The following is a 43,451-nucleotide window of genomic DNA, read 5'->3' on the forward strand; positions in this document are numbered from 1 at the left end:
GACGACAATAGCACGATGGAACCACCTGATCCCTTCCCGAACTCAGAAGTGAAACATCGTCGCGCCAATGGTAGTGTGGTTCGCCCATGTGAGAGTAGGTCATCGTCAGCTCTCTATTCCTAGATAACCCCCAACGTTAATTCGTTGGGGGTTTTCTTTCGTGTGACGTTTTATGTCGTCGTTTATTTTTATTATTATTTTCTCTACCTGAATGGAAATATCTATTAAAGTGGTTTTGTGCATTATATCTATATTGTTGATTGGTACTAACAGTGTTAGATTTACAGGATATTTAACGATTATATCTGATAGGAAATGTATTACTATCCGTCATGGAAGTTTGCACTGCGTCAGGCAATTAAGGTAAGGAAGGAAAACAAGTGAAAGCTAAATTTGCAGGTATTCAATATTTAGGCGAAAGCAGTATTACGCAAACATGTAAAAAGGCAGTAATACAGCTCATATATTCTGGTGAAAATATACAAGACGTAAAAATACTTACCTTTGAAGATACGTATTCAAAAGCTCATGCATTGTTGTTAACCATTGAATATGATATTCAAATAATAATTAAAGGTGGTTTTGCCTCTGGTTATAACGGAGAGGGACCAAAAGGATATGCATGTGTCTTAAATTTGTTGAGGCAGTATACAGATAATATAAACGAATATATCATTCCTAAATCAATTTTTGAACGTATATCTAGCTCAAGTCTAACAGTGAAAGATTTAGAATATATCGATAATATTGAACGAGTTCGTCCTGCTAGGTGGTATGATTCTGCTTACCTTTACAAGGAATGCGAGCACAATGTTTTTAGTGAGTTTCCTCTCACTATTCCTATGGCTTTGCTGGATACACGCCTTATTGAACTGGCGTTGAATTTTAATACAAGTCCAGACAATGCGATCATGAGTGCATACCGAAAGATTGAAACTATAGTCAGAGAGCGAACTGGCTTAGAACACGAAAGTAGCACGAAGCTGTTTGCAAAAGCCTTTCAAGGTGATGATTCAGTTTTGTACTGGGAGAACTTAGATTCAGGTGAATCTAAAGGGAGAGCTTCTTTGTTTGCTAGTGTATTCATGGCTTATCGTAACAATCGAGCACATCAAGAACCTCGCCATAATTTGAGCGATGATATTCGAGAATTCATGCTAATAAATCAGTTATTCATTTTAGAAAGTGAATCAGTAGTTAGGCAAGATTAAAAGAATGAAGTCGTAATATACTGTATTTGAGTAGAGTTCTTATCGCTTAATAGCTCTGCCACCTAGTAAAATATTGTATGGAATTATTAGAGAGTCTACCTATGAATTGGATTGCAGAAAATAAAGAGTGGCTTTTTAGCGGAGTAGCGATTGCTCTACCTTTGGGTTTAATTGGGTTGTTTGTTGCAGTTTTAGGACTATTCGTCTCGAGTAAAAAAAATAAGCAAGTACAAAAAAGTGGCGATAACTCAAATAATATACAGGTTGGAGGAAACATAAATATAGGAGATAAGAAAAATGATGGATAAGCAAAGCCAAAAAGCAGGTAATAATTCTAGTAACTTCCAAGCTGAAAATATGACACTTGTGATGGGTATAGATGAAAAACGTGCTCGTGAGGTTTTTCAAGAAATGAATTTACGGTTGAAAGAGAACTACTCTGAAGAGGCAATGAAAATCGCTCAAATTAGAATTGATGAGTTTGAGAGTAGACTAATGCCTAAGATGGAAAGTTTAGAAGGTGCTTTAGAAGCATTTGCAGATCCAAGCTTTCAATTATTACTTGTTGAGGCTCAAAAAACCGCGGCTGCTACTGAAAGACCCGTTGACTATGAACTTCTTTCCGAATTGTTAGTACATAGATTCCAAAAAAGAGAAAATAGAGTAGCACGTGCAGGAATCAATCGTGCTGTAAAAATCGTAGATGAAATAGACGATGATGCCTTACTTGGATTAACGGTGTTCCATACAATAAATAGTTTTTTTCCAGTAACAGGAGATATATTTCAAGGATTAGACGTTTTAAATGAATTATTCGAGAAAATTTTATATGGAAGTTTGCCTTTGGGTAGAGATTGGCTAGATCACTTAGATATATTAGACGCTGTGCGTTTGAGTTCAATTGGTACCCTAAGGAAAATAGAGGAGTATTACCCTGAACAATTATATGGATATGTAGATGTAGGAATAAAGAAAAATTCTGAAAATTTTGATAGAGCAATGAGTATTATTGAAGCAAATGAGTTACCTAAAAGCATTATAACTGAGCATGCTTTGAACTCTGAATTTGTAAGAGTACCTATTTCAAATAGACAGCAGATTGAATCTCTTGTCTTAACAAAACAGCTTTTTCAGCAAGGGTTTCTTGTTCCTAAGTCTGTAGCTTTATCAAATAGTCAGAAAAAAGCAGTCAACATGATATATGATCTTTATTCGCAAGATATAAATATTAAGAATGAAAATATTCGATTATTTATAGAACACTGGGATGACAGAGCTAGTTTAAATACTCTTAAGAAGTGGTGGAATAGTATAAATATAGGTGCTGAAGTTACTTCTGTAGGAAGAGTATTGGCTCATTCCAATGCACAAAGATGCGATAAAAACCTTCCATCGCTTGATTAAAATATATTTTTGAACAGTAATATTCATACTGTTTTATAGTTTATAAAGGGCACGATATGACAACCTCAAAAGTCACCTACCAAGGCGACCTACGCACTACCGCCATCCACCTACAGTCGAATAATCAAATCATTACCGATGCACCAATAGATAATCAGGGTAAGGGTGAAGCCTTTTCACCGACTGATTTATTGGCAACCAGCTTAGCCAGTTGTATGTTGACCATTATTGGTATCAAAGCTCGTGATATGGAGATTGATATCGCAGGTACTACCGCTGAAGTAACGAAAGTAATGGCAGCTGACCCCAGACGTGTCAGCGAAGTACATGTTGCCATTACTTTTAATCAAAATCTAGATGATAAAACGCAAAAAATATTCTATAACACTGCGCTTACTTGCCCAGTTGCGAAAAGTATTCATCCTGATATCATTCAAAAAGTGACTATTAATTCTAAGAGCTATTGATTCCAAGAACTACTGATTCCAAGAACTACTAATTCCAAAAACTAGTAACCTCTATAATGGTGATTAATATGGCTACCAAAACCTTGCTTATCGTTGCTCATGCACCATCGCCTAATACCAAAAAATTAGCACAAGCGGCTTATGATGGTGCCAATCATCCCGATATAGATATCAATGTCATATTGAAGTCGCCACAAGATACCCAGCCTGCAGATGTGTTGGCTGCTGATGCGCTACTCCTAGGTACTACTGAGAACTTGGCTTATATGGCTGGAATGACCAAGGACTTCTTTGATCGCTGTTACTATCCGGTGTTAGAGAAGAAGCAGGGCATGCCGTTCGCGTTATATATTCGAGCAGGGCATGATGGTACGGGCACTAAACTTGCTATGAAGACGATTACCACTGGACTGCGTTGGGAATGGATTCAAGAAGCTCTGATTTTACAAGGTGATTGGCAAGAGGCATTTACTGAGCAAGTCGAAGAGCTTGCTATGACACTAGCAGCTGGGGTAGAAGCGGGTATTTATTAGTTTTTTTAATGCTTTGCTTGTAGTCATTATTCCTATCAAAGCTGTGATAACGAAGGCATATAAGGATATTAGCAGTGTTTAATAATGATTTAGATAATAGCCAATCTATTGCTCCTACCGGAATACCATTTTCTCAAGCATGTGAAAATAATAAACAGCCAATTTTGGATGTTTTACAGCAAGAGTTGAAAGACTCTACCCATGTATTAGAAGTAGGATCAGGGACGGGTCAGCATAGCGTTTATTTTGCGCCAAGATTGACCCATTTAACATGGCAGACCAGTGATGTGTTAGCCCATCATGCGACTATTAATGCTTGGCATGCTGCTTATCCTGCGCCCAATTTATATGCACCACTGGCTTTTGATTTGGCAGTGGATTCATTACCGATGAGTCTTGCTAGCAATCAGCCCTATGATGCGGTATTTACTGCTAACACTCTGCATATCATCTCATGGTTGCTGGTTGAGCAATTATTTAAGTTAGTAGGTGAGGCTTTACCTATAAATGGAAAGTTAATCGTATATGGACCATTTAATGAAAACGGACATTATACCAGCGCGGGTAATCAGCAGTTTGATAGTAGTCTCAGGCAACGCGACGCAAAGAGCGGCATTCGTCATTTAGAAGACATAATAGCTTTGGCAAAAACACATCATCTAAACCTATCTGATAAATATGCGATGCCAGCCAATAACCAGCTATTGGTATTTCAAAAAATTAGATAATGAAGCTTTGGCATAAAAAGACCTCTTAATTACGATTGATTGAGAGGTCTTTTTATTTAGAGCTACTTATGTTGTTTACATACAGTCAAATTACTTATAGGCTTCTGCTAAAAAATCTAAATAACGTTTCCAAGAACGCTCATCAGCACGGGCATCATATCTATCGCTTCCGAACACACTAAATGCATGTGGCGCACCACTATAGGTTAGCATCTCATGTGGCACTTTTGCCGCTTCTAACGTCTTACCCAAAGTGGCAAAGCTTTCAAGGGAAACGGATTCATCCGCAGAGCCATGAAATACCAATATCTCGCCAGTCGTCTTATCATAACTTTGACCTATTGGGGTGTCAAAGGCACCATGGAAAGGGACAAACGCTTTTTGTGGGAATCCTGAGCGTGCTAACTCTAAAGCAACCGTACCGCCAAAACAATAGCCCATCGTTACACCTGTGCGTGCATCATTGCCTTGCGCTTGACCAGCGTTCAATGCGCCTTGAAGTAAGCGGCGCATTTTGCTGCGATCGTCATATAGTGCACCGGTTAGGCGTTTATTATCTTCAATAGTTGTCGGGCGGATACCTTTCCCGAACATATCAGCAGCCAGTACGTTATAGCCCTCACTTGCCAACATATCAGCGCGCTTGCGCTCATAATCGGTGAGCCCATCCCAATCATGAATCAGTAATATAAATGGCGCATTGGGTTTATCGGCTTTGGCGTAATAGCCCTCATAGGGTTGATTATCTACCGTATAAGTGACATTTTTAGTGGTAATCGCTGCCGCTGTTTGGCTAAGTAGTAGTGCTGTTAAGCCTACAGAGGCGCTGTACAATAGTTTTTCGCCGTAGCGCTTAGATGATTTAATAGAAGTGGATGTGAATGTCATGGGTAGCCTCATTATGTTAGTTAAAAAATGTCAGTGAAAAATAGCCTATTTCAAAACCGATCCACCCTTTTAACCCTAATGAGCAGACACCTTTTACAGGATAGCGTAAAGAATAACAACATAACAACGCTATATTGTTAAAAATAATAAGTGTTTCTATCGTTTATAAATTTAACTAATGCCTGATTTTCTTAACCAAATATCAACACGCTTAACCATATAGTTGACATACCTGAGCAAAATTTTTGAGTAAGATAATTGTTGAGCTCAGCATTGCTATCTCAAGAGTGCTTGAATCAGTTTTTATCTTTAACCGTGCTACAACACAGAAAATAAACGGACATTTGAAGTAGCCACTATCGCTACGGATATAAAAACTGTGTTAGTGCTTATTAAATGGTCTAGTTATAGTCCATTTTTACTCATCAGCTAGCTAGGATATTTTATGAATAAGAATATTGATCATACTGACCCCGCTAAAGACATGAATATGGAACGTGGCAATGGTGGTGAAACCCATCAACGTGCAGGTGATGACACCAAAGTATTGACTACCCAACAGGGTGTGCCAATCTCGGACAATCAAAACTCACTCAAAGCCGGACCGCGCGGTCCAACGCTATTGGAGGATTTTGTCTTACGTGAGAAAATACATCACTTTGACCATGAGCGTATTCCTGAGCGTATTGTGCATGCGCGTGGTAGTGCCGCACACGGTTATTTTGAGCTGACCGAGTCATTAGAAGAATATACCACGGCTAAAATTTTGACTGAGATTGGAAAACAAACGCCACTATTTACGCGTTTTTCAACTGTTGCAGGTAGTAAAGGCTCAAAAGATACACCGCGTGATGTACGTGGCTTTTCAGTCAAAGTTTATACCGAAGAAGGCAACTGGGATTTGGTCGGTAATGACATGCCGATTTTCTTTATCCAAGATGCAATGAAATTTCCAGACCTTGTCCATGCAGTCAAACCTGAACCGGATCGTGGTTTTCCGCAAGCGGCGTCCGCTCATGATACGTTTTGGGATTTTGTCTCATTAAGTCCTGAAACCATGCACAACGTCATTTGGTTGATGAGTGATCGCGGGATACCACGTAGCTTACGCATGATTGAAGGTTTTGGTATTCATAGTTATCGCCTAATTAATAAAGAAGGCAAAAGTACCTTTATGCGTTTCCATTGGAAACCAGTGCTCGGCGTGCAATCAACGACATGGGATGAAGCGGTAAAAATCTCTGGTGCCGATCCTGATTATCATCGCCGCGATTTGTTTGAATCGATTAATAACGGTGATTTCCCTGAATGGGAGTTTGGTGTGCAATTATTCACGGAAGAAGAAGCCAATGACTTTCCGTTCGATCATTTAGATGCGACCAAGCTGATTCCAGAAGAAATGGTGCCCGTCAAAATCGTCGGTAAAATGGTACTAAATCGTTATCCTGATAATTTCTTTGCTGAAACAGAGCAAGTAGCTTTCTGTCCATCGCATGTACCGCCGGGTATTGATTTTAGTAATGATCCCTTATTACAAGGTCGTCTGTTCAGCTACTTGGACACTCAGTTATCGCGCTTAGGCTCACCAAATTTTGCACAAATTCCAATCAATGCACCAAAATGTCCATTTGCTAATAATCAGCAAGATGGTCATATGCAGATGCAAGTGCCAAAAACGCGTGTGCTTTATGAGCCACAAAGTCTTGATCCTACCAGACCACGTGAGAGTGTGAAGAAAGGCTTTGGATCTTTTGCTGAGACGCTAGATGATGGTGTTAAAGGTCGCGTGCGCGCTGAGAGCTTCGCGGATCATTATAGTCAGCCACGTATGTTCTATCGCAGCCAAACGACAGTTGAACAAGCACACATTGCCTCAGCCTATGCTTTTGAGCTAGGTAAAGTAGATACAGCGCATGTCCGTAGTCGTACGCTTAGTCATCTACGTAATATCGATGAAGATTTGGCAAGTCGCGTAGCAAAAGCGTTGGGTATGGAGCTGCCGGAAGCTGCTGAATCTGCCGCACCTATTCAAGATATGGAAATCTCTCCAGCCGTAAGAACGATTGGTCTGTCACCTAAGAGCTTAAAGGGTCGCATGATTGGTATTTTGGTAGCGGAAGGCTCAAAGCATAGTGAAATAGAGAAGTATGAGAAGGCAGCGCAAGCGCAAGGTGCCAGTGTCAAAATTATTGCACCGAATAAAGAAGTCAAATTGGACGATGATACCATCATACAAGCTGATGAGCGCGTAGCAGGGGGTCCATCCGTGATGTTTGATGCCGTGGTTAGTATCATCATGCCTGACCAAGCTAAGAAGTTGGCTAAAGACAGTGCTACGTTAGATTGGTTCACAGATGCTTATGTGCACTGTAAAGCGATTTCTTATTGCGGGGCAACGGACGAGTTTATCTTAAGTAAACTACCGATTGAAAAAGATGCCTTTGTCACGCCACTATCTGATGTGGACGTCTTTATTGAAAATGCCAAATCGCGCCTATGGGAACGTGAGCCAAAGGTTCGTGACTTAGCTTAATTTAGCTTAATATATTCGTATTTAAATCTCCAACAATGAACTCAGCCACTGTGCTGGGTTTTTTTATAAGAATTTTTTAGTCTTCAGCCTAAATAATTTTTAGTCACAAGCGTTCACTGAATATCACTTATAAACCGTTATTGAACGTTATAATGACCAATCATATTGCTTAATAACATCAAGAATACGGCAATGAGTAAGCTGGTTAAATATAGCCTTTGCTTTCATATATGGATATTTAAATGGCTAATATAAGCGTTATATTAGATAAAGGGATATTATGAGTTTAGTAGATATCGTTGCGATAGAGGGATATATTCAGACAACGTATATGGCGGTTTATCCTGACAAGTTATTATTATTAGATTCAGGGTGTCGATGTGATGTCGATAAGATTTTAGCGTATATCACCGACACTCTAAAACGTCCAGTTGAGCAACTTAAGACAGTCATGGTCACTCACATGCATCCCGATCATGCGGGCGGCGCTAAGCTGTTGCAGCAAAAAACTGGCTGTCAGATAGTTACCGCAATGTCCGACAAGCCTTGGTATCATGGTGTTTTGGGTAGAATTGCCCATCTGAATGATTTGGGATTGACTTATTATGTCGCCAGTCGCCAAAATAAGTCTATGACCAACGTCTGGTATCACCCCATTTTAAAAGCGGATATCACTGTTAAAGATGGTGACCGTGTGCCAAGTTTTGACGATTGGATCGTCTTGGAGACGCCAGGGCATACCGATCGAGACTTGTCTTTATGGCATCCGCAAAGCAAGCAGGCGTATACCGCCGATCTCATATTAATCATCAAAAATAGATTTGTCTCGCCTTATTTAATTACCTTACCTGACGCTTACCGTACGTCATTGGACAAGGTAAAAGCCCTGCAACCAGATACTTTATTACTGGCACATGATAAAAGAGTTAAGCTTAGCGATAAAGACTTCGAAAAATTGATAGAACGGGCACCGAATGAACCACGCAAAACAACGTTACAAAATGGTTTTAAGCTCATGCTTGCACAAGTTAAATTTGCTCGTAAAAGAGTAGATACCCCTTAATCAAATAATACAAACAAAAAAAAGCCCAATCATTAAATGATTGGGCTTTCCTAAATATGGTGGGCCGACCGCGACTCGAACGCGGGACCAATTGATTAAAAGTCAACTGCTCTACCAACTGAGCTATCGGCCCTGAGCGAGGATAAAACGAAGCACTGCTTCGTCTGAGCGCAAGAGAATTTACATTTTCGTAAATTCTAAAAACTCAGCATCCAAGCTAGGTTTGCATTTACTGCAAGATAAATTTCCTTAAAGAGAAATTTATTAAAACTAGACATCAAAAAGGATGTCTTTAAACTTATTACATCACTACCGGATAGAGTAGCATACATAACAAGCGTAATACTAAAGATGGTGGGCCGACCGCGACTCGAACGCGGGACCAATTGATTAAAAGTCAACTGCTCTACCAACTGAGCTATCGGCCCTGAAGAGTATAAAAAAAGCACTGCTTTTTTGACTCTACAAGTGAAAATTCTTTTAAGGGAATTTTCGGTAAGTTTAAGGTCTTTATTTATCGACTGCTCAATATCAAAAGAGGCATCAAACTCGTTTCACATTTAGATAATTTGTATCTCTAAACGTGAGAGCACATTATATATATAATTAAGACAAATACAACCCCGAATCAGCAAAAAAGTTAAAAATCTTAGATAATAATGAATGTTTTTTAACTTTGACTCTTATTTGGCTATCGAGTCACCTATTATCGCGGATAGTTTGTTATTTTAAAAATGATGTTTGAAAATTTTTGCTTAAAATCTTACTAATCTCTAGAGAGCGCTTCAACAGGATCCAATTTGGCGGCATTACGGGCAGGCAAGAATCCAAATACCACGCCAATAAGTGTCGAACAAACAAAGGCGGCAATAATGGAGGTCGAAGAATAAATGACTTTAAAGCTATCACCACCAACACGGTTAATCAGTTCGCCAATAGCAAACGCCATACCAATGCCTAATAAACCACCTAATATACAGACTAAAATAGCTTCAATCAAAAACTGCTGCATGATATCGCTTTGACGAGCACCGACTGCCATACGTACGCCAATCTCATTGGTGCGCTCGGTCACGGATACCAACATGATATTCATGACGCCAATACCGCCGACAATCAGCGAGATAATGGCGATAGAGGATATCAGCAAGGTCAATGCTGCCGTTGTAGACTCAATGGTTTGACGGATAGAGTCGGAGTTACGTATGCGAAAATCATCGGTACCGTGACGGCTTGTCATCAGATCTGAGATGGCAGACTCAGCGGCAGAAGAGGAGATGTTATTATCAATCAGCGCAATAAAACTCTCGATATAGGCGCTGCCTATGAGCCGTGACATCATGGTGGTATAGGGCATATATAAAGTAGGGGTGTCGACGCTTCTACTAAACCCGCCTTCGTTTGGCTCCAGTACTCCAATCACGCGTCCAGGAACACTTCCTATTAATAGTACCTCACCAATAGGGTTTGCTATAGTAGGAAAGAAAGTTTTATGTGCATTGCTGTCGATAATAATATCTTGGGTGCGGCGTAAGATACTTTGTTCATCAAAGCCTTGACCCATTGCCAATGTTTCACCGCTGACATCGAGATAATCTTTACCTACTCCGCTGATACTGGCGGCTTCTTGGATGTTACGATAGCGGACGCTCATATTGCTATTCAGCTGTGGACTGACACTAAGCACATAAGGCTGATCTGCGACCGCTTGGGCATCCTGAGGGGTCAAGTTATCATCATTATACTGACGTCTAGGATCGCCGTAAGGGTAGCCGTCGGTGACGGTGATGGTATTGGTACCTAGTGAGCTAATATTGGACAAAATCTGCTCTTGTGAGCCTTTACCGAGTCCAACGACCGATACCACAGAGGCGATACCAATGATGATACCTAGCATTGTCAGCAGAGTACGCATTTTGTGCGCACGCATAGCAAGTAAAGACATTTTAAACGATTCAAGCAAGCGGTCGATAAAGCTGCCAAAAGCACTTTTACGGTGTTTGTCTATTATCGACGCAGGTTGTGCTGCTGGACGCTGATAGTCTTCGTTTTTATAATCGGCAATGATATAACCGTCTTTGATTTCAATCACGCGTTCAGCTTGAGCAGCAAGACTGGGGTCATGCGTTACCATAATAATGGTATGACCTTGCGCATTTAAGTCTTTTAAAATTTGTACGACATCTTTGCCTGACTTGCTATCTAGCGCGCCTGTCGGCTCATCCGCTAGGATAATATCACCGCCGTTCATCAATGCCCTTGCGATGGACACACGCTGCTGCTGACCACCCGATAACTGGCTTGGGCGATTATTGACTTTGTCCGCCAGTCCCAAGTCTGATAAGAGCTTTTCGGCACGTTCATTGCGCGCTTGCCCGTCCATCCCTGCATAGACGGCAGGCACAGAGACATTGTCACGGGCACTGATGTCACCCAATAGATGGTAACGCTGAAAAATAAAACCAAAGTGTTCACGGCGCAGTTTTGCCAGTTCATCAGGAGCTAAACGATTCACGTATTGACCAAATACTTGATAATCGCCGGCAGTCGCTTGATCCAAGCAGCCCAAAATATTCATCAAGGTTGATTTGCCTGAGCCTGATTGTCCAATAATAGCCACCATCTCGCCTTGATGGATGGTTAGATTGATATCGTGCAATACACGAATGGTCTGCTCGCCCGCTTTAAACTCTCTAATCAAGCCTTTGACTTGCATCAAAGGCTTATCAGTGTCGGCGTTAGCATAAAGATCTTGGCTGCTCATTTACTATCCTGCTTATCTTAATCAATATCAAAGCTGATTTGTCGCTCGTTTGAATGTCTTTTAAATCTTGTTATGTTTGAGTCTAGAGTTCGGACTAAAATGGTCGGCCGCCTCTGCCACCACCGCCTTTACTGCCACTATCTGGTCCTTCCTCGCTTAAGATAACCTCGTCACCTTTTTTAAGACCGCTCAATATCTCCGCATTGACGCGGTTATTGATACCAACTGTGACAGCTTGTTCAACCACTGTGCCATCAGCTTTAAGAACGCGTACATTTGCCATAGTCGCCGTAGAATCACTGTCAACATTCGTCACAGTATTCTTAGTACTAACATTTTTTGAATTTTTAGATTTTCCAGTTTTACCGGCAGGTTGCAGTGCGGCAGAAGGGATAAGTAGCGCATCTTTGGCTTGGTTAATGACAATATAAACTTGCGCGGTCATATCGATACGAAAGCGGCGCTCGGTATTGGGCACTTCGATATAACCAACGTAATAAATGGCGGCATCGGTCGAGCTGGTATCACTGATTTTTTCAGGAGCCGGTTCAATAGCTTTAAGGATCGAATCATATTTTTGGTCGGGATTACCGATGATATTAAAATAAACAGGTAAGCCTGCTTTGACATTAATGACGTCAGCTTCAGAGATTTGAGCATTGATGCGTACGGTAGATAAATCAGCTAAGGTAACAATGGTCGGTGCACTTTGATTGGCATTGACCGTCGTCCCTTGCTCAGTCGTTACCGATACTACAGTACCTGACATCGGCGCGCGAATGGTGGTGTAGCTTAAATCTTCTTGCGCGGTGCTGACGTTGGTTTGAGATTTACGTAATGCTGCCTGCTGGCTGTTAATATTCGCTGCAGTAGTGGCAATAGCGGCTTTAGCAGTATCGATAGAGGCACGCGCATTGGCGACTGCTGCCTGCGCAGTTTGTACCTTTGTCCCTTGAGTATCATAATCCTGCTGTGATATCGCGTCGATAGCGAGTAAGCCTTGCAAGCGTGAAAAATCTGCTTGCGCTTGTCTTAACTCAGCTTGGCGGCTGGCAAGATCTGCCTGCGCACTTTTTAAACCTGCTTGACGACTTAACGACTCAGCTCGTGCACTTTGTAGCGCCGCTTCACTTTGCTCAAGGCTTGCTTGCTCATTGCTCAGGCTGTTCTTCTGCGTTACTTGGTCAATCTGCGCAATCAAATCGCCTTTTTGCACTTCATCACCGACTTCAACGAATAGTCGCGTCACTTCACCAGATACTTGCGCACCAACATCGACGGTATTTAAAGCCTTAACTTTACCCGATGCCATAACGTTATTTTCGATATCGCCAATCTCAGCAGTCGCCGTTAGATAGTTGGGTGTTACTTCTTTTGGTTTTAAGGTTTTGTAGGCTAAAACCCCTAAAGCGATAATGACGAGGGCAATAATGCCCCATTTAATAGCAGAGTTTTTGCTAATTTTGCGCATGACGACAATCCAATAACAAGAAAATCAAATGTAACTATAATAGAGGCTCGATGGACAAAAGGGAATGGGAGTTAGTTTGCGAAAGGTTAAGAAGAAATATTGAGGCAGGTTTTGCAGAGGAGATTTGGATTTGTGCAGGAAGTTTATCGTTGAAAAAGCAGGTTAAGAAATAATATCGTTATTAGAGGTACTATTGGTTACTGACTGATAAATAACTAAGAATTCATCACTTTGGTTATTTAGTAGGGAACAAACGTTTTCCTGATAATTCTAACGCAGCTTGTAGTAATAGCTCCCATGCTGGCTGGATGATAAGACCTTTGATTGCCTGATCACAGCGATAAAGCAGAGCAGGCCACGCAGCTGTTTGCGCTTTTGCCTGACGACGACAGGCTTGCTGATATAAGCCTTGTTTACTGCGCCAAATACCTAAGGCTTGCGGATCTTGTCCATCCATCAGTTGCATGATTTGCCGCATGTCTTTACTGATTGCCCATAACACCAGTGTCGTTGGCTCATCCGTGGCTTTGAGCTGAAATATGATTTTAGCGACTTGGGCACTATTGCCAGCAAGCATCGCATCGGACAAATCAAACACGCTAAACTGCGCATCGCTGACCAATGCCGCTTGTAAGTCATTAATACCTAGTGCGACCTGTGATAGGTGCGGGCTAGAGTTTGTAGTTTCTTGAATGGCAGCATCATTATTTGCCATGAGTTGTGGGGCAAACAAATAAGATAAGCGCCATAAGGTTTGATAGGCACTGAGCAAATGATGTTCAGTATGTGACATGAGTAGCTGCCACGCTTCTTGCGATAGCTTTAAGCCAAACTGCTGCGCTTGTATCTGCAATAACTGCTGACGCTGCTGCTCATTATACAAATTACAGTCGATGACGTGACCATATTGCGCAAATGGCGTAAACCACTTGCTGCTCTGAGCGCGTTTGTCTTGTTTTGGGGTCAACCATAATAAGCTATGACTGTGGCTACCTGCTTGAGCGTCCTGTGCAAAGCGTTCAAGTTCTATAATGACTGCCTTATCAGGTTTATGGTTGCCTGTGACAATCAAGGCACTAGCATCATCAAATAAAGACTGGCTGCCAAGCTCTGACAATACTTCTTGCCAGCTCTTAACCGATATAAGCTCAATACGCTTAATGGCGTAATTCTGCGCGCGCCAATGTGGACGCAGCGCATCGATGAGCCATTGACTTAATAATGGCTCGTCACCATGTGCTAGCCACAAGCCTGCTACAGCAACTGAGGATCGCTGTAGCTTTGGATAAGCTTGTATAAAAGTATCTTGCATAAAATACTGACGCACACAAAGTTGTGAATAAAAAAGCAAAGCCAAAAAATTGCTAAGCTACATTTGAGCCATATTAAGGTTTGGGTACAAGAATCGCCGTAACGCCTGTACCTTTACCGATTTGCGCAGAAGTAGTGGCGCTGGCAGGTGTTACCTTTGGCAGGGCAATCGCGACATATTGATCGGTGATACGTCTTGCTAAACTGTCATAGAGCCATTCACGAATTTGATCACCTTGCTGATCGTCGGTGCTCACTGACGCTTCGTTATACTGATAGCTACGTTCAACTTGAATCGGATTACTGAGCGTTACAGGCTTACCATTATCTATGCTTTGATAGCTAACATCGGCTGATATCACCAAGCGAATTTCTGTTAATACGCCGACCAATTCATAACGCTTAAAACGTACGTTATTGACGGTAATCGCAGCGATGGTTTCAGCGCCTACGTTTTGATTGTTACTAGCGACATCCGTCAATGTCATGTTAGTAATGACATTAACGCCCAATGCCTCAAGGCGTTTTGTGAGAGGCAGCTTTAGTGGGAATGCGGTGCGATTATCTTCGATAATTACCGCGGTCTTCGCCACATCAAACAGCATGGGCGCATCATAACCGCGTAGTTGAAAGCCGCAGCCACTAAGACTGGCAGTCGCCCCGACGATGGCAAGCATTGGCAAAGATGCAAGTAATGCGGTCGCTAGTTTCTGTCTATTCGACTTATTAGGCATGTGCTTTTTCCCTTACATGTTGTTTGATATGACGGCATAGCATGGTGCTTATCCGTCATAATCGCTATTCTTATTATGATAAGAAAACCTAAAATATCCGCGTTTAATTATCTCTAGCCAGCAACCACGATATTAACCAGTTTATTAGGTACGACGATCTCTTTTTTGATATCACCGGTCAGGAACTTTGCCACACCTTCAATCGCGCGTGCCTGTGCTTTTAGCTGCTCAGGGTCGCTATTAGGTGCCACATCCATTTTGCCGCGCATTTTTCCATTGACCTGAATCACCATGGTAATCATATCTTGTACCAATGCACTTTCATCGACCATAGGGTAATTTAAGGTGACGGTATCAAGCCCTAATTGCTCAAGTAAATGCTCACCAATGTGTGGCGCATATACCGATAGCATAATCAATAAATCAGTCAAGGCTTCGTGCTGTACTTGCAGCTCTTGCTCGCTATTAGCTTTAAAGTTGCTCAGCTCATTAGCAAGTTCCATCAAGCTAGAGACAGGGGTATTTAGTGCTAGGCGTTTACCCAAGTCACTATCAATCTTGCCAATGGTTTCATGCGTCTTACGGCGCAAGGCTTTAGCTTCTTTGCTTAAGCTATCCGTATTTAAGGTATCACTATTGAGCGATTCAAGACTTAAGTTGGCATCAGTTAACGCTTGGATATGCTCAGAAGCAATGCGCCATACTTTTTTAACAAAGTTATAAGGACCTTTGAGCGCGTCATCTGACCATTCAAGCGTTTGATCCGCAGGGGCTGTAAACAAAGTATATAGACGAACGGTATCAGCGCCATATTTATCAATGGTAAGCTGCGGGTCGACACCATTATTTTTTGACTTTGACATTTTTTCGATTTTGCCAATCGTTACCGGCTGTCCATCTGATTTTAGGATGGCTTTAATCGGCTGACCGCGCTCGTTAAAGTCAATATCGATGTCTTCGGTAAAGTAATAAGTGGTACTGCCATCGCTATTCACGCGGTAGAAAGTACCTGCAAGTACCATTCCTTGAGTCATCAAATTGGCAAATGGCTCATCGCCTGATACCAAGTTTTCATCACGCATGAGCTTGTGGAAGAAGCGCGCATAAAGCAGATGCATCACCGCATGCTCGACACCACCGATATATTGGTCAACTGGCAACCATTTATTGGCGGCAGATTTATTGACCATATTGGTTGTATCGTGTGGGCTGGCAAAGCGCGCATAGTACCAGCTTGATTCTACAAAGGTATCAAAGGTATCGGTTTCGCGCTCAGCAGGATTGCCACATTTAGGGCAAGTGGTATTCACAAATTCTGGGATATTTTTTAGTGGATTGCCACGACCGTCAGGGACGACATCAGTCGGTAAGACAACTGGCAAATCTTGTTCTTCAACTGGCACGGTGCCGCAATGCTCGCAGTTGACCATTGGGATAGGGCAGCCCCAATAACGCTGGCGTGAAACACCCCAATCACGGAGACGGTATTGAATTTTTTTCTTGGCAAGCTCCTGAGGCTCAAGCTTAGCAAGCATGGCTTCAAACGCTTGCTCAAAGTCCATGCCATCAAATTCGCCTGAATTGACTAGAGTATTGCGCTCGGTATAAGCACGATTGCTCTCAGTATTATTCGCTTCGGCGTCAGCTTCTACCTTATCAAAATACCCTGCAGGAATGTCAATGACTTGCTTAATCGGTAAGTTATATTTGGTTGCAAACTCATAGTCGCGTTCATCGTGAGCAGGTACTGCCATTACCGCACCTGAGCCATAGCTCATAAGTACATAATTGGCAACCCAAACAGGCACTTCTTCGCCAGTCAATGGATGGGTCACAGTTAGGCCAGTATCCATACCAATTTTTTCGGCTTTAGCAAGGTCTGCCTCAGCGACTGAGCCTTTCTTGCAAAGGGCACAAAACTCTGCAATCGCTTTATTATTCTCGGAGGCATATTGGGCTAGCGGGTGCTCTGCGGCCACTGCCACATAAGTGACACCCATCAAGGTATCAGGACGAGTGGTAAAGACGTCTAAGCTATTGCTTTGACCAGCCAGCTCATAAGGGAAATGGACTTCCATACCGGCACTACGACCAATCCAGTTACGCTGCATGGTTAGCACTTCAGACGGCCAATGACCTTCTAACTGGTCTAAATCATCAAGCAGCTCATCAGCATAATCGGTGATGTTAAAGTAATACATTGGGATATCGCGCTTCTCGACCATTGCACCACTACGCCAGCCTTTACCATCGATGACTTGCTCATTGGCTAATACAGTATTGTCGATTGGATCCCAGTTGACGGTTGCAAGCTTTTTATAGACCAAGCCTTTTTTATATAACTGCAAAAACAACCACTGCTCCCACTGATAATATTCAGGGCTACAAGTGGCAAATTCACGTGACCAGTCAATAGACAAGCCAAGCAATTTTAGCTGGGCGCGCATACTGTCGATATTCTCAAACGTCCACTTGGCAGGCGGCGTCTGATTGGCAATCGCGGCGTTTTCTGCTGGCAAGCCAAAACCATCCCAGCCCATTGGCTGCATGACTTCATAACCTTTAAGGCGATAATAACGGCTTAATACATCAGAAATAGTATAGTTGCGCACGTGACCCATATGCAGCTTACCACTTGGGTACGGAAACATAGACAGCATATAACGGCTTGGCTTATCGCTTGGCTCATTGCTGACTTCAAAACGCTTATCTGTTGCCCATTTGGCTTGCTGCTGCGCTTCGATAAGTTGCGGCTGATATTGGGTCTTGTCGCTAGAAGTATTATTAGTATGGTTAGTATTAGCAGTTTCTGCTGTTACGGCGTTGGTCATAGTTGGCTCGGAATCGGTTATTACAGATAAATGGGGTGAAATTTTATAATGCCATAGCATAGCTTAATTTGGCGAAAATTGCGACGATAGGATGTCGCCTTTCATTGATTACCTAGTGGCTTTTCAGCTTATATTCGGCGCTTGCCGATATCTACATTTGCCATGTGCCAGCTTCAAGCATTATTTGAGTATAATAAACAGTAACGTTCATTGACAAGGAGACATTATGACCATCACTATTTACGGTATCAAATCTTGTAGCACCATGAAAAAAGCCTTTACCAAGCTTGATGAGTTGGGCGTTAGCTATAACTTTCATGATTATAAAAAACAAGATATTGATAAAGAAACGATACAGCGCTGGGTGGATAGCCTAGGTATTGATAAAGTATTAAACAAACGCGGAACGACATGGCGTAAGCTAGAAGATGCTCAAAAGCAAGCGGCGGATAGCGATGTGGATAAATCCATTGATTTACTCATTGAAAATACCAGTATGATTAAGCGTCCGATAGTTGAAGGTGAGCTGACTGATAAAAATAAGCCGATATTATTATGTGGCTTTGATGAAGCCGAGTTTGATAAAGTTTTTTCGTAAAAGACTACTGCTACCATCAATAAAGCCCGAGCTAAGAACCTCTTAGCTCGGGCTTTGTAACACCTAAAATAAACCAAATCACACTTGCGAGCCATATAAGCAAGACGTAAAAGCGAATTTGTTCGGCATTCCAATCTAGTGCAAACCACTCAATGAGGAAAAATGACTTCCACCCTTCTATCCATTTTGCGCCACCATAGCCAATAATCCACCAGCAGTACAGGCTTTCTAAGATAAAAAGTAGACACCAAAGCCACAATGCCATGATTTACTCCTGCTATTCTGCCAATGATTAGCCTAGATCTCGACTGATTAATGTACCAACACCTTCGTTGGTAAAAATCTCTAACAGCGTCGCATGCGGTACGCGGCCATCGACGATAACAGCACTTTTTACGCCGCTACGAACGGCATCAAGCGCACATTGAATTTTAGGAATCATGCCGCCTGAAATCGTACCATCTTCAATTAGGCTGTCCACAGTCTTAGGCGTCAAACCAGTGACGACTTCGCCATCACGACCCAATACCCCTTTGATATTGGTTAATAGCATGAGTTTCTCTGCCTGCAAGAATTCGGCGACTTTACCAGCAACCAAATCGGCATTGATATTATAAGTATTGCCTTCTTCATCGACGCCAAGAGGGGCGATAACAGGAATAAAGTCAGAAGCAATCAGCATGTTAATCACGTCTTTATTGACGCTGACCACGTCCCCGACAAAGCCCAAATCTACCGGTACAGCAACACCATCTGTGCCGATTTTTTCCATCATCAATTTTTTAGCCAAGATTAAGTTGGCATCTTTACCCGTCAAGCCGATAGCGCAGCCGCCATGTTTATTGATCAAGCTCACAATCGATTTATTAACATTGCCGCCAAGTACCATCTCGACGATATCCATGGTGTCCTTGTCAGTAACGCGCATCCCATCGATACGGTCTGAGTGCCGCCCAAGCTCTTTTAATAAATTATCCACTTGTGGACCGCCACCATGTACGACCACAGGATGCATACCAACAGTTTTGAGTAGGACGATATCTCGGGCAAATGAGCTTTCAAGCGCAGGATCGGTCATGGCATTGCCGCCGTATTTGACCACAATGATTTTATCGACGAAGCGTTGAATATAGGGCAGGGCGGTGGTCAAGACTTCAGCAGTAATTTTGGCTTCATCTAAATTCAAGGTCATTATAAACTCCTAAAATACGGTGTTAAGCGATTGGTTGTTGTTATAAAAAGTCATAAATAACAAAGTTACATTTGTGATAAAAAATAGTTTTGATAACTGACTACTGAGGGGAAATAGCTACAATCTGCGCAGCTAGATTTTCATCAAAAGGCAAACATAGCGCGGCAAATTTTGCTTGAATATCTTGTAGGTGTGCCATGCTGTCTCCTGCAAAGCGCGCGGTTAAATTGTGACTGGTATTTGATTGACGCAGTACGCCAAAACCATGGGCGAAATCTAGACGCACGCCATCAATACAACTCAGAGTTGTACCTATTGGCAATAAGTCTTTGGCTTGCTCTATGCTGATAGTGAGGCTTTTTATAGAGCAACTACAAAGCGTCCGCTGACAGGTACTGAGTACTTGATATTCAGCCTGAACAGGCAGTGGAGCGGTTACTTTTATGAGTTGTTGTAAATACACGCATAGTCGAGTTAGCTGCTCAATGATTGAGCAATCGGTTGACGTACTTACTGGCAGCGGTAAATAATGATCGGCAGTACTGACAATGTTTGGTAATTGATAGATGATATTAGCAAGATTTGTTGTAGGATTTAGACTATTTGAGTTACCAGCTGCCAGCCAATGCAACAGTCTTAAAGCTGCATACATGGCATCATCATAGACAATAAAGCGACTGTCGTTAAAGATAAAATGCCCCGATAACTCTCCAGAAAATACGATTTGCCCAGCAGAGTCCTGCATCTGTTGGCGCATTAGACTACTGCCAGTTTTGCTGATGATAGGTTCTGCGCCAAGTTTAGTCAGTAGCTTCGGCAAATGATGCGAACATTTAATATCAAAGAGAATTTGCGGTGGAGATTGCAACTGGGTACAAGCGACTGGACGCTCAGTCAATATCACCTTTGCTAATAAGTAGAGCAAGTGATCGGGTGTGACTACCTTGCCTATATTATCGACGATCATTAGTCGGTCGCCATCACCGTCAAAGGCGATACCTATATCTGCCTGATGATTAACGACGCTTTGCTGCAACTGTGTGAGCCGATTTGGCTCGGTAGGATCGGGATTGCCAGCAGGAAAATCTCCGTTTGGGACGTTATTAAGCATGATGACATTTTGGCAATATCGCTCAAATAATTGCTGAGCGATATGACTGGTCGCACCATGCATACAATCGATAACAACCACCAAATCTAGCTTGGTAAGAAATGATTGGTTATCATGCGGATAGAGCGCTTTAAACACTTGCACAATAGCATCGATATAATGCGCTGCTACTTGCTCAGGCGATAAAGACATTTGCTGATTGCTAATAGGGTTATCCACTACATGTCGTGGAGTGCTTGACGCTTTATAGCCTTTTTGATTGTCTTTTTTAACGATTACTTTTTGAAAATCAGTGATTTCAAAACCAGTTTCTTGCAGACCATCTTTAGGCAAACCACTTTTTTCAAGCATGCTGTTATCTAAAGAACGTAGAGCTAGTTGCTGCTGAGTCACTTGCTGGTAAAGCATTTGAATTTCTTCAACGCTAGGGGATTGATGATTGACCAACCACTTAATACCTAAAACATCTCTCGCAGAATGACTGGCAGTTACGATAATGCCATGTCCCTGATATTGCTCTGCCCAAAATACCATCATAGGCGTGGTAATCAGTCCCAATTGGATAACTTGTAGACCGCATTCGCTCAATGTATTAGCAAGTCTGTAAGCAATGACATCGCTATCACGACGTACATCATAGCCAATCACGACGATATTTTTTTTGTTATCACTGTCTTGTTGAACGTGATAAAGATGCGCAAAAGCGTACCCTAAGGCTTGTATAAAGTCATCAGTAAAGTGCTGGCGCGAACCGCGAATATCATAAGCACGAAATAAGGAGTGCTGCGCAGCAAAAAACGGCATCTTTTACTTCCTTATTATCGTGATAAATATGAATGATAAATAAATCGTCTAAGAGTATTAGGCGTATAGCTGATCGTTATTTTAGAATAGCTACTACTGACGACCGGAGTGTCCAAAACCACCAGCACCGCGCGCACTGGTATCACTAAATTCTGTCACGACTTCAAATTCAGGGCGGGCAACAGGGACAACCACATATTGTGCCATGCGTTCTGCAGGACTTAATACAAAGTCTTCCTGACTACGATTCCAAATACTGACCATCAGCTCACCTTGATAATCAGCATCGATAAGTCCAACTAAGTTACCCAAAACAATACCATGCTTATGTCCAAGACCTGAACGCGGTAAAATCATGCCTGCAAAGTTTGGATCTTGTATATAAACCGCCAAACCAGTACCAATCAAATGGGTAGCACCCGCTTTAATCGTTAAAGGCTCATCAATACAAGCGCGCAAATCAATACCTGCGCTGCCGTCAGTGGCACGAGTAGGCAAAGAAAACGCTTTATCTTCAGTGATTTTAGGGTTTAAGACTTTAACTTGTACAGCTTGCATAACGCACTCACTTAACGATTTAATGGTTTTATAAACAGAATGAATTTAGGGCGTGCCCTAATTTTTAAATTTAATTGCTTAACAACAACTATTTTTATAAATAGCTGCTGATTTTTAACTTTTAGTTTCTAAATTTTAATAAGCGATTGATTAAAGAATCAGTATACTTGCCAAGCCCAAAAACGACATAAAGCCAACAATATCCGTTACCGTGGTTAGGATAACAGAGGCAGATAATGCCGGATCAATATTCATGCGCTTTAGCATCAGTGGAATACTAATGCCCGAGACATTGGCAGCGGTCATATTAATCGCAATCGCTAGACCGATGACCGCGCTGATTTTAATGTTATGAAACCACAATTGCGCAATAAACGCCATAATTATCGCCCATATGATACCGTTTATCGCCCCAACCCACAGCTCTTTATTTAATAGCCATACGCGGTTAGAGCCACCAATTTGTCCCATTGCCATACCGCGAATGACGACAGTAAGCGTCTGCGAGCCTGCAATACCGCCCATACTGGCAACTACGGGCATAAGAATCGCTAGAGCCACCACTTTTGCTAATACGGCTTCAAACTGTCCAATTACAGCAGCGGCTAATAGTGCCGTACATAAATTGATACCAAGCCAAATACTACGGCTTTTTGCACTGGTCAAAATAGGCGCAAACAGCTCTTCGTCTTGACTGACACCAGCAAGGTTTTTCATGGTGCTATCGACATCATCTTGGATAATTTCCATGATGTCCTCACCGTTTAGTTGGCCAACCAGTTCGCCATGACTGTTAATCACTGGGGCAAAACGAATGTCTTCTGAGCGAAAAATCGCCGCCGCATCTTGAATGTCCAAGCGATCATTGATGGTAATAGCGCTATCAATCAAATCAGCAACTAAGGTACTTTGGTCATGCTTAATCAAATCAGCCAGACTTAATAAGCCAAGCAGTTGCTGGCTTTGATCGACAACCAATAGCTCTTGGCTTTCATCATCAAGCAGCTCAATATCTTCTCGCAGCCAGTTTTGAACATCAGCCAGCGTCATGTCTTCTTGGACTTGAATAAGCTCAGGATCCATATAGCTGCCAACTTCCCAGTCGGCATAGGTATCGAGTTTATTGACCTGAATGCGTATTTCTTCATCCAAAGTTGCCATCACTGAAGTACGCACGCTTTCGGTAACGGTGTCTAAAATCTCTGAGATGTCTTGTGCATCAAGATCTTGAGTAAACAGCGATATCTCTTTTGACGAGATATTTTCCATCAATGGCTGGCGTGTATCAAACTCTAGCTCAGCTAATACTTCACCTTTGATGTTTTCTGGTACTTGTGCCCAAATCAGTAGTCGGCTCTGAGTCGGGAACGATTCTAGTAAGTTGGCAATCTCATATTCTGACTGCTTCCCTAAAAACTCAGTAATCGCTTCAAAAGCCTTGTCCGCAACCAACTCTTGCAAATAGAGTAGTTTATACTCAGCGTTAGATTCAGCCGGATTATAATCTCCCTGTCGTGTCGATGGTCGTGCAGAATTTGGCGTAGGAGCGGGCATAAAAGTTCCAAGTTTTTCAAAATATATAAATAACAATGACTAAGAGCTAAGCTTAATGAATGAGTTATATTTGTTAGCTTTTTTAATTGTTAAACATTATCGATTGCCCAATAAAGCCCGAATATTAGCCAAGTATTCATCAGCAACTGCTGCGGGGTCTTTGGTGGCTTTTTGTTTTTTTGCTTTGGCAGGCCAATCGATATGATCCTCTGGCAACTCATCTAGAAATCGTGATTCAGACGTGACGCGCATTTGACCACCAGCGCGGCGCTGAGTGGCTAGTGTCAAAGTTAGCTCGCGACGCGCGCGAGTAATGCCCACATACATCAAGCGCCGTTCCTCTTCGACCGTCTCGCTTAGGATAGAGTTGCGATGTGGTAGCATCTCTTCCTCAAGCCCCATGATATAAACAAAATCAAACTCCAAGCCTTTTGCCGCATGTAAGGTCATTAGATTAACTTTATTGGTGTTTTCTTCTTCCTGCTGCTGCTCCAGCATATCAAGCAATACCAGCTTGCGAATGATGGTATCAATGGTACGGTCTTCGTCTTCTTCGGCGCGATTAATCAGCGATTGAATACTGGTGTAAAGCATATCGATATTATCGATACGGTTTTTTTCTTGTTGCGGCGTTTTTGAGTCGCTACGGACAAAGTCAATATAACCGGTCTCATCAATCATTTGACGGACAATTGGCACAGGGTCAGGATGTTGATCAAGCTCGCGAGTATAGTGCTCAATAAAGTTGCCAAACTCCTTTAACGTACTATAAGATTTCGACGGTAAAACGTGGGCAAGACCGGCATGCGTACAAGAAGCCAGTAGCGAGATGCTATGTTCTTGTGAAAATAAGCCAAGCTTTTCAAGCGTCGCTGGTCCCATACCGCGCTTGGGCGTATTAATCACGCGCAAAAATGCACTGTCGTCTTCTGGATTTAAAATCAGACGTAAGTAGCTCATAACGTCTTTAATTTCACTACGAGCAAAGAACGACTGACCACCCGATAATTTATAAGGCACTTGCAGTTGACGCAACTGCGCCTCTAGCATCCGCGCCTGAAAGTTACTGCGATAAAGAACGGCATATTGTTCCCACTCATTGCCAAAGCGCAATTTGTGAGTGACGATTTCTTTGGCGACGCGCTCAGATTCATCGTCATCATTACGACAGTTAATAATACGAATTTTTTCGCCTTGACCTTTATCTGACCAGAGTTTCTTTTCAAATAAATGCTCATTGTTGGTAATAACCGCATTAGCAGAGGTCAAAATACGGGTAGTCGAGCGATAGTTTTGCTCAAGCATGACGATTTTTAATTTTGGGAAATCCTCTTTAAGTAAACCCATATTTTCAGGTTTAGCACCGCGCCATGCATAAATAGATTGGTCATCATCACCAACGACGGTAAAACGCCCTTGTGGTCCGACCAAATATTTGATCATCTCGTACTGCGCCGTATTGGTATCTTGATATTCATCGACCAGCAAATAGCGAATACGATTTTGCCATTTATCACGTAGCTCTCTATTTTCACGCAGTATTTTGGTCGGTAATACAATTAAATCATCAAAATCAACCGCGTTATAAGCCCGTAGATTGCGCTCATATAAAGCATAAAGCGTCGCAAAAATCATATCTTCTGGATCGTCTAAGGTTTCCATCGCCTTATCCGGCTCAATCAAATCATTTTTCCAATCAGAAATCATCTTGATTGCTTTACCAACCAACTCACGACTTTCAGCGCCGCTTAAGTTATCACGCATCATAAGCTCCATTAGCAAACGCTTGCTATCGTCGCTGTCCATAATGGAGAAATTGCCTTTCAATGGCGTATGAAGCAGCTCATATCGCAGAAACTGCAGCCCAAATTGGTGAAAGGTTGAAACCGTTAGACCACGGGTCTTTTCACTCGGTAGTAGCTTACTGACTCGAGCTTTCATTTCACGCGCCGCTTTATTGGTAAAGGTCACCGCCGTGATCCGCTCAGCAGGCATATTGCATTCTTCGATCAGATAAGCAATCTTGCGGGTAATCACTGACGTCTTACCGGAGCCGGCACCTGCTAACACCAGTAGCGGACCAGATACGTAGAGCATGGCTTCTTGTTGTTTGGGATTAAGTTGACTCATAACGTGACCTGTAAGACAAAAGCAAAAAGAGGGTAGCAGTAAATCGTAAAATGCCACTAGCTGCCATCAAGCGAAAAATACGTTCGTTAAAATAGAGGGCATATTGGCATTTTAAATAGAGTAACTCACAGAATAATTTTAAAGTTTTAGGCAATCTGCGAGCAAAATTAGGTGAGTTATTATAAAGCAAAACCAAGGCTTTTGGGCAGGAGTTAGTAGCGTGGAATATATAAGATTATGAGGTATATATAAGGTACGTCTTGAAAAATGACATAGAGAAATATTTTGTTTCAATGAAAACCGTCGAAAATTTGGCCAATACAAGCTCATTTCCCATGAATAAAAATAAGGAGTCAGACTTAAGTATTATCCATTATGGAAGTGAAAGTGAAATAATTACAAGCTGTGACTAACTGCGCGTTTTATATAGATTTTTCATCTTAGTTAGCAGTCAATTAATAATATATTCCTTAAACTTTTAGAAAGTTTTTAGAGCAGGATGATGAATAATCTATAGCATAGTTTGCGGATAAAAAAACCTATTTTTTTTGCCGATAAAGTGACCGCTCAATGCAGTTAAAAACTAGCTTTTGATTGCCGATATGCGTATAGTACGTAAATAATTTATGCCAGTTGTCACGTCATTGTTGACCACGTGTAATGAGCTATTAAATCAATTAAATAAACTATCGAATATGACATTGATTTAATACGTTGATCTTACGTTGTTAGAAGATGCGTTGGGCGACCAGCCTTTATCCGCATATAGAGCGGACACTCTACAGTTGGTCAGATCTGACATCGTCGTCAATAAGCTTGATAATTGGTTGTTACCAGTACAGAACCTAACATGTGACTCAATGACAGTTACTTAAATACAGTGACAGTTGCTTTGTGTTTTCGTCTGCGTTATGCCTGTCGCTTGACGACCTTAATATGTAGGTCGATGCTTGCGCGGCGTGTAACACTCGATTGGGTGAGGAGCACGTATTATCATGTCTGCTTTTAATTGGTCAGCCATTGCTTTTATTTTAGCCGCCATTGGGCTAGTTGTTTTTATGCTGGTCGTCCCGCGTCTACTTGGCGGTCGCTCACATGGCTCACAAAAAGAAGAGATATTTGAAGCGGGTGTTGTCGGATCTGGCAACGCCCGTATTCGTTTGTCTGCCAAATTCTATTTGGTGGCGATTTTCTTTGTTATTTTTGATCTAGAAGCCCTTTACTTATATGCTTATGCAGTCTCAGTTCGTGAAGCTGGCTGGCTTGGTTTTGCTGCGGCCGCCATATTTATCACCATCTTGATCATTGGCTTGGTATACGAGTTGAGCTTGGGTGCGATGAATTGGGCACCGGCTGATAAGCTACGCAAAAAAGCCCGCCTATATGCTGCACCCGCAGGCTTTAGTTTAGCTGACATCACCAAGTTCGATGGTGTTGATGAACTCATGGTCGATCCTACGGGCAAGATACCTGCGCAGTCCTCCGGTCAGATTAATGTCTCAAACAATATTGAGACCAATCGTCGTCACTTACAAAACATTGATCATATTAATACCACGGGTAATGTCACTTCTGTGGACTTTGCGACGTCTGCACAAACAGATAAAATGACGCGTTAATGAATAACAGTGCGTGTTAATTAGTGAATAACAAAATTATTTAATAATGAAGTTAAGGCAGTAGTGAGGGCAAATCATTGCCGCACTTTGTTTAACATAAAGGTTGTATGTTATGAAATACACATTAACAAAAGCCAACCCTGATGCAGATGTCTATCCTGCTCAGACAAGCCAAACTGTCAACGATCCAATGGAAGATGAAGTCAATAAAAACGTCTTTATGGGTCGTCTAGAAGATCTTGTGCATTCAACAGCAAACTGGGGGCGCAAGCACTCACTGTGGCCATTTAACTTTGGTACCTCATGTTGTTATGTCGAATATGCGACTACTTTAACGGCGGTTCACGATTTGTCACGCTTTGGTGCCGAAGTTATTCGCGCCTCGCCACGTCAGGCAGATGTGATGATTGTTGCTGGTACTTGCTTTGTTAAAATGGCACCCGTTATTCAACGTCTATACGAGCAAATGCTTGAGCCAAAATGGGTCATCTCGATGGGGGCTTGTGCCAACTCGGGCGGTATGTATGACATCTATTCAGTCGTGCAAGGCGTGGATAAAATTATCCCCGTCGACGTCTATGTGCCTGGTTGTCCGCCACGTCCAGAAGCATTGATTCAAGGCTTGATGTTATTACAAGAATCTATTACTAAAGAACGTCGTCCGCTGGGTATCCATGTCAATGATCAGGGTGTCTATCAGCCGCAGATGACGCCTGAGCGTGACCGTAAGCAAGCAGATCGTATCGCTGTGAAAAACTTACGTAGCCCAGATAGTATTTAGTTAAGCAGTTTGGCGTAGTTATTAATAATTGTTAGAAGTGCGCGTACGCTCATCATAGTTTGGTTATGATTATCATCTTTTATTATGGTTGTCATGGTTCAGTTATGATTAATGAAGGAAGACATCATTCATGGTCACGGTAGTCGAAAACACAGATCCTAAGATCAAGCCTGTCCCAGCAGTTATCAAAGAGCTGGAAGAAAAATATGCTGGTAAGTTCGTTGTGCAGCACACGGTTGACGACATTCCAACGGTTTGGGTGGCACGCGCTGATTTATTAGACGTTCTCTTATTCTTACGCAAATTGCCAAAACCTTATGTCATGTTATTTGACTTGTCAGCGATAGATGAGCGTCTACGTCAGCATCGTCAAGGTTTACCTGACAGTGATTTTACGGTGTTTTATCACTTGATGTCGCTTGAGCGTAATAGTGATGTGCGTATCAAAGTGGCGCTCAGTGAAGAAGATTTAAACGTCCCAAGTGCGACACAGATTTGGCCCAATGCCAACTGGTATGAGCGCGAAGTGTGGGACATGTTCGGTATTGTCTTTACTGGTCATCCGCATTTAACGCGTATCTTATTGCCAAAATACTGGGAAGGTCATCCACTGCGCAAAGAATATCATGCGCGGGCAACTGAATTTACCCCGTATTTCTTGAATACCGCCAAACAACAATACGAGCAAGAAAACCTGCGCTTTGTCCCAGAAGAATGGGGCATGAAACGCTCGGGTCGTGATGAAGACTTTATGTTCTTGAACATCGGTCCTAACCATCCATCGGCTCATGGTGCTTTCCGTTTGGTACTACAGCTTGATGGGGAAGAAGTTGTCGATTGTATCCCTGATATTGGATATCACCATCGCGGCGCCGAAAAGATGGCTGAGCGTCAAACGTGGCACTCATTTATTCCTTATACCGACCGTATCGACTATCTTGGCGGCGTAATGAATGAGCTACCGTATATCATGTCGGTTGAAAAGCTTGCCGGTATTACTATTCCGCCGCGTGCTGAAACCATCCGCGTGATGATGAGTGAGTTTTTCCGTATTACCAATAACTTGCTGTTTGTCGGTACCTTTATCCAAGATGCCGGCGGTATGACCCCAGTATTCTATATGTTTACCGATCGCCAAAAAGCCTATGACGTTATCGAAGCGGTAACTGGTTACCGTATGCATCCTGCGTGGTTCCGTATCGGCGGTACAGCGCATGATTTACCGCGCGGCTGGCAGCGTTTGGTTCGCGAGTTTTTAGATTGGATGCCAAAACGCTTGGATGAGTATGTCAAAGCAGCATTGCAAAACAGTGTGCTCAAAGGTCGTACCCAAGGTGTTGCCCAATATAATACCAAGCAAGCATTGGCGTGGGGCGTTACTGGCGCAGGTTTGCGTGCAACAGGTTTGGATTTTGATTTGCGTAAAGCGCGTCCGTACATGGGCTATGAGAATTACGACTTTGAAGTACCAGTCGGCTATAACGGCGATGCTTATGATCGCTGCATGGTGAAAGTCGAAGAGATGCGCCAGTCGCTACGTATTATCCGTCAATGTATGGATAATATGCCGCAAGGTCCTTATAAGGCGGATCATCCATTGGCAGTACCGCCGCCAAAAGACCGTACCTTGAATGACATCGAAACCTTGATTAATCACTTTATCTCCGTCTCTTGGGGTCCTGTGATGCCAGCGGGTGAGTGCACAACGATTGTAGAAGCAACTAAAGGTCTAAACAGTTATTACATCACCTCGGATAAAGCGACGATGAGCTATCGTACCCGTATCCGTACTCCGACATTCGCGCATTTGCAGCAGATGCCATCAGTCATTAATGGTTCATTGGTATCCGATGCCATTATGTATCTGGCATCAATTGATATTGTGATGGCCGATTGTGACCGTTAGAAAGTCTGTGGTTATACGTTTATCATTATCGTTTATATATTAAAAGTACGACGCGTTCATTAACATATTATCGCCAAACTGGCACACCAAAACGCTGTCATTGCGCCGTGAGCGCAACCTTAACAGTGGGCTGAGTGAGGAAAGAAAAAGATTATGAAAATTGTTTCCGATAAAATGCCAAAAGTAGATGTGGCAAGTATCTTAACTGCAGAAGAAATTGCGGCTATTCATGAGTTTATGCATCATTATCCTCATCCACGAGCAGCGTCTTTAGATTCGCTAAAAATCGTGCAAAAGCGTAACGGCTGGGTTGATGATGCGCAAGTGAATGCGATTGCTAATATTCTAAATGTACCGATGACGGATATGGATGGGGTAGCAACCTTCTTTAACCGTATCTATCGTCAGCCAGTTGGTCGTCATGTCATCCTTGTTTGTGATTCGGTGGCTTGTTATTTAACAGGCTATGAAGCACTAGCAGCTGAGCTCAAATCTGCGCTGGGCATCAACTATGGTCAAACCACTGCTGATGGTCGTTTTACGCTATTGCCGATTTGCTGTTTAGGTAACTGTGACAAAGGTCCTGCGGTATTGATTGATGAAGATACCTATGGTCCTGTCCAGCCTGAAGAAGTCGCCCAATTGTTGGAGCTATACGCATGAGATTAACTGTTTCAGAGCAGATTGCTCTTCGTAATCAAGGCAAAGCGCCAAGCCAACTTAATGAGCAGCGTATTCCTATCTATGGCGATAGAGCGACTGCTACCAGTGAAACCAAACCACTGACATGGCGCTTAGCGCATCATGATGCTGTGCTTGATTTGGCCACTTATGAATCATTACGTGGTTTTGAAGCGTTAAAGATAGCGTTAAACCAATCGCCAGATGATACGTTAAATACTATCAAAGAAGCGGTGGTAAAAGGTCGCGGCGGTGCAGGTTTTCCAGCAGGTATTAAATGGTCGCTAATGGCACCACCTGATGGCGGTCCACGCTATCTAGTCTGTAATGCTGACGAGATGGAGCCGGGTACGTTTAAAGACCGTTTGCTCATGGAGCGTTTGCCGCTTCAGCTTATTGAAGGCATGCTTATTTCTGCCTATGCGATTGGTGCAACAGCCGGTTATATCTTTATCCGTGGTGAATACATCTTAGCTGCGGAGCGTTTAACGGCAGCGATCGAAGAATTAAAGGCCAATAATCTAGTCGGCGATAATATTTTAGGCTCAGATTTTAGTTTTGATTTACATGTGCATACGGGTGCTGGTCGTTATATTTGCGGTGAAGAAACGGCATTGATTAACTGCTTAGAAGGTCGCCGTGCCAATCCACGTACTAAACCACCATTTCCACAAGTAGCTGGTGCATGGGGTCGACCAACCGTGGTTAATAACGTTGAAACTTTACATAACGTTTCAGCGATTATCCTACATGGTAGCAAGTGGTATCAAGACCTGCCAAAAGCCAAAGGTGTAGTCGAAACCCCCGGTACGAAGCTATTTGGCTGTTCTGGTTTGGTCAATGATCCCGGTCTTTGGGAATTACCTTTTGGTTATACGGCGCGCGAAATCATCGAAGATTTCGCCGGTGGTATGCAGGAAGGTCGCACACTTAAGGCTTGGTTACCAGGCGGCGCATCAACGGATTTTTTAACCGCTGAACACTTAGATACTGTCGTTGATTTTGACACTATCCAAAAAGCGGGTAGCCGTATGGGTACGGGTCTGCTTATGGTCGTTGACGAAGAACAAGATATGGTGCCATTGGTACGTAATCTTGAGATTTTCTTTCAGCGCGAATCGTGCGGTTGGTGTACGCCATGCCGCGATGGTTTGCCGTGGGGCGTCAAAATCCTTACCGCTATCAATGATGGCGAAGGGCAGATTGGCGATGTTGAAAAGCTAGAAGGTTTAACCCGTGACTTATGGATCGGTAAAACCTTTTGCGCACACGCCCCCGGTGCGATGGAACCACTGATGAGTGCAATTAAATATTTCCGTCCTGAGTTTGATCAAAAGATTGCGCAGGCGGTTGGTGAAGATGTCATTAAGGCTGCAGCCAATCAACAGCTAGATGTAAAATAAGGAGAGCGGCATGGCAGTCATACATATTGATGGAACCACTGTCGAAGTAGATAGCGCAGATAACTTGCTACAAGCATGTTTGTCACTCGGCATTGATGTGCCGTATTTTTGTTATCACCCAGCCCTTGGTTCAGTAGGCTCTTGCCGTCAGTGCGCGGTTAAGCAATATATGACCAAAGAAGATATGGAAGCAGGTCGCGGTCGCCTTGTGATGTCCTGCATGGTCGCCCCAGGCGATGATATGTACATCTCAGTGACTGATGATGAAGCGAAGGCGTTCCGTAAGTCGATGGTTGAGCTGTTGATGATTAACCATCCGCATGACTGCCCAACCTGTGAAGAGGGTGGACATTGTCATTTGCAAGATATGACCTATATGTCAGGTCATCATCGTCGTCGCTACCGCTTTACCAAACGCACCCATCACAATCAAGAGCTTGGTCCGTTTATCGCGCATGAGATGAACCGTTGTATTGCTTGCTATCGCTGCGTCCGTTTTTATAAAGACTATGCAGGTGGCGAAGATTTGGGCGTTTATGGCTCAAACGAGCGTGTTTATTTTGGTCGTGATAAAGACGGTCAGTTTGAAAGTGAGTTCTCAGGTAACCTAACGGAAGTCTGTCCAACAGGTGTATTTACCGATAAGACGCATTCGGATCGTTATAACCGTAAATGGGATATGCAGTATGCGCCAAGCATCTGTCATGGCTGCTCAGCGGGTTGTAATATCTCTGCCGGTGAGCGCTATGGTGAGTTACGCCGTATCGAAAATCGCTATAATGGCGAGGTAAACCGTTACTTCTTATGTGACCGTGGTCGTTTTGGCTATGGCTATGTCAATCGTGAAGACCGCCCGACTCAAGCGCTTGAACGTATCAATGATAAACACGTCAAAATCAATATTGACTATGCTCTTGATGAAACCATTAAGCGTATTAAAGATAAAAAAGTCATTGGTATTGGTTCGCCACGTGCCAGTTTAGAGACCAACTTTGCGCTGAAAAACCTTGTTGGTTTTGATAATTTTTCAACGGGTCTTAATCATCAGCAGCAAGCATTGGTCAATAAATGCATTGAAGTATTGAGTACTGAGGGTATTTATAACCCAGGTATGGTTGATATTGAAAGCCATGATGCCGTATTGGTATTGGGTGAAGATATCACTCAAACGTCATCACGTGTGGCACTCTCTATCCGTCAAGCGGCGAAAAATGAAGCCATAAAAATGGCGGCTGCTACCAAAACGCAATCGTGGTTGGCTGAGCCAGTCAAACGTATTGCTCAAGGTGCACAAAGCCCAGTATATGTCATCGATGTAACTCAAACCAAACTTGAAGATATCAGTAAAGTTAGTGTCGTAGCGACACCTGAAGACATCACTAAACTTGGTTTTAAAGTTGCGGATGAAATTGCTAAATTTGCTAATAATTTAGTAAAAATAGTCGAGCCGCAAAAAGCTGAAAAAGAAGCTAATGCCAATATCAATGTTGATCCTATGCAAGCGCTGGCACAGCAAATCGCTTATGACTTGATCCAAGCGGACAAGCCATTGGTTGTCTCTGGTAGCAGCTTATCGTCTATTGCCTTGATAGAAGCAGCTGCGCAAATCACGCAAGCATTAAGCCAAAAGCGTGCAGCGATCAAAGCAACTGAGCAGTATGAAGTTGAGACACATAATGCCAAAGTTGCAGCAGCTGAAGCGCAAGCACAAACAACAACGGCGCAGCAAACAGAAGATAAAGATCTGTCTGCCAAGCCAAATAAACCTGAAACGGGCGTTAATACTGAAGCACAAGACGATGTTGAACGTCAGCCAGCAACCAAACTTGAGCTCAAAGAAGTTAATAAAAAATACCACGCTCAAGCGGGTATCTATTTAGCAGTGACAGATGCTAATAGTATCGGTGTTTGTTTACTCGGTGGTCATTCAGTTGAAGAATTGCTGGCGACTGATTTTGATGTGGTGATAGTCGCTGAAAATCAGCTGACTGATGCTATTGATGCGAATAAATTAACACAGCTATTGACTGATAAAACCGTCATTGCGTTAGATCATCAATTGCTGGATTGGCACAAAGACGTCGATATTGTATTGCCAGCAGCCACCTTTGCTGAAGCAGACGGCACGCTTATTTCTGCCGAAGGTCGTGCGCAGCGCTTCTTCCAAGTTTATGATAATGACTATTATCATCCGCTTAGTAGTATCAAAGAAGGCTGGCGCTGGTTGCATGCTGTGCACAGCAGCTTAGAAGGTCGTGATGTCGACTGGACGCAGCTTGACGATGTCATCAATGCTTTGATAGCGACTCATCCTAAGCTTGCCGGTATCAAAGAAGCTGCACCCGATGCTGATTACCGGATGACGGGTCTAAAAATTGCCCGTCAGCCACGTCGTTACTCAGGTCGTACTTCTATGCGTGCGCCTGTCTCTGTCCATGAGCCAATGCAGCCAAAAGATTTGGATACCGGTTTAACCTTTTCAATGGAAGGCTATAGCGGTAAACAAACCCCAAGCGCGATGATTCCTTTTGCGCAATCTGCCGGTTGGAACTCACCGCAAGCTTGGAATAAATATCAAGATAAAGTCGGTGGTAGTCTCAGAAATGGTGATCCGGGCGTACGCTTGTTCGACCAATTAGAGCGTTTAGCTACGCGCCAATATGTTGCGCCAGAAGTTAGCTCAGTAGCTACGACGGATATGCATCAAGGGCAAGCCAAATTGGTGCCTATTTATAACATTTATGCCAGCTCAATGATGGCATCGCGTAGCCCAGTGGTAGCTGAGCAATTACCTGTCGCCTCATGGCGTATAGGAATTGATGACGCAAAAGATTGGAATATCGTGGCTGGTGATTATTTGGCGATTGAGATTGATAAACAGCAAATCACGCTGCCAGTAGAGCTTGTTGGCTATTTAGCCGAAGGTTGTATTGGTTACCCTGTCGGTCAGGTGAGCATTATTCATCCATCGATGCCAGCGTCAGTACGTAAAGTCGATGCACCTATTACGATGATGGGTAGCATGGCTAGTGGCAATTCTGAAAATGGCAGTGCTTTAAACAGCTTTGAAGATAACAATAACCGCGCCGTAACAATAAGCACAGCGCCGACCACCACACAGGAGGTGTAATATGCAAGTAACTCGTATTATCCCTGATGTGCCAAGTTTTTTGGCAAGTATGATGACCTTTGATACTTGGTCCATACTTTTTATGGTCGTACAATCGTTGGTTATCTTTTTAGTCGTTGTCATTGTCGCGGCAATGATGATTATCTATGAGCGCCGGATGCTAGCACTCTGGCAAGACCGTTATGGTCCAAACCGTGTTGGACCGTTTGGTTCACTACAGCTAGTCGCCGATATGCTCAAAATCTTCTTTAAAGAAGATTGGACGCCAAATTTTACCGATAAGTTTATGTTTACTTTGGCGCCTGCGGTTGCCATGTTTACCGCTCTGGCTTCATTTGCCATTATTCCTATCTCACCAACCCTTGGCGTTGCTGATTGGGATATTGGTATTTTGTTCTTTTTTGCCATGGCTGGTATTGCAGTCTATGCAGTACTGTTCGGTGGTTGGGCATCAGCCAATAAATTCTCATTACTTGGTGGCTTACGTTCAGCCGCGCAAACCATCAGTTATGAAGTGTTCTTAGGCTTGTCGTTGATGGGTGTTGTTGCATTGACTGGCTCATTTAACTTACGTGCGATTGTTGAAGCGCAGGCTGATGGTTGGTATATCATTCCACAGTTCTTTGGCTTTTTAACTTTTGTGGTTGCTGGTGTTGCGGTCACGCATAGACATCCATTTGACCAACCAGAAGCTGAGCAAGAGCTTGCTGAAGGATATCACGTTGAATATTCCGGCATGAAGTTCGGTATGTTCTTTATTGGCGAATACGTCAATGTTGTATTGATTTCTGCTTTGATGACCTGCTTATTCTTTGGTGGTTGGTTGGCACCTTTTAATTTAGATATTCCGTTTATTCCACCAGCTTTTTGGTTCATGATTAAGACGCTGTTCTTTATGACTATGTTTGTTTTGGCTCGAGGCTCACTCATGCGTCCGCGCTATGATCAGGTGATGAACTTTGGCTGGAAAGTCTGCCTGCCCGTAACCTTGATTAATCTATTGGTTACTGCTGCAGTCATTTTGATTTTTTCCCCAACGTTGTAATCATCACTAGCCATTACTGATGAACTAGGGTAAAGCTGAGAAGGATAATAATCCCATGTTTACTACGATAAAAAAGACCGTCATTGGACTATTTACCATTGTCCGCAGCATGTGGATGGTCAATAGTCATGCGCTCAGACCACGCGACACCATTCTTTATCCTGAGGTGCCAGTACCAGTGCCGCCACGTTTTCGTGGACGTATTATCTTGTCGCGTGACCCTGACGGCGATGAGCGCTGCGTTGCTTGTAACTTGTGCGCTGTGGCATGTCCAGTTGGTTGTATCTCCCTGCAAAAAGCGGAACGTGAAGATGGACGCTGGTATCCAGAGTTCTTCCGTATTAACTTTTCACGTTGTATTTTTTGTGGCTTGTGTGAAGAAGCTTGTCCTACAACAGCTATTCAGATGACTCCTGATTTTGAGATGGGCGAATACGTCCGTCAAGACTTGGTCTATGAAAAAGAGCATTTGCTGATTTCAGGACCGGGTAAATATCCCGATTATAACTATTATCGCGTGACGGGTATGGCGGTAGCAGATAAACCAAAAGGCGCAGCGCAAAATGAAGCGGCACCGATTGATCTAAGGAGCTTGCTACCATGATGAATATTTTAAATAATCCTGAATTGGCAGGGTTTTACTCATTAGCAGCGGTAGCAATATTTGCCAGTTTGCGCGTGGTAACCCAAGCCAATCCAGTGCATGCTATTTTATCGATGATTGTGTCATTGCTGGCAATCGCTGGCATATTTTTTGTGATAGGTGCGCCGTTTGCTGGAGCACTTGAAATTGTCGTTTACGCGGGTGCCATTATGGTGCTGTTCGTCTTCGTGATTATGATGCTGAATTTAGGCATGCGTAATGATGAGCGGGAAGAGCGTTGGCTTGATGCCGGCACTTGGGCGATACCGACAGGCTTGACGATTATTATCGCAGTTGTGCTGTATGCAATGATTGGTCTTAATCATAACGAAGCAGCTCTGATTGGCGGTACTACGATTTCAGCCAAAGCAGTGGGTACGGTGTTATTTACCAAATATATTATGTTGATAGAAGTAGCCGCATTGCTACTACTCGCAGCCTTAGTTGCAGCTTATCATTTAGGTAAAGAAGCTATCGATGATGAGATTATCGGTAATGATAGTCTAGTAGCCAATCCAAATATCGGTAGTATTGAGCTCTATGAAAACGATAGCCCGCACACCAATAATGATGCAGTAAAGATGGCAAAACCATACGAATATAAAGATGTCGATCCGCATGACTACGTGGGCATGAAGGTTGGCATGAAAGCAGGTACGCAGAACGGTATGAAGAAAGTCACGCGCAAGGAGTCAGACTGATGGTACTAGCAGCAAGCGTGGCACAAGATATTACCAATGTGCCGTTTGCCCATGAAGTAGCAGGCTTAGTGCAGCCGGTTGCTGAGGCGCAAAATGTACTTGGTCTGATACCCATGAGCCATGGACTAATCTTGGCAGGTATTTTATTTGCGATTGGTCTGTGCGGTGTTATGGGACGGCGTAATTTTCTATTTATGCTAATGAGCCTTGAGATCATGATGAATGCGGCGGCACTAGCATTTGTGGTAGCAGGTAGTCGTTGGGTCGATCCAGATGGACAGATTATGTTTATCTTTATCTTGACCTTAGCAGCAGCAGAGGCCGCTATTGGTTTAGCAATATTATTGCGTTTTTATCATCAGCGTGGGCATCTTGATGTCGACAGCGCCAATGAGATGAAAGGATGATGTCATGAGTTTATTACCATTAACCTTTATATTCCCGCTCGTTGGCTTTTTGATTTTAGCCTTTATGCGCGACAAGTTAAGCGAGCAGGTGGCAGCGATTATCGGTGTCGGTAGTATGCTGCTATCAGCGCTATGTACGCTGATCGTCAGCTATACCTTTTTAACGACGTATCCAGCCGGAACTGTTGTAGAGATTCCACTCTGGACATGGTTCCAAGTCGGTGATTTTGCCCCAAATTTTGGCTTAAGTTTTGATGGCTTAGCATTGACGATGACGGGTGTTATTACCGGCATTGGCTTTTTAATCCATCTGTTTGCCGCATGGTATATGAAAGGTGAAACAGGTTTTGCACGCTTCTTTAGCTATATGAACTTGTTTGTCGCCAGTATGTTATTGCTGGTATTGGCGGATAACTTGTTCTTGCTCTATCTTGGCTGGGAAGGCGTTGGTATCTGTTCTTACTTGCTAATTGGTTTTTACTACCATGACCGTGCGAATGGTCGAGCAGCGATAAAAGCCTTTACTGTTACCCGTGTTGGTGATGTATTTTTAGCCTTTGGTTTGTTTTTATTATTCCGCGAATTTGGTACGCTTAATATTCAAGAGATTATTACCCGTGCCCCGGAAGTATTTGATATTAATAATCCAACCATGATTCTAACTACCATGATGTTGGTTGGTGGGGCGATGGGTAAATCAGCGCAGCTACCATTACATACATGGCTTGCAGATGCGATGGCAGGTCCAACGCCAGTATCGGCATTGATTCACGCAGCGACCATGGTTACCGCTGGTGTTTATCTGATTGCCCGTCTACATCCGTTATTTATATTAACACCTGGTGTACTATTGTACTGGGTTGGGGCAGTGGGTGCATTAACGCTAGTTATTGCAGGATTCTGTGCGTTGGCACAAACTGACATCAAGCGTATCCTTGCTTATTCGACTATGAGCCAAATTGGCTATATGTTCTTAGCACTCGGTGTTGGCGCATGGCAAGGTGCTATCTTCCATTTGATGACCCATGCTTTCTTTAAAGCCTTGCTATTCTTATCATCAGGTGCAGTCATCCTTTCGGTACATCATGAGCAAAACATCTTTAAGATGGGCGGCTTACGTAAAAAGATTCCGTTAGTATTCTGGTGCTATATCGTCGGTGGCGGTGCACTTGCCGCGATACCTTGGGTCACCGTTGGTTTTTATTCTAAAGAAGCCATTCTGTGGGAAAGTTATGCAACCGGTCATATGGTTTTATTCTATATGGGCGTATTCGGTGCTTTCTTAACCGCGATTTATACCTTCCGTATGATTTGGATTATCTTCTTTGGTGAAGAGAAAACGCATGCCCATAAACTATCTGGTATGTCATATTGGCTGCCGCTTAGTGTGTTGCTCGTATTATCTACGGCAGTGGGTGCATTTATTACCCCGCCATTGCAAGGCGTATTGCCAGAAAGTGTTGGGCATTTATTAGAAGTTGCGGGTCAAGCGCATGCTAAGCATACGGCTGAGTTTATCGCGATGGGTGCGATGGCAGCAGGCTTGATATTGGCGGCGCTATTATATGTCGTTAATAAAGGTCGAATGCTGACCAGCTTTAAGCGCACGCGTATCGGTGGGGCGCTGTATCATTGGTGCTATCACGCTATGGGCTTTGACGCGCTATACGATATAGTTTTTGTAAAACCCTTTTTGTTCATCGGCCGCTTATTTAAAGCCGACCCTATCGATAAAACGTGGCTGCTATTACCTAAGCTGGCATCAGCGGGTAATAAGGTATTGTCTGCGACGCAAACAGGGTCACTTCGAGGTTATGCTGCAAGCTTTGGCTTGGGTATGGCTGTGTTACTCGTGCTGGTAATGATGACGGTGGTATAAGATGATTGAGTTACAACAAACGTGGATGCTACCAGCATTAATCGCCATTCCTTTTATTGCAGGATTGCTATGTTGGCTGGTTGAACGCTTTAATAAACGCTTGCCGCGCTGGATTGCCTTAATTGGTATGACGTTGACCTTTGTGTTGTCAATGGTACTGTGGCAATACGGTGATTTTTCTGGCATGAGTCAGCAAGTCATTGCGCCAGATGCAAATGTGCCTTGGGTGGCTGAATTTAGTGTGCCTTGGATACCGAGTTTCGGTATCAGTTTTCATTTGGCGTTAGATGGTTTATCGCTAATGATGGTTGCATTAACTGGTCTGCTCGGTGTTGCTGCAGTTGCCTGTTCGTGGAATGAGATTCAGCGCCGTGTTGGTTTCTTCCATCTAAACTTGCTGTGGAGTTTGGGCGGCGTCATCGGTGTTTTTTTAGCCATTGATATGTTCTTGTTCTTCTTCTTTTGGGAGATGATGCTGGTTCCAATTTACTTCTTGATCGCGATTTGGGGTCATGACGTCGTTGGTAAAACCAAAGAATACGCAGCAACTAAGTTCTTTATTTATACCCAAGCATCTGGTCTTATCATGCTGGTCGGTATTTTGATATTGGTCATTATCAGCTACGCCCAAAAAGGCGTGGTCAGCTTTAACTATAATGATTTACTCGGTACGTCACTTGGCGGCTGGGAATATCCGATCATGCTGTGCTTCTTTATTGGCTTTGCCGTGAAGCTGCCAATTATTCCGTTTCATGGCTGGTTGCCAGATGCCCATGCGCAAGCACCAACAGCCGGTTCGGTGGATTTGGCAGGGGTTTTGATTAAGACTGCTGCTTATGGTTTGATTCGTTTTGTCTTGCCATTATTCCCAGCTGCATCACAGGATTTTGCTCCAATTGCTATGACCTTGGGTACTATTGGTATCTTCTATGGCGCATGGCTTGCCTTTATGCAAACCGATATGAAGCGTCTGCTTGCTTATACCAGTATCTCGCATATGGGCTTTGTAGTTTTGGCAATTTATGCTGGAACCTTACTCAGCTTGCAAGGTTTGATGATTCAAATGCTTGCACATGGTCTAAGCTCAGCAGCGCTGTTTATTATGGCAGGGCAGTTGTATGAGCGTCTGCACACACGTGATTTGACCTTGATGGGCGGTATGTGGGGTCAGTTCCGTTATTACGCACCAATATTAATGTTCTTCTGTGCCGCCTTACTTGGTATTCCGGGTACGGGTAACTTTATCGGTGAATTCTTGATTTTGTTTGGTGCCTTTGCTCAGTATCCTGTGTTTGTGGTCTTAGCAACTTTTAGCTTAGTATTGGCGGGTTTATACTCACTTATATTAATTCATAAAGCGCTATTTGGTATCAACAACATTGAAGAAGTGGCATTAAAAGAAACCAAATCGCATGGTCTGCCGACGCGTCCATTAAAAGATTTGGGCAAGCGTGAGCTGTCGTTACTTTTGATGCTAGCAGCAGGCTTGGTCTGGCTGGGACTGTATCCACAGCCATTCCTTGATACCTCAAGTCATGCGATGCAGTGGATTAATAACGCTTATATATATAGTCAAGTAACCCAAGTAGATGCCTCGCAGCTGCTTGATGCAATGGAGGCACGTTAAGTCATGAACGATTTTACGATGAATGATTTGATGGGGCTACTGCCTTATGCACCAATCATTGCGGTAGTCATTACGGTATTGGCGGTGATGATTGCCATCACGATGAAGCGCTCACATATGGTGACCGGTACGATTTCGGTCATCGGTCTCAATATCGGTCTTTTTATTTTGCTTGGGCAAATGGCAGGTATTGTCGATAGTGGAACGCTCGTACCAGCGGCTGAGCAGTTATTTGTGATTGATAATTTTGCTCAGTTTAATATGGTGATTATTTTTATCTGTGCATTGGCTTGTTGTACGTTGTCTTATGCGTATTTAGCAAACCTCAAGGATAATAAAGAAGAGCTGTATTTGCTCATGTTGCTATCGACGATTGGTGCACTGCTTATGGTTTGTGCCCAGCATTTGGCATCGTTCTTTATGAGCCTTGAGATGCTATCGATACCGCTATATGGCATGCTGTCCTATACCTATATGCGCACCCGCTCGCTTGAGTCGGGGCTGAAATACTTAGTGCTATCAGCGACAGCATCGGCAACGCTGCTGATGGGTATGGCATTTATTTATGCAGAAGTCGGCTCACTGGCATTTAAGCCTATTAGCTTAACATTGACAGATACGTTTGAATCGCCGCTGTTAATCTTAGGTGCAGCGATGATGATGTTTGGTATCGCCTTTAAACTTTCTGCCGCGCCCTTTCATATCTGGACACCTGATGTCTATGAAGGCGCCCCTGCACCTATCGCGACTTATCTGGCCTCGGTATCAAAAGTAGCGATGATGGCATTGGCAGTACGATTTTTAATTGATACCTCATTATTGGCATTGCCATCGGTACAGATGCTGCTTATGGTCATGGCAACTTTATCTATTTTGCTAGGTAACTTACTCGCCGTACGCCAAACCAGTCTCAAACGTTTACTTGGTTATTCATCGATTGCCCATATGGGCTATGTGCTAATCGTAATCGTGAGCATTGGTTCTGCTGCTGATAGTATCTCTAGCATGTATATGGCGATTTATGCCTTTACCTCTATTGGTGCCTTTGGTGTCGTGACCTTGATGTCTAGCCCTTATCGCTTATCTGGTGAAGCCGATCAATTGATTCATTATCAAGGATTGTTCTGGAGACGTCCGGTATTGACTGGTGTCATGACTATCATGATGCTATCTCTAGCGGGTATTCCATTAACCGCAGGTTTTATCACGAAGCTGTTTGCGATTCTTGCTGCAGTACAAGGGGCTAATTGGTTCTTGGCAGCGATGATTATCCTCGGTAGTGCGATTGGCTTGTTCTATTACTTGCGCGTCTTGCTCACGCTATTTAAACGTCCAAAACAATTTATTGAATTTGACGTCTCGAAGCAGTGGGGTTTACGTACTGGTGGTATCATGGTCATTGCAGTCACGGCGATCATCTTGTTCTTTGGCGTATTACCAAATAGTATGATTGAATGGGCAAGCTTGGCTCGTATTTGGTAAGCCTAAAAGTAAAAAGCTGAAATAAGTAGTGCTATATCCATACTACTACTTATTGATTGTTACGGTTCGAAAAACAAGATGCGCCCGCTTTGTGATAAGCTTGGCGCATCTTTTTTTATGTTGTTTAAATTTTATGGTGTAATGGACATTTTTCATGCTGGGATAGGTCCTAAAGCTATATACTGTCTATATTTGCAAGGAATCAACGCCATGAATCAAAAAACTGCCCTTTTTGTAGTGACAAACATACAAAGAAGAATGG

At 43.1% G+C, this 43,451-nt stretch carries 34 protein-coding genes, 2 tRNA genes and 1 rRNA gene; 23 read left to right on the top strand and 14 right to left on the bottom strand.

Annotated elements, in window-relative coordinates:
- The 7 genes from rrf to JMX75_RS11815 form a co-directional block, all read left to right on the top strand.
- A 5S ribosomal RNA gene (gene rrf, locus JMX75_RS11785) occupies window positions 1-111 on the top strand; the annotation flags it as partial.
- Between the two features lie 269 nt (window positions 112-380).
- Window positions 381-1,211, top strand: a complete 831-nt coding sequence (locus JMX75_RS11790) for a TIGR02391 family protein (protein WP_201532452.1) — start codon at window positions 381-383, stop codon at window positions 1,209-1,211.
- A 101-nt stretch (window positions 1,212-1,312) separates the two neighbouring features.
- Window positions 1,313-1,519 carry a hypothetical protein gene (locus JMX75_RS11795; protein WP_201532453.1) on the top strand — a complete coding sequence of 69 codons (207 nt, stop codon included), beginning with the start codon at window positions 1,313-1,315 and terminating at the stop codon, window positions 1,517-1,519.
- Window positions 1,509-2,615 carry an LPO_1073/Vpar_1526 family protein gene (locus JMX75_RS11800; protein ID WP_201532454.1) on the top strand — a complete coding sequence of 369 codons (1,107 nt, stop codon included), beginning with the start codon at window positions 1,509-1,511 and terminating at the stop codon, window positions 2,613-2,615. Before JMX75_RS11795 ends, JMX75_RS11800 begins: the two co-directional genes overlap by 11 nt.
- A 56-nt stretch (window positions 2,616-2,671) precedes the next feature.
- On the top strand, window positions 2,672-3,082 hold the full coding sequence (locus tag JMX75_RS11805) for an OsmC family protein (protein WP_201532455.1): 411 nt from the start codon (window positions 2,672-2,674) through the stop codon (window positions 3,080-3,082).
- A gap of 68 nt (window positions 3,083-3,150) precedes the next feature.
- The gene (locus tag JMX75_RS11810) at window positions 3,151-3,615 is read left to right on the top strand and encodes a flavodoxin family protein (RefSeq protein ID WP_201532456.1); all 465 of its coding nucleotides are present in this window, start codon (window positions 3,151-3,153) and stop codon (window positions 3,613-3,615) included.
- Window positions 3,616-3,689: 74 nt separating this feature from the next.
- Window positions 3,690-4,343, top strand: coding sequence for a DUF938 domain-containing protein (locus JMX75_RS11815; protein ID WP_201532457.1), 654 nt, complete (start codon window positions 3,690-3,692; stop codon window positions 4,341-4,343).
- 90 nt (window positions 4,344-4,433) lie between these two features.
- On the opposite strand, the gene JMX75_RS11820 is transcribed toward JMX75_RS11815, so the two are convergent.
- A complete protein-coding gene (locus JMX75_RS11820) occupies window positions 4,434-5,231 on the bottom strand; it encodes a dienelactone hydrolase family protein (RefSeq protein ID WP_201532458.1) in 798 nt (265 codons plus the stop codon).
- Between the two features lie 445 nt (window positions 5,232-5,676).
- Between JMX75_RS11820 and JMX75_RS11825 the strand changes: the two genes are divergently transcribed.
- Both JMX75_RS11825 and JMX75_RS11830 read left to right on the top strand, forming a co-directional pair.
- Window positions 5,677-7,764 (top strand): catalase, encoded by a 2,088-nt coding sequence (locus tag JMX75_RS11825; RefSeq protein WP_201532459.1) that lies wholly within the window; start codon window positions 5,677-5,679, stop codon window positions 7,762-7,764.
- A gap of 280 nt (window positions 7,765-8,044) precedes the next feature.
- Window positions 8,045-8,827, top strand: a complete 783-nt coding sequence (locus JMX75_RS11830) for an MBL fold metallo-hydrolase (RefSeq protein WP_201532460.1) — start codon at window positions 8,045-8,047, stop codon at window positions 8,825-8,827.
- 57 nt (window positions 8,828-8,884) lie between these two features.
- Here JMX75_RS11830 and JMX75_RS11835 read toward each other — a convergent pair.
- The 7 genes from JMX75_RS11835 to leuS all read right to left on the bottom strand — a co-directional run bounded on the left by JMX75_RS11835 (window position 8,885) and on the right by leuS (window position 17,938).
- Window positions 8,885-8,960, bottom strand: a tRNA-Lys gene (locus JMX75_RS11835).
- A gap of 219 nt (window positions 8,961-9,179) precedes the next feature.
- A tRNA-Lys gene (locus JMX75_RS11840) sits at window positions 9,180-9,255 on the bottom strand.
- Window positions 9,256-9,593: 338 nt separating this feature from the next.
- Entirely contained in the window at window positions 9,594-11,591 is a 1,998-nt protein-coding gene (locus JMX75_RS11845; protein ID WP_201532461.1) for a MacB family efflux pump subunit, read from the bottom strand.
- Between the two features lie 94 nt (window positions 11,592-11,685).
- On the bottom strand, window positions 11,686-13,062 hold the full coding sequence (locus JMX75_RS11850; RefSeq protein ID WP_201532462.1) for an efflux RND transporter periplasmic adaptor subunit: 1,377 nt from the start codon (window positions 13,060-13,062) through the stop codon (window positions 11,686-11,688).
- Window positions 13,063-13,297: 235 nt separating this feature from the next.
- Window positions 13,298-14,374: a DNA polymerase III subunit delta gene (gene holA, locus JMX75_RS11855; RefSeq protein ID WP_133105512.1), complete on the bottom strand. Its 1,077-nt coding sequence runs from the start codon at window positions 14,372-14,374 to the stop codon at window positions 13,298-13,300.
- A gap of 73 nt (window positions 14,375-14,447) precedes the next feature.
- A complete protein-coding gene (lptE, locus tag JMX75_RS11860; RefSeq protein WP_201532463.1) occupies window positions 14,448-15,107 on the bottom strand; it encodes an LPS assembly lipoprotein LptE in 660 nt (219 codons plus the stop codon).
- A 113-nt stretch (window positions 15,108-15,220) separates the two neighbouring features.
- Window positions 15,221-17,938 carry a leucine--tRNA ligase gene (gene leuS / locus JMX75_RS11865; RefSeq protein WP_227673088.1) on the bottom strand — a complete coding sequence of 906 codons (2,718 nt, stop codon included), beginning with the start codon at window positions 17,936-17,938 and terminating at the stop codon, window positions 15,221-15,223.
- Between the two features lie 226 nt (window positions 17,939-18,164).
- On the opposite strand from leuS, the gene JMX75_RS11870 reads away from it, so the two are divergent.
- On the top strand, window positions 18,165-18,536 hold the full coding sequence (locus JMX75_RS11870) for a Spx/MgsR family RNA polymerase-binding regulatory protein (RefSeq protein WP_020442859.1): 372 nt from the start codon (window positions 18,165-18,167) through the stop codon (window positions 18,534-18,536).
- A 31-nt stretch (window positions 18,537-18,567) separates the two neighbouring features.
- Here the strand turns inward: JMX75_RS11870 and JMX75_RS11875 are convergent, their stop codons facing one another.
- From JMX75_RS11875 to JMX75_RS11900, 6 genes are all read right to left on the bottom strand, one after another.
- A complete protein-coding gene (locus JMX75_RS11875) occupies window positions 18,568-18,801 on the bottom strand; it encodes a hypothetical protein (RefSeq protein WP_201532465.1) in 234 nt (77 codons plus the stop codon).
- Between the two features lie 27 nt (window positions 18,802-18,828).
- Window positions 18,829-19,728, bottom strand: a complete 900-nt coding sequence (gene argB / locus JMX75_RS11880) for an acetylglutamate kinase (RefSeq protein WP_181210695.1) — start codon at window positions 19,726-19,728, stop codon at window positions 18,829-18,831.
- Window positions 19,729-19,828: 100 nt separating this feature from the next.
- The gene (locus JMX75_RS11885) at window positions 19,829-21,643 is read right to left on the bottom strand and encodes a phosphomannomutase (protein WP_201532466.1); all 1,815 of its coding nucleotides are present in this window, start codon (window positions 21,641-21,643) and stop codon (window positions 19,829-19,831) included.
- 93 nt (window positions 21,644-21,736) lie between these two features.
- Window positions 21,737-22,201: a dUTP diphosphatase gene (gene dut, locus JMX75_RS11890; protein WP_020442863.1), complete on the bottom strand. Its 465-nt coding sequence runs from the start codon at window positions 22,199-22,201 to the stop codon at window positions 21,737-21,739.
- Window positions 22,202-22,351: 150 nt separating this feature from the next.
- A complete protein-coding gene (mgtE, locus tag JMX75_RS11895; RefSeq protein ID WP_201532467.1) occupies window positions 22,352-23,755 on the bottom strand; it encodes a magnesium transporter in 1,404 nt (467 codons plus the stop codon).
- Window positions 23,756-23,851: 96 nt separating this feature from the next.
- Window positions 23,852-25,885, bottom strand: a complete 2,034-nt coding sequence (locus tag JMX75_RS11900) for a UvrD-helicase domain-containing protein (protein ID WP_201532468.1) — start codon at window positions 25,883-25,885, stop codon at window positions 23,852-23,854.
- Window positions 25,886-26,880: 995 nt separating this feature from the next.
- On the opposite strand from JMX75_RS11900, the gene ndhC reads away from it, so the two are divergent.
- From ndhC to JMX75_RS11965, 13 genes are all read left to right on the top strand, one after another.
- The gene (ndhC, locus tag JMX75_RS11905) at window positions 26,881-27,504 is read left to right on the top strand and encodes an NADH-quinone oxidoreductase subunit A (protein ID WP_149409784.1); all 624 of its coding nucleotides are present in this window, start codon (window positions 26,881-26,883) and stop codon (window positions 27,502-27,504) included.
- Between the two features lie 112 nt (window positions 27,505-27,616).
- Entirely contained in the window at window positions 27,617-28,285 is a 669-nt protein-coding gene (locus tag JMX75_RS11910; protein WP_011512925.1) for a NuoB/complex I 20 kDa subunit family protein, read from the top strand.
- Window positions 28,286-28,415: 130 nt separating this feature from the next.
- Window positions 28,416-30,191 (top strand): NADH-quinone oxidoreductase subunit C/D, encoded by a 1,776-nt coding sequence (gene nuoC / locus JMX75_RS11915; protein ID WP_011512926.1) that lies wholly within the window; start codon window positions 28,416-28,418, stop codon window positions 30,189-30,191.
- Between the two features lie 153 nt (window positions 30,192-30,344).
- Entirely contained in the window at window positions 30,345-30,854 is a 510-nt protein-coding gene (gene nuoE / locus JMX75_RS11920; protein ID WP_201532469.1) for an NADH-quinone oxidoreductase subunit NuoE, read from the top strand.
- A complete protein-coding gene (nuoF, locus tag JMX75_RS11925; protein WP_201532470.1) occupies window positions 30,851-32,275 on the top strand; it encodes an NADH-quinone oxidoreductase subunit NuoF in 1,425 nt (474 codons plus the stop codon). The genes nuoE and nuoF overlap by 4 nt, the downstream gene beginning before the upstream one ends.
- A 10-nt stretch (window positions 32,276-32,285) precedes the next feature.
- A complete protein-coding gene (nuoG, locus tag JMX75_RS11930) occupies window positions 32,286-35,405 on the top strand; it encodes an NADH-quinone oxidoreductase subunit NuoG (protein WP_201532471.1) in 3,120 nt (1,039 codons plus the stop codon).
- 49 nt (window positions 35,406-35,454) lie between these two features.
- Entirely contained in the window at window positions 35,455-36,450 is a 996-nt protein-coding gene (gene nuoH, locus JMX75_RS11935; RefSeq protein WP_041753375.1) for an NADH-quinone oxidoreductase subunit NuoH, read from the top strand.
- 55 nt (window positions 36,451-36,505) lie between these two features.
- Window positions 36,506-37,054: an NADH-quinone oxidoreductase subunit NuoI gene (gene nuoI / locus JMX75_RS11940; protein ID WP_011512931.1), complete on the top strand. Its 549-nt coding sequence runs from the start codon at window positions 36,506-36,508 to the stop codon at window positions 37,052-37,054.
- The gene (nuoJ, locus tag JMX75_RS11945; protein ID WP_201532472.1) at window positions 37,051-37,794 is read left to right on the top strand and encodes an NADH-quinone oxidoreductase subunit J; all 744 of its coding nucleotides are present in this window, start codon (window positions 37,051-37,053) and stop codon (window positions 37,792-37,794) included. The genes nuoI and nuoJ overlap by 4 nt, the downstream gene beginning before the upstream one ends.
- Window positions 37,795-37,907: 113 nt before the next feature.
- Window positions 37,908-38,201 (top strand): NADH-quinone oxidoreductase subunit NuoK, encoded by a 294-nt coding sequence (nuoK, locus tag JMX75_RS11950; protein WP_201532474.1) that lies wholly within the window; start codon window positions 37,908-37,910, stop codon window positions 38,199-38,201.
- A 4-nt stretch (window positions 38,202-38,205) separates the two neighbouring features.
- Window positions 38,206-40,080, top strand: a complete 1,875-nt coding sequence (nuoL, locus tag JMX75_RS11955; RefSeq protein ID WP_201532473.1) for an NADH-quinone oxidoreductase subunit L — start codon at window positions 38,206-38,208, stop codon at window positions 40,078-40,080.
- A gap of 1 nt (window position 40,081) precedes the next feature.
- The gene (gene nuoM / locus JMX75_RS11960; RefSeq protein ID WP_133105502.1) at window positions 40,082-41,707 is read left to right on the top strand and encodes an NADH-quinone oxidoreductase subunit M; all 1,626 of its coding nucleotides are present in this window, start codon (window positions 40,082-40,084) and stop codon (window positions 41,705-41,707) included.
- A 3-nt stretch (window positions 41,708-41,710) separates the two neighbouring features.
- Entirely contained in the window at window positions 41,711-43,189 is a 1,479-nt protein-coding gene (locus tag JMX75_RS11965) for an NADH-quinone oxidoreductase subunit N (protein WP_133105501.1), read from the top strand.
- Window positions 43,190-43,451 lie beyond the last annotated feature (262 nt).

The sequence above is a fragment of the Psychrobacter sp. LFX-11D genome (assembly GCF_904846475.1).
In the GTDB taxonomy this organism is placed as follows: Bacteria; Pseudomonadota; Gammaproteobacteria; order Pseudomonadales; family Moraxellaceae; genus Psychrobacter; species Psychrobacter cryohalolentis.

Coding starts and splice junctions, on each gene's coding strand:
- JMX75_RS11795 (WP_201532453.1), top strand. CDS start 1,313: ATGAATTGGATTGCAGAAAATAAAGAGTGGCTTTTTAGCGGAGTAGCG.
- JMX75_RS11800 (WP_201532454.1), top strand. CDS start 1,509: ATGATGGATAAGCAAAGCCAAAAAGCAGGTAATAATTCTAGTAACTTC.
- JMX75_RS11805 (WP_201532455.1), top strand. CDS start 2,672: ATGACAACCTCAAAAGTCACCTACCAAGGCGACCTACGCACTACCGCC.
- JMX75_RS11810 (WP_201532456.1), top strand. CDS start 3,151: ATGGCTACCAAAACCTTGCTTATCGTTGCTCATGCACCATCGCCTAAT.
- JMX75_RS11820 (WP_201532458.1), bottom strand. CDS start 5,231: ATGACATTCACATCCACTTCTATTAAATCATCTAAGCGCTACGGCGAA.
- JMX75_RS11825 (WP_201532459.1), top strand. CDS start 5,677: ATGAATAAGAATATTGATCATACTGACCCCGCTAAAGACATGAATATG.
- JMX75_RS11830 (WP_201532460.1), top strand. CDS start 8,045: ATGAGTTTAGTAGATATCGTTGCGATAGAGGGATATATTCAGACAACG.
- JMX75_RS11845 (WP_201532461.1), bottom strand. CDS start 11,591: ATGAGCAGCCAAGATCTTTATGCTAACGCCGACACTGATAAGCCTTTG.
- JMX75_RS11850 (WP_201532462.1), bottom strand. CDS start 13,062: ATGCGCAAAATTAGCAAAAACTCTGCTATTAAATGGGGCATTATTGCC.
- holA (WP_133105512.1), bottom strand. CDS start 14,374: ATGCAAGATACTTTTATACAAGCTTATCCAAAGCTACAGCGATCCTCA.
- lptE (WP_201532463.1), bottom strand. CDS start 15,107: ATGCCTAATAAGTCGAATAGACAGAAACTAGCGACCGCATTACTTGCA.
- leuS (WP_227673088.1), bottom strand. CDS start 17,938: ATGACCAACGCCGTAACAGCAGAAACTGCTAATACTAACCATACTAAT.
- JMX75_RS11870 (WP_020442859.1), top strand. CDS start 18,165: ATGACCATCACTATTTACGGTATCAAATCTTGTAGCACCATGAAAAAA.
- JMX75_RS11875 (WP_201532465.1), bottom strand. CDS start 18,801: ATGGCATTGTGGCTTTGGTGTCTACTTTTTATCTTAGAAAGCCTGTAC.
- argB (WP_181210695.1), bottom strand. CDS start 19,728: ATGACCTTGAATTTAGATGAAGCCAAAATTACTGCTGAAGTCTTGACC.
- JMX75_RS11885 (WP_201532466.1), bottom strand. CDS start 21,643: ATGCCGTTTTTTGCTGCGCAGCACTCCTTATTTCGTGCTTATGATATT.
- dut (WP_020442863.1), bottom strand. CDS start 22,201: ATGCAAGCTGTACAAGTTAAAGTCTTAAACCCTAAAATCACTGAAGAT.
- mgtE (WP_201532467.1), bottom strand. CDS start 23,755: ATGCCCGCTCCTACGCCAAATTCTGCACGACCATCGACACGACAGGGA.
- JMX75_RS11900 (WP_201532468.1), bottom strand. CDS start 25,885: ATGAGTCAACTTAATCCCAAACAACAAGAAGCCATGCTCTACGTATCT.
- ndhC (WP_149409784.1), top strand. CDS start 26,881: ATGTCTGCTTTTAATTGGTCAGCCATTGCTTTTATTTTAGCCGCCATT.
- JMX75_RS11910 (WP_011512925.1), top strand. CDS start 27,617: ATGAAATACACATTAACAAAAGCCAACCCTGATGCAGATGTCTATCCT.
- nuoC (WP_011512926.1), top strand. CDS start 28,416: ATGGTCACGGTAGTCGAAAACACAGATCCTAAGATCAAGCCTGTCCCA.
- nuoE (WP_201532469.1), top strand. CDS start 30,345: ATGAAAATTGTTTCCGATAAAATGCCAAAAGTAGATGTGGCAAGTATC.
- nuoF (WP_201532470.1), top strand. CDS start 30,851: ATGAGATTAACTGTTTCAGAGCAGATTGCTCTTCGTAATCAAGGCAAA.
- nuoG (WP_201532471.1), top strand. CDS start 32,286: ATGGCAGTCATACATATTGATGGAACCACTGTCGAAGTAGATAGCGCA.
- nuoH (WP_041753375.1), top strand. CDS start 35,455: ATGATGACCTTTGATACTTGGTCCATACTTTTTATGGTCGTACAATCG.
- nuoI (WP_011512931.1), top strand. CDS start 36,506: ATGTTTACTACGATAAAAAAGACCGTCATTGGACTATTTACCATTGTC.
- nuoJ (WP_201532472.1), top strand. CDS start 37,051: ATGATGAATATTTTAAATAATCCTGAATTGGCAGGGTTTTACTCATTA.
- nuoK (WP_201532474.1), top strand. CDS start 37,908: ATGAGCCATGGACTAATCTTGGCAGGTATTTTATTTGCGATTGGTCTG.
- nuoL (WP_201532473.1), top strand. CDS start 38,206: ATGAGTTTATTACCATTAACCTTTATATTCCCGCTCGTTGGCTTTTTG.
- nuoM (WP_133105502.1), top strand. CDS start 40,082: ATGATTGAGTTACAACAAACGTGGATGCTACCAGCATTAATCGCCATT.
- JMX75_RS11965 (WP_133105501.1), top strand. CDS start 41,711: ATGAACGATTTTACGATGAATGATTTGATGGGGCTACTGCCTTATGCA.